The following is a 57,671-nucleotide window of genomic DNA, read 5'->3' as shown; positions in this document are numbered from 1 at the left end:
GTCACCATTGAAGGCTTAGAACACATTACCAATGCCCAAGCTCAAGGCAAAGGGGTTTTATTATTGGGTACTCATAGTACGCTTCTTGATGCGGGTGGCTATGTTTGTGCTCAATATTTCGAACCAGATGTTGTGTACCGCCCTCAAAATAATCCATTGCTCGATATGCTGATTTATCGTTGCCGTGGCACCATTTATAAAGCACAAATCGACCATGATGATATGCGTGGTTTAATTCGCCACCTTAAAGATGGTGATGCAATTTGGTATAGCCCTGATCAAGACTTCGGACTCAAGCAAGGCGTTATGGCACCATTCTTTGGTGTGCCAGCGGCCACAGTAACTGCTCACCGTCGTTTATTAAAAATCTCTAAGGCAGTTGCAGTCCCTTTATATTTTTATCGTCACGGTGATATTAAGAACCCGAAATATCATGTTCTGATTGAACCTGCGGTAGATAATATGCCAAGTGAAGATGAAGTCGATGATGCAACTCGAGTTAATAAAATTATTGAAAATCAGCTTCGCATTGCACCAACTCAATATATGTGGTTCCACCGCCGATTTAAGACACGTCCTGAGGGATATGAAGAGATTTATTAAGATAAAGCTGTAATGATTTTAAATTGATGACAGACACAGCCTTAATTTAAAGTGAAATTCAAATACTATCGAATAGGAAGACCTTACTTTTCAAGGATAAAAAGTAAGCAAAAATCCTTTGTTCCGCTGATGTTACTTCCTTGTAACACAGCGAAACAGCGACATCCATGTCGCTAGCACGATAGTAAATTCCGGATAATGATTTAGTTTGAAATGATGTATCTATAGATGGTCCATCTTTTATGAATGTATAAGGCAAAAAACAATGAAAGTGATGCAACTTCTCCCAGAACTCAATAGCGGTGGCGTAGAACGCGGCACACTAGAAATTGCACGTGCACTGGTTGCACAAGGCCATCAATCTTTGGTTGTTTCAAATGGCGGCCGACTAGTGTCCCAGCTTGAAGCTGAAGGTTCTACTCATTTAACGCTGCCTATTCATAAAAAATCACTTTCAAGCTTGTGGCAAATTCGTCCTTTACGCTGGCTGATTGAACAGCATCAACCCGATATTGTTCATGTGCGCTCTCGTGTACCAGCTTGGCTTACTCACTTTGCCTTAAGAAAAATACCTGCAAACAAACGCCCTCACCTCATTAGCACTGTACATGGTTTCTATTCGGTTAATCGTTATAGTGCGATTATGACTCAAGCTGAAAAAGTGATTGCTGTTTCTGACAGCGTGGTTAAATACATCACTGACCATTATAAAAACTGTCCACCGCAAGATATTGTGCGAATTTATCGGGGCATTGACCCTGCCGCTTTTCCACATAATTACCAGCCCTCAGCACAGTGGTTTAACCAAGTTTTTAATGACTTTCCTGAGCTTGAAAATAAGTTTTTACTTTGCTTACCTGGTCGTATTACACGCTTAAAGGGGCATGAAAGTTTAATTGAACTGATGCATCAACTTCAGACGCAATATCCTCAGCTACATGCGGTTGTTGTCGGCGGTGCTGACGCCAAAAAGCAAGCTTACTTAAGTGAATTGCAAAGTACTATTCAAAGCAAAGGGCTCGCAAATAAAATTACCTTCGTAGGTCATCGCTCAGATATTCGGGAATGGCTCGCTTTTAGCGATATTGTGCTCTCTCTATCCAATCAAGCCGAAACATTCGGTAGAACAGCCTTAGAAGCGCTTTCAGTGGGTACGCCAGTAGTTGGCTGGAACCGTGGCGGTGTTGCCGAGATTTTATCAAATGTATACCCACAAGGTCTTGTTGAAGCAGAAAATGAAAAAGCCTTAATCGAGACTGTAAAAAATCATATTGAACAAACTCAAATCGTTGCTCCTGTCACTATGTTTAGCTTAAAAGATATGTGTGATCAAACACTAGAACTATACCAACGCGTTTTGAAATAACCCAATAAAAAACCCGCAATATTCGCGGGTTTTTTACAACTAAAAGAAAGCCATCTTATTTAAATGTTGCTTCATAAGCAGCAGCTTTTTCAGAGTCGTATTGTTTTTCCCATTTACTGATTACTAGTACAGCAAGTGCGTTACCAACAACGTTCAACGCTGTACGAGCCATATCCATAATACGGTCAACACCAGCAATAAATGCTAAGCCTTCAAGCGGGATACCAACAGTATGTAAAGTTGCTAATAGGACAACAAATGATACGCCAGGAACACCAGCAATACCTTTAGAAGTAATCATCAAAGTAATAACCAAGATTACCTGTTGACCGATTGACATATCTATACCATAAAGCTGTGCAATAAAGATTGCTGCGATACTTTGGTAAAGTGTAGAACCGTCGAGGTTAAATGAATAACCTGTTGGGATCACAAAACTGGAAATTGCTTTTGGCGCACCGTAAGCTTCCATTTTTTGCATAATACGTGGTAAAACTGTTTCCGAGCTTGCTGTTGAGAATGCTAAAATCAATTCATCTTTTAAAATCTTAAACAAGATAAAGATGTTGATTCCAAACATTTTTGCGGTAATACCCAAAACCACAAAAGCAAAGAAAAAGATAGCGGCATAAACCAACACTACCAATTTAGCTAATGGAATGAGTGAAGTAAAACCGAAGTTAGCAACAGTTACTGCGATTAAACCAAACACACCCACAGGTGCATATTTCATAATGATGTGCGTTACGCGGAACATCGTTTCTGAAACTGCATGAAACACATTTAACAATGGGTCTTTAGTAGTTGCTGGCAATGAAGACAGACCAATACCAAACAACACAGCAAAGAAAATCACAGGCAACATTTCACCGTGTGCCATAGAGTTAACAATATTGGTTGGAATCATGGACAAAATTGTCTGTACCAATCCATGTGACTGAGAACCAACTTCTTGAGCTGTATGCTGATATTGCGAAATATCAGTCGTCACTAACATCGCTTTATCTACACCAGCACCTGGTTGGAAAATATTTGCCGCAACCAAACCAACCAAAATAGCAATAGTCGTAATAATTTCAAAATAGAGAATGGTTTTAAAACCAAGTCGCCCTAAACTTTTCGTACTGCCAACACCTGCAATACCTAAAATCAAGGTAGAGAAAACGATTGGAATAACAATCATTTTAATCAGGCTAATAAAGATCTTACCAAGTGGGGTAAGAACATTATTCACAATACTGTCTTTGATTTCAGGCTGGTTATGTAAAACAGCCCCGACAACTATCCCTAGGATTAAAGCAATTAAAATTTGCCAAGCAAGGCTAAATTTAAAATTCTTCATAAGACAATCCTTATGCACCGCAAAGTATCAAATATGAGAGGGAGAAGAACACTAACTAAGAGTGAAACCTCAACATGTACAGTAATTTCCAAACAGAAATTTAAATGTACAAACAAATCACAACCCGCCGATCCGGCGAAGTAAAAAACAATGCCTGTTGACGATCCAACATGTCAACGATCGGCACATTCTATTGAGATTTATTAATTAAACAACCCCAATTTATCTTTAAATAAATCAAAGCCTATATTTATTCATCAATAATCTATAAAAACAAAAACTTAGATAAAAAAATTTTTGTATCTTTTTTCATTAAAAATTACGCAGATGTATATGAAAATTTATAAAGGCTTAACGCGAATTAAATAGATTTTAAAAATAAGATAATCTTGGAAATATTTATTTGATTTACAATAAATTTAATAAGGTATATAAAAATATCAACCCGAGTTCTGCATCCTGCAAAACTCGGGTAAATGAGGTTGTGCTTTCAGGTTAATAATTATTTTTATCGTTTCCGTTCCAACATCTGATCCGTGATGCTATTCCATATCAGCGTTGTGTATCCTTACTTGGGACTATCCATTCCCGGTTCCGTGTGCCGATGAATGTAGAATAAGGTTTTTATAACCCTCTGCCTATTCGCCCTAGACTCAAATCTTTGTACGATATTGCTTACATCACTTTTTATATTCTTTTTATTTATAAGGCTGTGCAATTTTATCAGTTACTACTTTTTCTTCAGCTTCAGCCTTTGCAATTCCTTCTTGGATGGCTCTTTGCGCCTCTTCTTCATCATCTTGAGTTTGTTCCAGTTCCTCTTGAATATGCTCAAATATTCGACCAGTCTGCAAAACCACATAGACTGGAAAATGATCAGATCCAACATGAGGTAAACGCTGCATCTTCACTAAACCGAAGTCTGTACTATGGAAAATATGGTCTAAAGACCAGCGCAATAAAGGATAGTCCGCATGAAAAGTATTAATAAAATGTCGCCCAACACGCGGGTCAAGCAATCCACTAATCCGTTGAAATAACCGTGTAGTACGTGACCAAGCTACATCGTTTAAATCTCCCATCACAATACAGCTTTCATCTAGATCTTTAATTTGGTCGCCCACAATTAAAAGTTCAGCATCGCGTAGAGTTGAATCCTTCGCCTCAGTTGGACTAGGTGGCTTAGGATGCAAACAATAGAGTTGAACTGGCATACCAGATCGTAAAGTCACAGTTGTATGAATAGAGGGAATTTCATCACTGAGAATAAATTTAACTTCAGTATTTGATAAAGGTAGACGGCTATATAAATGCATGCCGTAGAGGTTATCTAAGGGTACAGGAACGCGATAAGGATAGTCACTTTCAATCTCTCTTAAAGCATTTTCCCATGTCGTATCGCTTTCCAATGTAAGTAGTAAATCTGGTTTTAATGTCCTGATCTGTTCAAGCAATAAATGATACTTATCATTAGGAGTAAGGACATTCGATACGATTAATGAAATCTGCTTTTGTGGATCTAATTGAGATGTCTTCACCTGTTTAACCTGTTTTTTCCAAAACAAGGTATAGGGCAAAATCATTTTAAGCTGATAAGCAATGGCAGCAATGAGCGCAGCCAGCACGACTTCACGCCAGAGATTCCATTCGGTGGGCCAAAACAGCATTCCTATAAAGGCTAAAAGACCAACAAATAAAATCTGCAACCGAGGAAAGTCAGCACCACGAAACCACCACTCATCACGAGGAATAAGTGACCAGAAACTTAACCAAATCACCAGACCAGCTAGAACTTCGATATAAATCATTGAATTTTCTCTTTTAAGATGATTTGTTTTTTAAAGTTTTTGTCATCTTTATCAATTTTGTATGTAACATAAACAAGATATTCTACTCAATAAAGATGGTGTTTTGTTTCTGTAACGCTTGCAGTTGTGGACACTTTTGATACACTCAACTCCCCCTAACAATTTTAACGCACCGAGGCAAAATGACATGAAAGTAGGTCTGGTCGGTTGGCGCGGGATGGTCGGTTCCGTCCTTATGCAACGTATGGTTGAAGAGAATGATTTTGCTCATATTGAGCCATTTTATTTCTCTACCAGTAATGCAGGTGGTGAAGCTCCTTCATTTGGTGGTAAGACTGCCCCAGCACTTATGGAAGCTACAGACATTAATAGTCTGAAGCAAATGGATGTCATTATTACCTGTCAAGGTGGTGACTATACGTCTGAAGTTTTCCCACAGTTAAAAGCGACGGGTTGGGATGGCTACTGGATTGACGCAGCTTCAACTTTACGTATGTCAGATGATGCAATCATCGTTCTTGACCCAGTAAACCTTAACGTTATTAAAGACGGCTTGGTTAACGGCACCAAAACTTTCGTAGGTGGTAACTGTACAGTATCACTTATGTTGATGGGTGTAGGTTCACTTTTCCAAAATAATTTGGTGGAGTGGATGACTGCTATGACTTATCAAGCAGCATCAGGCGCTGGCGCACAAAACATGCGTGAGCTACTAACTGGTATGGGCTACTTATACAACAATACTAAAACATTGTTAGATGATCCTAAATCTGCAATTTTGGATATTGATCGTCAAGTTGCCGAGTTACAACGTGGTGAAGGTTTCCCTTCTGCTAACTTTGGTGTGCCATTAGCTGGCTCATTGATTCCTTATATTGATAAGCAACTTGAAAGTGGTCAATCAAAGGAAGAGTGGAAAGGTCAAGTTGAAACCAACAAGATCTTGGGTAACTCACAAATTGTTCCTATCGACGGCCACTGTGTCCGTATTGGTGCGATGCGTTGCCACTCTCAGGCACTTACTATCAAGTTGAAAAAAGATGTACCACTTGATGAAATCGAAGATATGATTCGTACTTCAAGCCAATGGGCGAAAGTTGTACCAAACACTCGTGAAGCGTCTATGACTGACCTTACACCTGTTACTGTAACTGGTACCTTAACTGTGCCTGTAGGTCGTCTACGTAAACTCAACATGGGTAAAGAGTATCTAGGTGCATTTACAGTCGGTGACCAGTTACTTTGGGGTGCTGCTGAGCCTTTACGTCGCATGTTACGTATTTTAGTTGAATACAAAAGCTCATAATTTGATTTGAATTATTCAGTCAAAATAAAAAGCCGATCACATTAGATCGGCTTTTTCGTAACTGGTTTGTGAAAATTTTACAATTTATTTACATTTCATTATTGTATAATTTTGAATGACTTTACGACTTATTAGGTCATGGATTGAGATGACTGTTTATAACAAATTAAAAATTGCCATTTTCACCATTATGTCTTCGCCTTCTATTTATGCGATTACATTAGACCCTATACAAATTCAGTCCGCACCTGGCGATTTGTTATATGCCGAAATGAATTTTCAACAAGCTGACCCCAACGCCAATCTACAAGTCAGTCTAGCGACTCCTGAAGATTTAAGCGCGTTAGGCGTAACTCATCAGCCGCCCGGAAATCTTAATTTTTATACACGCCAAAACGGTCAAGGCTCAGGGGTTATTGTGATTACCTCATCTCGCCCTGTGATTGATCCTGAACTAAATATTGTAGTAAAAATTAGTGAAGGTTCTGCTACACGTTTGCAGCATATCAAAACCGTAATTAAGCCTTCTTCTATAAAAAAGACTGAAAATAACGAAAATACTTTGTCACCTCAGTTTATTGTCAATGAAAAAGACATTGCTCTAAATCTGCCAGAAAGTACTCGATATGCATCACCAACTTCGGCCTCAACTACAAATAATTCAAATGGTGAACACAGTCTTAATATTAACGTTGGAACTGCTCCAGCAATAAACACAAATTCATCCAATACACTTAGTGCAAATTCTTCTACTCAACTTACCCAACAAGTTACAACAGCTACTACCCCAGATCAGACAGAAATTAAACCAACCAGCGCTAAGACACCTACAAATAATTCACAAAAAACTCCGGTCAAAAATTTAACAGCGCAAAAGAAATCTGTACCTCAAAAAGCGCTTAACCAAACTCCTGCAAAGAAACAATCGTTAAGTTCCTACAAAGGACCAGCATCATCAGGTAAATATGTGGTACAGCGAAATGAGTCTTTATGGAGCATTGCTAATCGTATTGCCGCGAAAACAAAACAACCTGTTGCGAAAGTCATGCATGATATTCAAACACAAAACCGACATGCTTTTATTCAAGGTGATGTAAATCGTTTGCGTCAGGGAATCGCACTTAACCTAGCTCACTCTCCTGCAGCTAAACCTCAGCAAAACAAGTCAAAAACAGATATCGCACATACTGCAAAATCAACTTCTGGCAAAGCAAAATACCGTTTACAGCAAGCCGAAATGAGTATTGTGGCTGAAAACAGTCAAAATTCTACGCATGGAAGTGCTAAAAAGAGCACACAACAAAGTCAAAACAATACTGAGTTAGCAGTAAAAGTTATGACAACAAGAGAAAAAACCGTTACATTACAAAGGAATGTAACCAAACTAAATCAAACTTTACGTTTAAAAGACCAACGTATTCAACTTCTGAATGCACGTTTGGCAGAGTTACAACAGCAGTTACAAGCACAGCAACAGACTCATAAGCAAAAGCATTAAGTTAAAACCAGAGTCAGCTCGCTTTATATTGCAAATATTTATTTTTTAAGGGGAAAGTAATGTTATATGTGATTCCATTCATCATATTGCTCGTGGTCGCTGTCATTTTAAAAAAACGCGAAAATAGCCAGAAGCAAGAGTCGAATTCCCCTAAAACAATAAATAGAAAAACCAATAAAAAAGCGAACTCTAAATCAAGTAAAAACTCGCGTGAAAAAACTAAAGTAAATGTAGTTGATGAATCTATTCCCTCTACTCCACAAAGCAGTCCTGTTCCAGACGCTGTTCGCCAGAAGATTCAGCTACTTATCCAAGAAAGACAATTCTCAGCTGCTGAAGCTCAAGTCAATCAGGCGCTAAAGAAAGATAATACGCAACATGAACTTTATTTATTGCTACTTGAGATTCATATTGCACAAAAAGATGAGTTTGCAATAACTCAACTGATTAGCCATATTCGTAGCTTAGCGCTCAATGAAATAGCCATTCAAGCAGAAGCCAGACAAAAAGAATATGAGTCATCAAGACAACCAGATGCGATCGATTTTCCTCAAGCTCAAACATACCAAGAGCCAAAAAATACATCTGATGCAACAGCTCAGTTTGACCAATTAACAACAAGTTCTTCTGAAACTTCTTTTGATGAATTGCAGCAAGACTATACCCCTGTAAAGCAAGAACCTGCTGTTGAAGTTGAACCTTTAGAGTTTAACTTTTCATTTGACCAAACCACGACTACCGAAAGTACCAGCCAACCAACACAGAAATCAGAGTTATCGCCATCTCAAGAAACAAATGAGCTAGCTGACCTAGAGTTTTCTTTTGACTTGGCACCTCTGCATGAATCTGAGGAAAAAAACCAGACAATAGCGGCACCAGCAGCTCAAGAGAACACCAATGCTTTGGATTTTAATCTTGAATTAACCCATGAAGGTCCAGAAGTAAAACCTAATGAACAGATCTCATCATTAGATGAGCTTCAACTCGTAGAACAAGCTCCATTAGAGTCGAATTCAATAGCACCTATTGAGTTTTCGCTAGACGAGCCTGCATTAGTTACAGCACCAGAGATTGAAACTCAAAACCTTGTAGACCTAGTAGGCGAAGAAACTACCCCAGATCAAACTAAAGATCCCCTTGTAGAAGCTTTTCCAGAATTAAAACAGTTAGATGAAAATGAACTTGATTTAAAACTAGCTGAGCAATACATCAAGTTAGGAGCCTACCCAGCAGCTCAAGCCTTATTGGCAAGCAATGAGCAAAAATTCAACACAGAACAACAACAACGCGCGAAAAACTTACTTAATCGCATAGCTTCTTAGAACTGTTCGATTTACCATAAGCAGTCAGAGATGACTGCTTTTTTATGCCTGCAAAAATATGAAAAAAATAGCCTTATTTTATATGGGTGGTACTTTTGGTTGCATTGGTGAACCTCTAGCTCCTATGCCTTATGAGCAATTCTTACCTCAACTTGAAAAAGTGATTCCCCCACACTTAACAGTTGACTGCTTTGCTGCACCCAATATTGTTGATAGCAGTGCATGCACGGCACCTGACTGGTTACGCCTGATTCAACGTATACAACAACTACAACTTGAAGGTTATCAGCATTTCGTTGTTATTCATGGTACAGACACGCTCAGTTATGCGGCTGCGACCCTAGCCCGCTTTTTGGGCCAAAGCTGTCATATTGTGATTACCGGTAGTCAATATCCGCTACTCAATATTCAAGGCGATAACACCCGTGAATTTACTGATGCAATTGAGAACTTATATCTTGCATTAGAACAAGTGATTGCTTTACCTGTGGGTGCTTATCTCGCATTCCACCATCAAGTATTCCACGCGCAAACTGCATTAAAAACGCATACGACTGAACTCGATGCATTTTCAGGGTTAAGTAGTGAAGCTGAGTTTACGCCTCAGCAAAATGAATTGATCGTACAAGATGCCCAAATTGAACGAGCTGCTTCCTTCCAGATTTTAAACTGGATGATGCAACCGATTTCAACACAGCACTTAGTACAGCAATTACGCCACTTACTTCCAGCCCCACCACACTTTTTAGTGTTACAAGGTTTTGGTACCGGCAATATTGCAGTAAACCAAGAATTACTCGCAACATTAGATGAGCTTTACACACGTGGCTGTGTTCCGATTCTTACCACTCAGGTGACATTCGGTGGTATTGATCAACGTTATGCGATTAGTGCATGGGCCAAAACTGCAAAAATTGTCATCAGTGATGCTCATAGCCATGCAGATCTCTATGCAAAAGCCATTCAAATCTATTTAAAATACCCAACCCCAGAACAATGGCTCAGCCATTGGAATGAAAATTAGCATTAAATAGAGGTGAAGCTATGCAACGTTATGCAGTCGGTATTGAATTTAGCGGAGTTCAATACCGAGGTTGGCAAACACAACAGCCAGGCGTTGCCAGCGTTCAGGAAACGATCGAGCGTGTACTGAGTAAAATTGCAGATGAGCCCATTGCACTTCACGGTGCGGGTCGTACTGATGCGGGAGTACATGCAACGAATATGGTGGCACACTTCGACACGAATGCTATTCGTCCAGAAACGGGGTGGTTAAGAGGGGCAAATAGTCAACTACCTAAAGATATTTCCATTCAGTGGATTAAACTGATGGATGTAAATTTTCATGCCCGCTTTAAAGCGACTGCTCGACGTTACCGCTATATCATCTATAACGCACCGCATCGCCCAGCACTATTACACAAGCAAGTTACGCACATTTACCAAAAGCTAGATGTGCAAAAGATGATTGAAGCTGCCAGTAAATTTGAAGGAACGCATAACTTTGAAACTTTCCGCGCAGCAGCATGCCAGTCAAACCAGCCTGTTCGACATGTAAAACATTGCCGTTTATTTGAACATGGACGCTATTTAGTTTTAGATATTCAAGCAGATGGTTTTTTACACCATATGGTGCGTAATATTGTCGGTTGCTTACTCGAAATTGGTCAAGGTATGTATGAAATTGATCATATCGATGCAATGTTTGCAGCGCAGGATCGTAAGGCAGCTGGGGTAACCGCCCCACCCGATGGCCTTTATTTTATTCAGTGTAATTATCCTGAGCTGTTTGATTTGCCGCAGCCACCACTTGGACCACATTGGCTAAACTTACCAGATTAAAATATTTAAAACTCAGTATCAAAATTAAGCATTAAATAAGATACGCGACAAAGTCATACGCAACCTGCCCTAAATATATAATTATATGTTTTTGCGATGCATTAAATATTGATAATTATCTAACAGGTTTTGCGTATGACAATGGTTTTGGTTACTTTTCCCGAAAGAAAAGTAACTCTAGCTGAAAGCCAATCCAATTATTAAAGCCTCAATGGCACGACTATGTCATGACATAGAATAAATTATCGGTGTTGTTTACGCTTACGGTATTCAACAGGTGTTTCATTCGTCCAACGCTTAAATGCACGATAGAACGTACTTGGTTCGGAGAAACCAGTTAAATACACAATACGTTCAACACTCTCATTGGTATTTGCCAGAAGCTTTTTAGCCAAACGACAACGATAGTCAGAAAGTATTTGTTGAAAACTGGTATTTGCCTCACTGAGCTGAGTGCGTAAACGACGCGGCGTAATATTCAACTGAGCAGCAACCGTCTCTAAAGTTGTTTCTCCACTTTCAAGTGTCGAACCAATCGCACGACGAACCTCACCTACCAAATCATAGCGGGCCAATTCCTGCAATTTCTCAATTGCGAGCTGCTCATGCAATTGCAATAACTCAGGCTCTGCTTGCCAAAGCTGGAAATCTAAAATAGCTGGGTCAAAATATAAACGTGTCTCTTTCTGACCTAAGCTAACTGGGCAGCCAAATACACGGAAATATTCATCCTCAGAAGCTCCTTCGCTAAAATTAAAATCGATGAAGATAGGATGAAATTGTCCTTCAGTAATGAACTTAAAAAATCTAAGCACGCCCGAAATCGCACATTCAGAGAAATGACGATTGACGAGATTGTCAGCACCAATCTGTTCGCCATTGGTTAAATAACAACGTCCTTCTTCAACGACTAGTTTTGCATCAAATGCATCACTAATCAGTCGTTGATAAGCTAAGGCTCGTTTTAAGCCTTCACCAAAGGTTTCACTACTAATAAATAGATGTTCAATCACCTGCCCTCGATATAAAGGCAAATGTTCACCTAAATGCAGACCGATGTCTGGATCTTTACTGACTTCCTGAGCGGCAGTCCAAAAGGCGTACTGTGCACTTAACGGTGTACGTGCATTGGTATCGACCTGATTTAAAGCAACTCCCGCTTTGGTTAATATTTCTTCTGTTGGCAAACCCGCACGACGAATCGCTTGGTAGCCAAAGCGTAATACAACTGATGCATCTGTTAGCTGACCCACGCAGTGCCCTTCCATGTAGATACTTCATTGATATTTAGGGCTGTTGACCTTTATGCAATTAACAGTCCCTAATAACTATGATTTTAGATTAGCGTTGATTGACCAAACTGACAACAGAATTACACTTCTTTTGTGAAAAAAATTACATCTTTTTTGATTAGTCATACTTTAACCAGATGCTTTAGCAGAAGTGTGTCTATCTTGTTTTTTTTAAAAAAATTGACTATAATTTGCGCCTTTCCAATTTGATCATCAGGTAGGCTATGGCCAATAAAGAGGAACTCATTGAGTTCGAAGGCGTTGTCACCGAAACGCTTCCTAATACGATGTTCCGTGTACGTCTTGAAAACGGTCACGAAGTTATTGCACACATTTCTGGTAAAATGCGTAAACACTATATTCGTATTCTTACTGGCGACAGTGTAAAAGTCGAAATGACTCCATATGACTTAACTAAAGGTCGTATTACGTACCGTGCTCGCTAATTAGTGAATGCAAAAAAGCCACTTTATGATGTGGCTTTTTTATTGCGTTATTTATTCACTTAAGCGACTGGTTTTACATCCCACCGTTTGGCATTCACGCAATCTTTCTTGCAGCCAATGGTTTCTTTCTTGCGTTGTCTGTAAACGACATTGCACGTCTACACTATTCCTATTTGAATCTGTACACTCGGCATCACGTTGACGTATCCATGCAAGCTGAGACTTCTTAAGAATATTTTTCTGCGCGGTGTTTAACTTTACTCGCAGTGCTTGATAATTCTTATTCAGATCAGCATCAGCACTCGCATAAATTTTATTTGTACAGTAAATATCATCGTAAGTATTGCGGGCACTATCACAGTTATCTGCATAGACTGAAGTCACGCCAAAGCTGCATAAAAATGCAAAAAATATTTTTTTCATCATGTTTTCCTTAAGTTTTTTACAAAATAATTATAAAGCCTTTTGAATATTAGTATGAATCTCTAAATAAACTTATTCTCCATTTATCTTAATCCTCCTTTTTTGCTTTACAAGCTTGTAAATACAACCTATTGTTCTTTAATAATAAATATAATTTCATATAGTGAGAAAAATGAACATATATACCCGCTGCCAAATTGGCTTATTATCTTTCATCATTATTTGTCTTAACGGTTGTGCTAGCCACCCACGTCAATCCGTAGATTTACAGGAATATTTAAAAGGCTTTTTAGGAAAATCATCGGCGACCATTCAACAAGATATAAATCTACGTAGTCTTGGTTTTCAAGTCGCCAATACACCGCAAAAAACACCCAATCAGCTCATCTATACGATTTTGCGTCCTTTAAGCATTCCTATTCCGATGGTGAGTAATGTTGATATGAGAGGAAGCTCTATTCCTGTCCAATCAGGAAATCTGAGCGGCAATTCTTATGATATTAATTTCAATTGCAAAGTGATTTTCCAGCTTAAAAATGACATTGCCGAATCAATTCAATATGAAGGTAAAGCCTGTTAAAACATAGGCATAAAAAAACGCAGCTCAACGCTGCGTTTTTTTATAATAAGCTTTTAAGCAAGAGCAGCTACAACAGCCTCACCCATTTCAGCCGTACCTACTTTTGTCATACCTTCAGACATAATATCTGCTGTACGCAAACCTTGATCAAGCACTTGACCTACTGCATCTTCAATTGCTTTTGCAGCAGCTTCTTCACGGAATGTGTAACGAAGCATCATTGCAACTGAAAGAATAGTTGCTAATGGGTTTGCCACATTTTGACCCGCGATATCAGGTGCAGAACCATGGCAAGGCTCATACATACCTTTGCCATTTTCATCTAACGAAGCCGATGGCAACATGCCGATTGAACCTGTAAGCATTGCTGCTTCATCAGATAAGATGTCGCCAAACAAGTTACCCGTTACGATCACGTCAAACTGTTTCGGTGCACGTACAAGTTGCATTGCAGCGTTATCAACATACATATGTGAAAGCTGAATATTTGAATAATTTGCTTGCTGTAAATCAGTAACTGTTTGCTTCCAAAGCTCTGTAACCTCCAAAACGTTAGCTTTATCTACAGAACAAACCTTTCCACCACGTAAGCCTGCAAGTTCAAAAGCTACTTTTGCAATACGCTTAATTTCGCTTTCAGAGTAAACGTCAGTGTTATACCCTTGCTTTTCACCGTTTTCGAGTTCACGGATACCACGTGGCTGACCGAAATAGATACCGCCAGTTAATTCACGAACAATTAAAATATCTAAGCCAGCAACAATTTCAGGCTTCAAACTAGAAGCATCTGCTAATTGCGGATATAAAATCGCTGGGCGCAAGTTAGCAAACAAGTTAAGTTCACTACGAATTTTTAAAAGACCACGTTCAGGGCGAATAGAGCGCTCAATAGTGTCCCATTTTGGTCCGCCTACCGCACCTAATAAAATTGCATCAGCTTTTTTTGCTTGTTCACTTGTTACTGCTGGGTACGGTTCACCATGCGCATCAATTGCCGCGCCGCCTAATAAGCCATGTTCCCAAGTTAACGATAAATTAAATTTTTCATTTACTGTATTTAATACTTTTTCTGCTGCCCCAACAATTTCAGGACCAATACCATCACCAGCTAAAATTAAAATCTGTTTAGACATGAACTTTTTCCATTTTCCAAAGACAAGCAGTGCTACAACTACCGCGGTGTTAGTTTTTTCTGCTCAAGGAATTCACCTAGTCCTGTTGTAACATCAAATGGTCGACAAAAACGGCGAATGACATGCCCATCTTGTTCTAAATCGACACATAATGGATCTGGTACAGAAACATTCAGCAAACTACCCGAACGGTTAGATTTGTCTCGGTACATTTTAAATGTATAGCGATGGTTAGCATTAAACTGGTGAATCACATGAAATGTTTCTGCACGATCTGGAGAGATCGGATAGAAACGGATCACCACTTCATATTGTTTAGCAGGCACTGATAAATATAAGCTGTTAGTTTGGCTAAGCACTGAACCTTGTAATCTCACAATCCCTTGATGAATTGCCTGATTACTAATTCTTCGTGTTTGCGCATCCACTACAGTAATATCATTTAGTCGTTCAAATTCACAACTCTTCGCGCCCGAACAATATATTGCTGCATTCTGCCCCAAATTTTCTTGTTCAGCCTGCTTAATGCGGACAGTATCCACTACATTGTAAGTGCTTTGACAAGCACTGAGTGTTATTGCGCACAGGCTCAACAAAAAGCTATGAGTAACGTTCCTCTTCATTGTTCAAGCCCAATCCTCATCTAGTGCATAATTCTAAGGTGTTTTTATGCTTTAGCATGTTAGCAAGAGTTTGAACGCTACGCCATGGCTATGTTTAAAATGTACCGAAAGGTTAATTCAACTCTTGGAATACCCAAGGACGAACTTGTTTAGTTTTTTCTTCATAAGCGCGAATTGCGTCCGCATTTTGAAGAGTTAAACCAATATCATCCAATCCATTTAACAAGCAGTGCTTACGAAACGGATCAACTTCAAATTTAAACGCTTCACCTGTTGGCGTACGTACTTCTTGAGCTGCTAAATCAATTGTTAATTGATATCCCTCATTAGCAGCACATTCTTTAAATAACTGCTCAACTGTTTCTTCTGGCAAAATGACAGGTAACATGCCATTTTTAAAACAGTTATTAAAGAAAATATCAGCAAAGCTTGGTGCAATAACGGTACGGAATCCATATTCATTTAATGCCCAAGGCGCATGCTCACGACTTGAACCACAACCAAAGTTAGTACGAGCAATTAAAACTGTTGCTCCTTGATAACGAGGCTGGTTTAAAACAAAGTCCGGATTTTTTGGACGTACTGAATTGTCTTGCCCTGGATAACCTTCATCTAAATAACGAAGTTCATCAAATAAATTGTCGCCAAAACCTGTACGTTTAATCGACTTTAAAAACTGTTTTGGAATAATTAAATCTGTATCAACATTGGCACGATCTAATGGTGCAACGATACCTTGTTCAACTGTATAAGCTTTCATGGTTTGCTCCAGACCGAATTAAAATGAACGAACATCAACAAAGTGACCAGCGATTGCAGCCGCTGCTGCCATTGCTGGGCTCACCAAGTGAGTACGACCACCATTGCCTTGACGGCCTTCAAAGTTACGATTAGATGTCGATGCACAGTGTTCACCTGGTTGTAACTTGTCTGCATTCATTGCTAAACACATTGAACAACCCGGCTCACGCCATTCAAAGCCAGCTTCCAAGAAGATTTTATCTAAGCCTTCTTTTTCAGCTTGTTGTTTGACTAAACCAGAACCCGGAACAATCATGGCTTGCTTAATGGTAGATGCCACTTTACGACCCTTAACTACCTCAGCCGCAGCACGGATGTCTTCAATACGAGAGTTCGTACAAGAACCAATAAAGACACGATCAAGCTGAATATCAGCTAATGCCTGTCCTGCATTTAAACCCATATATTGATAAGCACGTGTCCAGTCATTACGTTGAACATCATCTTTCGCTTGTTCTAAAGTTGGTACAGCTTCAGTAACTGGAATAACCATTTCTGGTGAAGTTCCCCAAGATACTTGTGGTTCAATCTCTGCACCATTTAATTCAACAACCGCATCAAACACAGCATCTTCGTCTGAATGCAATGTGTTCCAGTAAGCAACTGCTTGGTCCCATTGCTCGCCTTTTGGTGCGTAGCTACGGCCTTTCACATATTCAATAGTTTTGTCATCAACAGCAACCATACCGACACGAGCACCTGCTTCAATCGCCATGTTACATACCGTCATACGCCCTTCAATCGACATATCACGGAAAACCTGGCCACCGAATTCGATTGCATAGCCTGTACCACCAGCAGTACCAATTTTACCGATAATGGCCAACACAACATCTTTTGGTGTTACGCCTTTACCCAATACGCCATCTACACGAACTAACATGTTTTTAGATTTTTTTTGAATCAAGCATTGTGTTGCTAACACATGTTCAACTTCAGATGTTCCAATACCATGCGCCAAGCAACCAAAAGCACCGTGAGTTGCTGTATGTGAATCGCCACATACGACCGTCATGCCCGGTAAAGTTAAGCCCTGTTCAGGCCCAACTACATGCACAATCCCCTGACGAATATCATTAATACTAAACTCAACAATATTAAAGGCTTTACAGTTGTCATCTAAAGTTTGAACTTGAATACGAGATGTATCATCTTCAATACCAGCGATGCCTTGGTCACGTTCCTTTTTAGACGTTGGAACATTGTGGTCCGGTGTAGCAACGTTTGCACTTAAACGCCATGGTTGACGATCCGCAAGTTGCAATCCTTCAAATGCTTGTGGACTTGTCACTTCATGCAATAAATGACGGTCAATGTATAGTAAACATGAGCCATCATCACGCTGTGAAACAACGTGGTCATCCCACAATTTGTCATATAAAGTTTTGCCTGCCATGTCGTCTTGCTCCATTGGACTGGGTAATTCTGATCTTTATTCGATTATAGCCAGAGTTTCACATAAATCTAATTTATCATTTTTATAAATTAGAAAACTTTTTGGAATAAATTATAATTTCCATAAGGTGCATCAAATTTAACAAATCGTTTTTGTTAATGATTATCATTTGCATAATCAATTTTTAATCTTATACTCTAATGCCTATACTAAAAATATCTAAAGTGGCTAAAGAGAATGATCATGGCTAACATCCAAAAATTCGTTATAAATAATCAACGTACCTTAAAGAAAACCTTAAGCTATTACATTATGCATATTACTGTCGCAATGCTAGTCGCATACTTTGTAACAGGTAATATCTGGATGGCTTTAACATTAAGTATGCTTGAACCAACCGTACAAGCTTTTGCTTTTTTCTTCCATGAAAAAGTTTGGGCTGCTAAAGATCGCCGCGTAACAGCCTTAGCTGAAAAAGAAACAACAGCTTAGGCTAAGATTAGTGCGGTAATTCATAACTTTCTCACTCGTTTTGCTGCAAGCATGATACGATTTTGGCTCGGCAACTTTAGCCCCTCGATTTTTCTATTCCAAGTTGAGTTGTATTATGAATCTTGCAGCCTTTGAAGCTTTTGTAAAAGTCATGGAAACAGGTTCGATCTCTGTGGCTGCGGATCAACTATTTATTACCCAACCTGCTGTCACCAAACGTATTCATAGCCTAGAAGAATACTTTGGCGTAAAGTTATTTGAATCGGCAGGCCGTGGGGTTCAAGCAACTCATGCTGCGCATTCATTATTACCAAAAGTTAAAAGCTGGTTAAATGAACTTCGAGATATTCACCACACGCTAAGTCATGAGCAAACCCAAATACAAGGACGTTTAAAAATCGGGACGAGTCATCACATCGGTTTGCATCACTTGCCTGCTCCGCTTAAACACTTTGTTCAGCAGTTTCCTCAAGTCACGCTAGACGTACATTTTGTTGATTCCGAACAAGCACACGAACAGGTACTTGCTGGCGATTTAGAGTTAGCTTTTTTAACACTCCCGCCCTCAGGTGATGAGCGTCTTAACTATATTACGATCTGGAATGATCCTTTAGTTTTTGTAGCTGCTCCATTTCATCCATTGGCTCAAAAAAAGAATTTAACCTTACAAGATTTAATTGAATATCCAAGTTTATTACCCGCTGCACAAACTTATACTGCTCAAATCACTTTAGCTGAGTTTGAAAAACAAGGACTTAAACCAAAAATTACCATGAGCAATAACCCTCTTGAGTCTATTCGCATGTTAGTCTCGATTGGTTTGGGTTGGTCAGTTTTACCAAAAACTCTATTGAATCAGGATATGCAGCAGCTTGATTTAAATGTTGAGATGAATCGTCAATTAGGTATGGTATGGCATCCTGCACGTACTCAATCTAGAGCCATGCAGGAGTTAATTAAAATGATGCAAGAGTAGTTGAATTATTAACGACTATATTTTTTAAAAAGGATATAAACCAGAAAAGCAAAAGGTAATAGTAAAAATAGTATGCCCCAACCAAAGAAAATAGCGGCAAAGATAATACCGAGTAAAGCACCTAAAAATAATAAAAAAATAATGTAAATGAAGAGTTCACCAATAAGTGTGATGAAGCCGTCAATCAGTTGCCCACCAAATTCTTCAAGAAGATTAGCTTTACGGGTCTTCTTTTCTTCGGTCTCATTCTGATCATCCATCATATCCTCCACACATCATTACGGCCGATTTAAATCACCCTTACTCTCAATGCAGAAAAAGCGATTTAAATATAAGACTCTTTTCAAGTTTATAAAAAACTCTGATTTGATGCGCATAATTTAATTTATCCAAGCTTTAAGAGGCTTCGAATTTGTTGCACCATTTGGTTTTCATCAAGCATATGATGTGGAATCGTCATCGTTAATAGCTGATCTGATCGAAAATGGCGGTCTACTTCAAGCATAACGTGAGTTTGGTTAGGTTCAGCAACGAAAGAAACTTCAACCTCATTAAATCCGCTAAACATATGTGAAGAGACAAATTCAAGCTCTTGGTAACAACCAATCGTTGATCTAAAATTTCGCGCAGTAAGCTGCCCTTTTTCTACATCTACTGTCGATAAAACAAAGCCACATCGCTGCATAGCCTGTAGAAATATTTGCATGGCTGGAGTTGGCAGAACCTTTAGATAATCACGATCAGTTGCATCTAATCCCCAATCAACATCCATATGGGTTTGAATCCAAACACGTGCACCATTTCTTCGACAAGCAACCTCAGTAATTGGTGTCTCAAATGGTAGTTGAATACTAAAAGGGAAAGAATGTGCTTGATGTGCCGGCAAGAGGAATCGAGAGTTCACTAACCACTCTTGTAAAACTAAAGGTTGGTTAAACTCATGATCACCAGATTCGACTTCTGCCATCGTTACCAATTGCAAATAAAGACCATTAATCTCTTTATCAGATGATCCGCCTTTAAAGCTAATTTCTCCGTGCAATGTGCTACCAGCTTGCAAGCTCGGGTTCTGCAAAACAGTTTCTACCGTCACACCTTGAAGACCCAAACCAGACATAATTTTACTAAACATTTTTTCTCTAACCTTTCGAATTATTTCATGTCATCTGTAGCAGCATACTTATTATTAAAGTGCATCATCTCCAGCGAGCTGAATCTTACCATCTGCAACTTCATTCATAAATTGGTCATAGTCATTTAGATTACGTTCTGCATATTCTTCTGCATACGTTTGTAATACTTCTACTATCGTATTACCTTCGCCAAGATATCCCATAAGTACATCTGCATTTCCAGATTTAGCGTGAGCATGAGCTAAGGCTAAACCACAACTTTCGGCATACTCATAGAAATACTCATCATCCATGTCACTAAGATCAACCGAAATTTTCATATCACGTAACTGACGTACATGAAAATGTTGAGTCGATATAGAAGAGAACCCAAGAAATATATCACTTGCGGCCTGCATGAGCTGCTGACCATGCACTACACGCTCACCTTCGTGATTTACCTTGTCTACAAATAGCGGGCTGAGAATTGATGGATTCGCTTCTTTCATTTGTAAAATTAACGGTTCCCGATCTGCATCTTGAAATAATGCAATCGCTGATCGTGTACCAACACTTCCGACACCCACCACTTTCAAAGCTACATCTGTACGTTGATAACGATCAAAAAGTACTTGGCGATCATATTTTAAAGAATCACGGTATTGTTGAAAAAATACATCAACATCTTTACCAAATGGCTCATCTACATCTGGATGCCATAATAACGGCGCATCATCCACAAAATGACGAAATCCTGTATCTTGATCTTGCTGCGTAAGCTTCGGCAAAACAGAGTACGTCGTTCTTTTCTGTGCTGAATCAAGATGCTTCTCGCGTTTCTTTCTTAGTTTTCGACACTCAGTATTTTCTAATAATATACTGGCATCAACTTTTTCATACCAAACTTGGAGTGGTGAAAGCTCTGTAATTTCTAATAAGTGCTGACGATAACTATTCAGCATTATTTTAATTGCTTTTAACCCGACTTTCTCTGCAAGATGAATATCACGCGCTGCAATTACAAAACTGGTTGCTAAACGCTTTACATCCCATTCAAACGGGGCAACTAAAGTTTCGTCAAAATCATTAATTCCAAATAACAAATTACGTTCTGGACTTGCAAAACCACCAAAATTACTTAAATGACAATCCCCACAAATCTGTTGAAATAAGCCTGAATTTGCCTGCTCCCACGCTTGGTCAAATAGCATCAAAGAAGGCATGCCACGATAAAATGTAAATGGAGAAACACTCATCCGTTTTGCACGAATCGGCTTGAGCTTTTCTAAACGTCCTTGGTTACTCCAATCATAGACCGTTAAGGCAGTTGTACCTTTTGATCGTTCAGAAAGCTTTGATAGCTGTTCACGTGGAACTTTTTTACGTTGAGCCTTACCTAATTTGAAGCCTTCGCTTTTATTAAGTAATTTCCCCTGATAGCTATGACGTGTTAAATCAATACTTTCATCATTCCAAAGTTGTTTTGGTAATTTAATTTGTGCTGTTTTTGACATTATTTCCTCATTTTTAAATTAAATTTTTTATATTCTGAAATCTTTGCCAAGATAAAATTTATTTTATTAATCATAGCAATATCTGTTTTTTAGCTAAGATTTATAAGAGATATTAAAAAATGATTTTAAATATAGTTAAGAGTTGGAAGACCTCAAAACTTTTTAAACTGTTCTTCCAACTCCACAATTTTAAATCGACCAGTCCTGAATGTCCCAGTTATGTTCTTGAGCCAGTTTTTCAAGACGATCATCAGGGTTTACTGCAATTGCATGCGTTGCATATTCAAGTAAAAAACGGTCATTAATTGAATCGGAATACGCCCAAGACTCAGACACGTTACGGCCTTCCAACCATGCATCTAGACGTGCAAGTTTGCCTTTTTGATAACACGCTAAACCAGCAACTTTACCCGTATATTTTCCGTCAGCCACTTCAGCATTGGTTGCTAAAATTTCGGTAATCCCAAATTCACGGAAAATCGGCGCAGTAATAAAATCACTCGTTGCCGTAATACCCACAATAGTATGGCCTAAATCTTGATGTTTTTTGATTGCATCAAAACCTTTTGGACGCATTTGCGGACGAATGACTTTTTGCATGAACAATTGGTGGAGCTCAGTTAAGTAGTCGTTGTCATGCTGCGTTAAAAATCCAAAAACAAATTCATTATAAGCATATGGGTCAAGTTGCCCTGCTTTGTAATCTTCATAAAATTTATCATTCATCTGACGATGATGAACCGGATCAACCAAACCTTCATTGACTAAAAATTCACCCCAAGAATGGTCTGAATCGGTATTTAACAAGGTATGGTCTAAATCAAACAACGCCAGTTTCATGAAAATTCTCGTTTAAACTGAAATTTAAGAAAAAAAATGTAAATCTATCTCCGCTAGTCGATAGAAATTCGTTAAGATCGTAGCAATTTAAACATTTTACTTTGATCTTTTCGAGCTGGACATAAAAAAGTGTTTGTCCCCGCGATTAAAGTCAACGATATAGACAATATTTAGGTAGCCAAATGATCGATTCAGAAGGTTTCCGACCGAATGTCGGGATCATTTTGGCAAACGATGATGGACAGGTTTTATGGGCAAAGCGCATTGGTCACAATGCTTGGCAATTTCCACAAGGAGGCATCCAGTTTGGAGAAACCCCTGAACAGGCACTTTTTCGAGAACTGAGAGAAGAAATCGGCTTATTGCCCGAACATGTCCAGATTATTGCGCAAACCAAAGGATGGCTGCGTTATCGTTTGCCACATCGGTACATTCGGTCAGACTCTGACCCCGTATGTATCGGACAGAAACAAAAATGGTTTTTACTGAAGTTAACTGCGCCTGCAAAAAATATTCAGTTAAACCTCTCCGACCCGCCCGAATTCGATGAATGGCAGTGGGTTAGCTATTGGTATCCTCTTGGACAAGTGGTGAACTTCAAGCGTGATGTTTATCGTAAAGCCATGGTGGAATTGTGTACACAGTTGCCAATGCAACAATTACCCTAAAAATCATTTATCTAGCAAATGATTTTTATTAAAAGTGCTGTTATAAATACATTCATAGTCTAAAAAAATACTGGAGTATACATCCATGTCAAACATGCAACTCGACACTCTACGGCGCATTGTCCAAGAGGTTAATGCGTCCGTCAGTTTGCATGAATCATTAGACATCATGGTTAATCAGGTTGCTGAGGCCATGAAAGTGGATGTTTGTTCTATTTATTTACTCGACGAACGCAATCAGCGCTATGTATTAATGGCCTCTAAAGGCTTAAATCCAGAATCTGTAGGCCATGTTTCTTTGCAACTCGGTGAGGGCCTGGTTGGTCTGGTCGGGCAACGCGAAGAAATCGTTAACCTTGACAATGCGCCAAAACATGAGCGTTTCTTGTATTTACCTGAAACAGGCGAAGAAATTTATAACTCTTTCCTCGGCGTACCAGTCATGTATCGTCGTAAGGTTATGGGTGTTTTAGTTGTCCAAAACAAACTTCCTCAAGATTTTAGTGAAGCTGCCGAGTCCTTTTTAGTTACGCTATGTGCTCAGCTTTCTGGCGTTATTGCTCATGCTCATGCAGTAGGTAATATTGACGTATTTCGTAAGCCGAGTAATGGACCTGCCTACAAAACCTTTCAAGGCGCTTCAGGTGCAGGTGGTGTTGCTTTAGGTCGTGCTATTATTTTATATCCGCCTGCCGATTTGGGTTCTGTGCCTGATCGTGAAGCAGAAGATATTAGCGATGAACTTCGAATTTTAGATCAAGCCATTTCATCAGTACGTTCAGAGATTCGCTCTCTGGATGAAAAAATGCATGATTCACTCATGGCTGAAGAGCGTGCTTTATTTAGTGTTTTCTTAAGAATGCTAGATGAAAATGCATTACCAGCAGAAATTAAAGAACTCATCCGTGACGGACATTGGGCACAAGGTGCGGTGCGTCGTGTAATTGAAAAACATACTGCCCTATTTGCACAGATGGAAGATGATTATCTTCGTGAACGAGTTTCCGACCTTAAAGATTTAGGGCGACGTATTTTAGCCTCTTTGCAAGAAGAAGATTCTAGCCATCGTGAACTGAGTCCAGACAGTATTTTAATTGGTGAAGAGATTAGTACTGCGGCACTTGTAGAGTTACCGGTAGACAATATTGCAGCGATTGTGACATCCGAAGGTGCGGCCAACTCTCATATGGTGATTGTGGCTCGTGCATTAGGTATTCCAACCGTAGTTGGTGTAACTGAACTGCCAGTGAACACACTTGATGATGCAGAAATGATTGTGGACGCCTATCAGGGCCGTGTTTTTGTTAATCCGCCACGTCGTTTACGCCAACGCTATAAAGAAATTCAGAAAGAAGATGAGCAAATCGCAAAAGATCTCAAACAATACGAGACCAAAGAAGCGATTACTCCAGATGGTGTGTCTGTTCAGCTCTATGTGAACACGGGTCTCATGATTGACGTAGTACGCGGAGTACAACGTGGTGCTCAAGGTGTAGGTCTATACCGAAGTGAAATTCCATTCATGTTACGGGAACGTTTCCCAGGTGAAGAAGAACAACGCGCAATCTACCGTCAACAGTTGAGCCACTTTGCCAACAAACCTGTGGTAATGCGAACTCTGGATATTGGTGCCGATAAAGACTTGCCGTATTTCAGTATTGAAGAAGAAAACTCGGCATTAGGCTGGCGTGGTATTCGTTTCACGCTCGATCATCCCGAGATTTTTTCTTCGCAAATTCGCGCCATGCTCAAAGCCAGTATTGGTCTAAATAATTTGCATATTTTATTGCCAATGGTCACTACAGTCAGTGAAGTAGAAGAAGTACTTTATTTACTTGAGCGTGACTGGATTGCAGTGCAAGAAGAAGAGCAAGTTAAAATTACCAAACCAAAAATTGGAATTATGGTTGAGGTGCCGAGCGTACTGCTACAAATTGATGAGTTTGCTGAACTCGTCGATTTCTTCTCGGTCGGTTCAAATGACTTAACCCAGTATTTACTTGCAGTTGACCGTAATAATCCACATGTAGCAAACGTTTACTCACACTTTCACCCATCCATTCTACGTGCGCTAACCCGCTTAGTTAAAGAATGTCATGAATACAAAAAACCTATCAGTATTTGTGGTGAAATGGCAGGTGATCCATTATCAGCAATTCTGCTCATGGCAATGGGCTTTAATACCCTTTCGATGAGTTCGAGTAACATTTTGCGAGTAAGAAAAGCTATTTGTCATGTGCCAATGACAGATGCACAAAAATTGCTGGATGATGTCATGAAAATGAATAATCCACTCATCGTAAAAAGCTGGCTTGAGTACTATTTTAAAACTCACGGTTTAGCGGATATGGTTAAATCGAATCGAATCGTAAATGTTTAATATATAAACAATAAAGGAGAGCAATGCTCTCCTTTATTTCTTTGAGCTCGCTTCTAATACAATTAAATATAAAAATTTCATCTCACCATTGCTCCCCCCATCTTAATCTTTTAAATAAATATATAATCGGTTTTTTAAATCAATATTGACAGTTTAATCCATTTGAAAAATAAGACTCCTACTCCTAGTATATTTACAGAGCGTTATTAAAAGATCTTACGTTGTTCCAACAATTGAAGAGGTAATTCTATGCATCGTTATTTACAAGTTTCATCTTATTTTTCCTCTTGTTTTTTAACCTTCATGCAGTAAATTGGAGGAATAACAAGTAAAGGAATCTGATGCATTATTAAATAAAATATAATGGCCGACATCTCAGTGAAAAGACTTTTAAACGGTTTCTCTCACCATTTGTTCTCCCATTTCTTTATTTAGTAAACATGAGTTTTTAAACCAGAAGTCCAGGAAAATGAGCCCTAACATTTTTACGAAGAGCTCAATAATTATTACCCAGAGAGAATATAACCATGTCAGACGAATCAAAATGCCCTTTTTCAGGCCATAAATCAAAACCAGAAGTAACGGTCGGTGGTGGCACGCCTAGTTTACACTGGTGGCCAAAACAACTACGCGTCGACCTACTCAATCAACATTCAGAACGCTCTAACCCACTCGGTAAAGAATTTAATTACCGTCAAGAATTTAAAAAACTCGACTACTACACCCTCAAAGCTGATATCAAAAATGTATTAACCGATTCTCAAGATTGGTGGCCAGCCGATTGGGGAAATTATACAGGCTTATTTATTCGATTAGCATGGCATGCTGCCGGTACGTATCGTATGGGTGATGGTCGTGGTGGTGCTGGTCGTGGTCAACAACGTTTTGCGCCATTAAATAGTTGGCCTGACAATGCAAGCTTAGATAAAGCGCGCCGTTTGCTATGGCCAGTTAAACAAAAATACGGTCAAAAAATATCGTGGGCAGATTTATTTATTCTTGCTGGAAACATCGCACTTGAATCTTCGGGTTTCCGCACCTTCGGTTTTGGTGCAGGTCGTGAAGATGTTTGGGAACCAGACAACGATGTAAACTGGGGCGATGAAAAAGAATGGTTAGCTCATCGCAACTCTGAAGCATTGGAAGGCAGCAATCTAGCTGCAACCGAAATGGGTCTAATTTATGTAAACCCTGAAGGCCCACAAGCCAGCGGTGATCCAAAATCGGCTGCACCATTTATTCGCGCGACTTTCGGCAATATGGCAATGGATGATGAAGAAATTGTTGCCTTAATCGCAGGCGGTCATACTTTAGGTAAAACTCACGGCGCTGCCTCTGCTGACCATGTTCAGGCTGATCCTGAGGGAGCTTCAATTGAACAAATGGGCTTTGGCTGGTCAAACAGTTTTGGCACTGGTGTGGGTAAAGATGCGATCACTTCAGGTTTAGAAGTGATTTGGTCACAAACACCAACACAATGGAGCAACTACTTCTTTGAAAACCTATTCAAATATGAGTGGGTACAAGAGCGCTCACCGGCTGGTGCAATTCAATGGGTAGCAGCAGATGCTGAAGCGATCATCCCCGATCCTTTCGACCCGTCAATTAAACGTAAGCCAACGATGCTTACTACAGATTTGACCTTACGTTTTGACCCTGAGTTTGAAAAGATCTCTCGTCGTTTCCTTAACGACCCACAAGCTTTCGCGAATGCTTTTGCTCGAGCATGGTTTAAATTAACTCACCGTGATATGGGTCCAAAAGCACGTTATTTAGGTCCTGAAGTTCCGGCTGAAGATTTAATTTGGCAAGATCCATTACCAGCTGCGAGCGCTATACCATCTGCTGCAAGCATTGCTGATGCAAAAGCAAAAATCGTTGCACTAGGGCTATCTGCTGGCGAATTGGTTTCGCTTGGTTGGGCTTCCGCGTCAACATTCCGCGGTGGAGATAAACGCGGTGGTGCAAATGGTGCACGTATTGCTTTATCGCCACAACGTGAATGGGACGTAAATAAAAAAGCAGTTGAGACTTTAAGCAAAATTGAAGAACTCAAAGCATCTACTCAATTATCATTAGCTGATTTAATCGTGCTTGCAGGTAACGTTGGTGTAGAGCAAGCTGCTCAAGCGGCAGGTTTCAATATTAGCGTTCCATTTGCTCCTGGTCGTGTTGATGCAATACAAAGTCAAACTGATGTCGAATCTTTCCAATTACTTCTCGGCCTTGCTGATGGTTTTAGAAACTGGAAAAAAGAGGGTGTCAGCGCAACAACTGAGGCATTATTGATTGATAAAGCACAACAACTGACTTTGACTGCACCAGAGTTAACTGCATTGATTGGTGGCTTACGTGTACTGGGCACCAACTGGGATGGCTCACAATACGGTGTATTTACTCAGCAAGTTGGTGTACTTAGCACAGACTTCTTTACGAACTTACTCGATATGTCTACTGCATGGGCACCTGTTGACTCAACAAGCGAAGTCTTTGAAGGCAAAGACCGTAAAACAGGCGCAGTAAAATTTACCGCAACACGTAATGATTTAGTCTTCGGTTCAAACTCAATCTTACGCGCATTAGCCGAAGTTTATGCTCAGGCAGATGGTAAAGAAAAATTTGTTCAAGACTTTGTTGCTGCATGGACTAAAGTCATGAATCTTGACCGTTTTGACTTAGCTTAATTTAAGTCAAAATAGTAAAAAGCCAGTTCAATTTGAACTGGCTTTTTTAATATCAAGCATCGTTTTTTAAACAGTCAGTTTGTGTCCTTCCCGAATGCAATAAAAAGGATTTGCAAGCTTTGAAGAAGCTTTAATTGCCTGTGCTAGAGCATGCTCTGGGTCTTCTCGGTCTTCATCAGTCAACTGGAAAGTTCGATAGTGAATCGCAATAGAACGATGAGCCTGTAAATCAAAGTGCGCATGTAGCGCATCTTGCGGGTTCATATGAACATAGCTCATCAATTCACGTGGCTCATACGCACCTATTGGAAGTAAGGCAACTCGTGGTGCGCCATAACGAGCATGTATTTGCTTAAAATGACCCGCATAACCGGTATCACCCGCAAAGAAACAATGACCTGTTTTAGCCACGACCGAAAAGCCGCCCCAAAGTGCCTTATTCTGGTCCCGCAAACCACGACCTGAACCATGCTGTGCAGGTGTATAGATTATTCTTAATTCGTGATAAGGAATTTCTTGCCACCAATCCATCTCAATGACATGAAACTCTTTAGGTAGATAAAAACCATTCCCGAGTCCAGTGTAAATTGGCATTGCGAATTTTTTATGTAGCCATTCAAGTGTCGCCAAGTCCATATGGTCATAATGATTATGGCTGAGCAAAACTCCATGAATCGTCGGTAATTGTTCTAGTGCAAAACCTGCCGGGCATACACGGCGTGGGCCACGCCCTTGTGAAGGACTTGCATAATCACACCACACTGGGTCGGTAATAAAGTTATAAGGACCAATCTGAACCAATACCGTTGCATGCCCAACAAACCAAACTTGCCAATCATCCAGATCTGCCTGAGGTCGATTTTGCGGCAAAGCTACAGCCGTATTTACACGAGTTTCATATTCATTTTGAATATCCACTTTCCATGTAAAAGACTCACGCGTAACTAACCAACGCAATAACTCTTTTGAGCCACGAGCAGGTGACTTAGGTTGTTGATTATAAAAACGTGTATCCGTTTCATGCCCAGACTCGGGATGACAAAAAGGAGGTTTTATCCATGTATGCGTCCAACAGGACTGAGTCGGCAATTGATATGTTAATGTCGGCTTGTCTTTCATGGGCTTTTCTATGTTTTAGCATCAGCAGAATGGATGTGATCAGGTTTCTATCTTAACGATTAAAACAAATTAAGCTATGGCACTTACACTTATTTATCATATAAATATCCATTTTATCGTGGTCATAGCCAACCTAAGTTAAATTAGAGTGCCATAAAAAACACTTAGATGTGTTGAGTTTATGCGTCAGTAATTACCATTCTTACTAAGACTTCTTGTATAACATAACAATTAGAAGATGACGAAAAGCCGCCATAGAACCTGTCTATTTCATCTTTGTCGCCCGTAATTTTTAACTTAAGATTCTTCTGTGCAATACAAACAATATATTTAGTAACAATTACATTTGGGTAGATCTTAGTGACCTATAGATTATAAATTTATTTTATTATTCTAGTTTTTGCATAATATGAGAATTTCTTAAATGAATATTTAAATCCTTTAGAAAATTCTTTGATTAATTAAAAATAATGTATTTATTATTTAATTATTAATATATTTTATGAATTATTAGAGCTTATATCTCCATATTAAATCTTTAATGAAAATTAAAATTCCATTTATTTTATAAATACCTAAATCACCTTCACGCTATATCTATTTATGCTTTATACTTCACTTAAATCATAGTAAGACATTTTTTGGATTAGTCTTATGGAACTACGCCATCTCCGATATTTCATTACCGTTGCTGAAGAATTAAATTTTAGTAAAGCCGCTCTTAAACTTTTTACCGCACAGCCCTCTCTTAGCCAACAAATTAAAGATTTAGAAGAAGACGTTGGTGTAAGACTTTTAAACCGCACAAAACGCAAAGTTGAGTTAACAGAAGAAGGCGAAGTATTTTTAGAACATGCTCGACTCACTCTCGCTCAGGCTGAAAAAGCGGTCGCTATGGCACGACAAGTTTCTAAGGCTAAACAGCAATTGTTACGTATCGGTTTCGTTCCCATCGCAGAAATGAAAATTTTCCCTTATGTACTTCCTAATCTTCGACTACAACACCCCGACCTTACTATTGAACTATCTAATTTAAACAATACTGAACAGCTTAAAGCCTTAAAAAAAGGAGAGCTGGACATTACGTTTACCCGTGAAAATACAGATAGTGATGAAATACAAAGCCAATTTGTTTTAACTGAACCCCTGATTTTCTTACTTCCTAAAAATCATCCACTTGCTCAATATGATCGAATCCCAGTCCATGCTTTACAAGGTATTGACTTTATCATTCCGGCAGCCGAACAATCACAAACCTTACATAACACCATTTTAGATTTCGCTAAAACTCATAACATCGAACTGAATATTGTTCAAAAAGCAGATAGCATATTGTTCAACATTAACTCTCTTGGTTCTGGATTAGGCTGTACAATTTTACCTGCCTATGTTGCGCCTTTAGGCATCAAAAACACGATAGTTCGTCCACTTGATGTCGACTTACCAACACTTGATTTATTCGTAAACTATCGTAAAAACTCACAGTCTTTAGGCGTTCAAAAATTCATTGACCAGCTCACTAAAGTATTTCATTTAGATAAAAACTTAAACCACGCTTAATTATTACGAATAATTTTATTATTAAGCGCATGATTAATAAGATCATCTTTATAAAAAAGTATAAATAAATATTCCTTTTATTTATTTATACTTTTTATAAACAGTTTAATCCACGGTAATGTCCTATTTTACCTAATAGGTAAAATTAAATATCTCATGAATATAAATGAAAAGAATTGAAATAAAATCTATATAAAACCATATATTATTTTCACCATTTAATAAAAAATAATATATTTCCCGTTTAATAAAGGAGACTAGGAAAATGGTTGGCGTATTTCAACATCTAGGACGTAGTGTACAAAACCGCCCACATTTCTTTATTGCTTTATTCATAGGTATTGTCACAGCCGGTATTTTGACATGGTTAACATCATGGAAGTGGTCAACTATTTTATTAGTCAGCTGGAATGCTTCCGTTAGCATATATTTACTACATGTTTGGCAACTCATGAAAAGTGCCGACCATTCACAAATGCAACAGCAAGCTAAAAAACAAGATGAAAGCAAATGGGTCATTATGCTGATTGTTTTATTAGCATTAATCATGTGTTTGGTTGCTATTCTAATTCAACTGTCACAACTCCCTTCCGACAGTTCTGCAAAGTTAGGTCATGTGGCTTTAGCTTTACTCACCATTGTGTCTGCATGGCTTTTTATGCATACCGTTTTTGCTCTACATTATGCCCATGATTTTTATATGGCTTTATCTAGAAATGAGGAAAATGGAGGGTTAGATTTCCCTGGTACAAAACAGCCAACTTATCCTGATTTTCTATATTTTAGTTATATTATTGGTACTTCTGCTCAAACTGCGGATGTGTCAATTACCACCAAGCACATGCGTCTTTTAAACTTATTTCACGCTGTGTTGTCTTTTGGATTTAATACCACCATTTTAGCGATTTGTATTAACGTTGCTGCTGGTTTTCTTACCAATTAAAATCTTTATTTGAAAACAAAAAAGCCACCCCTTTGGGTGACTTTTAAGAATATTAGGTTTACAGCAGTTGCCCCATAGTACTTTGTTTTAAGCCTTCACGCTGTTTGATCGTTTCAACATAACGGGTAATAGCAGGATGTGATTCAATCGCATTCATTTTTAACTGCCATAAAAGCATTGCTCCAACACTTACATCTGCTGCGGTAAATTGCTCACCACATACATACGGATTCGCTTCACTTAATCCTTGAACTAAAGCTTGATAAGCATCATTGTAATCGCCATAACCAACAAACATTTTTTGCTCAGGTGATACTTCTATTCCTAAAGCCTTATCAACACCCGCAGCTTCCCAAGGGCCCGCCATCACAAATAACCAACGATAGTACAAACCACGTTTTGGATCATTCAAGGCTGGTGCCAAACCTTTATCACTAAACTTGTCGGCTAGATATGCACAGATTGCACCCAACTCATAAATCACTACATCGCCATCTACCAATACCGGTACTTTTCCAAAAGGATTAAGTTTTAGATATTCAGGTGACTTCATTTCAGTCTTATATGCGACTTCAATTCGTTCACATTCAACACCTAACTCGACCAAAAGCCAGTCAATAACTACACCACGCGACTCTTTGTTAGTATAAAGTTTAAGGCTCATTCTTATTGCTCCTTGTTTATCGTAGTTCTTAGTTTACAAATAACTTTTGTCAGTTTTTGTCAGTAGTCCTTTGCATTTCTTGTTTCCACCATCTTTGAAACAGATGTTTTTTAAATTCAGGATATATTTCCTCACTCATTTGCAAGTCATGGATACGATCTATCCGAAAATGGCGAAATGCCTGCCGTAATTCACACCAAGCAGCAAGTACAACTTTGTCATGTAAATACCCTAAAGCAAAAGGCCAAAGTGAACGTTCACTTAACCGTTTTTGTTCATCGCAATAATCGACTTTTATTTTTACTTGCTTACGAATCGCTAAACGTACTTGTTCTACTAAAGCTTCATCAACCGGATGCCAGTAATGTGTAACGCCTAGCGTCATGTCATCGATCAAATATTTCCGGTGCTCAGGTAGAACTGCATAAAGTTTAGAATAGATTGAAACGGCTGCCGATTTCATTGCCTGATCTGGAACGTCTTTCAACCACTCTAAAGCTAAAAATAGAGCTTCAGCTTCATTCTCATTAAAAGTAACCGGTGGTAATAAGATGTCTTCTTTAAGCTGAAAACCCAAGCCTGCTGAGGCATCAATTCTTACACCTTGCTCACGTAAGCTATCAATATCTCGATAGACACTTCGAACACTAATGTTTAGGCTTTCAGCCAAGACTTGTGCTGTGATTGGGTAACGGGCTTCACGGAGCTGTTGTAAAAGATTTAATAGACGAATTGAACGGCTCATTTTTCTCTTCTTATTGTTTTGTTATTCAGCTTAAAAAAGAGGGAACGTATTCCCTCTTTAATACTATTTCAATTTAAGCGACATCTACAGTAGGTAACTGAGCATACCCTCTCAAAAAGCTGTGAAGCTCTTGTACATCTTTAGCAATCGTTAAAGGCTGGAACTTTTGCAGAACTTCAACCGAATGTACGCCATAGCCAACACCAATACGCGGCATCCCTAAACGCTGTGCCATCTCAAGATCATAGCTGCTGTCACCAATCATGACTGCTCGCTCAACATTCACTCCAGTGACTGTTAATATTTCTTGCAGCATGAGCGGATCTGGTTTTGAACGTGTTTCGTTGGCTGCCCGAGTCACATCAAAAAGATGAGTACTTTGTGTTTTTGCGATTACACGGTCTAACCCACGGCGATTTTTACCCGTTGCAACTGCAAGTTTTAAACCTTGGGCTTTTAAATCATGGAGTAGTTCAGAAATACCCTCAAACCATGCATCACTAGTCGAGTTCGCGATATAGTGATCACCATATGCCTTTAAGATCGAGTCATGCAATTCTGGCGCTTCTGGAAATAAGGTCTGCATCACCTCAGGCAAGCCTAAACCGATAATACTTTTTGCGGCTTCATCGCTTAGAGGCAGTTCATGTTGCTCTGCTGCATGTTGTAAGCTGGCAACAATCTGGCCAACAGAGTTATATAAAGTTCCATCCCAGTCAAAAATAACTAATTCGGTTTTCAGACTCATTTTGCTACTCTCAAAGCCTTTAATAACTGGGTCATGTCTTCTGGTAACGGCGCTTCAATCGGTGGATAACCCGGAATATCTAAACGCATCGCGTGTAAACATAAACGTCGTGCCTGCGGACCTGCGTACTCAGTGGTGTGTCCATATTTATCATCACCCAACAACGGATGTCCAATACTTAAGCCATGGACACGAATTTGATGAGTACGGCCTGATAAAGGTGATGCATGAACTAAAGTGGCATTTTTAAAACGCTCTGCAACCACCCATTCCGTTTTACTCGGTTTACCTTCTTTAGACACACGTACACGACGCTCGCCATTGGCTAACTCGTAACGAAATAGAGGAGCATCAATGAGTTGTTTATCGAGGCTCACCTGACCTTTTACAATTGCCGCATAAGTCTTACGAATTTTGTGCTCACGCAACATATCTTGTAGCAGCTTTAAAGTACTACGTTTCTTGCTAATCATGACCAGGCCAGAGGTATCACGGTCAATGCGGTGAATTAGTTCTAAATATTTTTTACCTGTCGCGGCGCGTAAAGCCTCAATCAAACCATATGCCACGCCACTACCACCATGTACAGCAATACCTGATGGTTTATTGATGACTAACAGGCCTTCATCTTCATAAACCACACGGCTGAGTAGGCTCTGTGCTACACTATCACTCACAGGAGCAGCGGTTTCATCCTTTTGTTCATAGCGAATAGGTGCAACACGAATCTGATCTCCAATCTCTAATTTGGTCTCAGCTTTAATACGTTTTTTGTTTATTCGAACCTGACCTTCACGAATCAAACGATAAATACGACTCTTAGGTACACCCTTTAAACGCGAAAACAGGAAATTATCAATTCGCTGTCCTGCTTGATGTTCATCCACCTCAAACCAAGTGACACTTTGCCATTGCTGTGTAGAATTCATACTAATATTTAAACCTGAAATTTTGCTAAATTTGATTAATAAATGACCGATTAGCTTAGTTTTTTCACAAGAAATCTAAGCTTAGCCCATAGGCAGATGCTGCAAGGTTTGATATAGTCAGCGCACGGATACCGCCGTAAGTGAACATCTAATAGGGAATTTCCCTGATTGAAACCTCAATCAAAATGATGCTTTCATCACCAGCTCGGATTGGTCCTAAAGAATTATGCCGACGCCGAAGGCTTATTATATCGGCAAAATGACAAACTGTTGCGTTTAATTCAGTTTGTTCAAAAAAATATGTTACCAACTCTAGTTGGTTATGGAACGTAAACTGATACACATCAGACAAATCGCTCCTTAATGTTGCCTTCAGGCTAAAGCGTTGATGCATTGGAACTGCCGAAAGCACCGATACGATGAGCATTCCGTATCAAACTTCCAAAAAGAAGTCACTTCGCGCCCAATGACAGTGAAAGTCATTAACCAATGCACCGCTCACCCGCCAGTGAAGCACTAAGGAAGTCCGATTTAAAGGTTGAAGCAGTATTGCCTACATCACAGACGAGAATCGAAGCTAAGGCTAAATGTAGCCGGTAACAGATGACTCAGACCACAAATATTTTGAGATCTGGGAAATGATCCGTCATGTTCGATGTTCGTTCAGAACCTTTAAGTTTGTGCGATATGTTTGTGTGGGTCACTATTAGGTGTCACACCCATGAAACGTATGTTGATTAATGCAACTCACGCAGAAGAAGTCCGCGTTGCACTTATCACTGGTAATCGTCTTTACGATTTTGATTTAGAGAATCGTACCCGAGAACAGAAAAAATCCAATATCTATAAAGGCCATGTAACCCGCGTAGAACCCTCGTTAGAAGCTGTTTTTGTTGAATACGGCGCAGGCCGTCAAGGCTTCTTGTCTATGCGCGAAATTGCTAACAGTTATTTCCAAGCAGACCCACGACAAACCTCAAACATTCGTGAACTTATCACTGAAGGTACTGAATTACTTGTTCAAGTCGAAAAAGAAGAACGTGGCAATAAAGGTGCAGCTCTTTCTACCTTTATTTCACTTGCAGGACGTTATTTGGTTCTTATGCCAAACAACCCGAAAGGTGGCGGTATTAGTCGTCAAATTTCAGGTTCTGTACGTGAAGAGCTAAAAGAGATTCTAGCTTCTTTAAATTTACCACGTGGTATGAGCGTTATTGTACGTACCGCTGGTATTGGCCGTACCCAAGAAGAATTACAGTTAGACTTACAGCATTTGCTTGACCTTTGGGCACAAATCCAAGGCACAGCGAGCTCTGGTCCTTCTCCAATGCTGGTTCATCAAGAAGCTGGTGTTGTTACTCGTGCTATCCGCGATTATTTACGTGATGATGTTGCAGAAATTTTAATTGATAGCGAACAGGCTTATAACGAAGCTTATAACTTTGTTAAAGCAGTGATGCCTCGTCAATTAGACAAACTTAAAACTTATACTTTAAACGAGCCATTGTTTGCTCATTTTGGTATTGAAAGTCAAATTCAAACTGCTTATGAACGTGAAGTAAAACTTCCTTCTGGCGGTTCAATTGTGATTGACCAGACTGAAGCTTTAGTTTCAATCGATATTAACTCTGCGAAATCGACTCGTGGACATGACGTTGAAGAAACTGCGCTGAATACTAACTTAGAAGCAGCAGAAGAAATTGCTCGCCAACTTCGTCTTCGTGACATTGGTGGTTTAGTTGTAATCGACTTCATCGATATGACTAAAGAGCGCAACCAACGTATGGTTGAAGCAAAACTTCGTGAAGCAACACAAAGCGATCGCGCACGTATTCAGTTTGGACAACTTTCTCGTTTTGGCTTAATGGAAATGAGCCGTCAACGCTTACGTCCATCTCTTGAAGAAGCAACAGGTTATGTGTGCCCACGCTGTCATGGTACAGGCATGGTTCGTGACTTACGCTCACTTTCGCTTTCAATTATGCGTAAAGTAGAAGAGATCGCGCTTCGTGAACGTCATGGTGAAGTACAGGTAGAAGTGCCTGTTGAAATTGCAGCATTCTTGCTCAATGAAAAACGTCATAGTCTTGTTTATTTAGAACAAACTTCTAGTGTTCGTGTGACTGTTTTACCTCACCCGCACTTAGAAACCCCTCACTACGAAATTCAGTACAATCCAGATGGATTTGCACCATCTAGCTACGAACGTACTGAAGCAACTCGTTCAAGTGAAAAAGAGTTAGGTTATGAATCTTCTGAATGGCATTTAGAAGAAGCCGATCATGGCCATACTCATGCAGCCCCTGCTGCCAATAACGCAGCCAACCAAAAGAAAGCAAATCAAGCGGCTCAACCTGCTGCTCAGGCAAGCGCTCAAAAAGCAGCAAGCCCATGTGCATGGTTAGAAAACCTTTTTGTTCAAAAACAAGCTCAAACAGTTGATCAATCTCGCTCAGCACAAAATGCTGCTGCCGCAATTGAACAAATGGTGAATACTGGCGCTGTTAGCCGTGGGCAGTTTGGACAAGTTGTAGCACCAGCAGTTGCTGAAGTTACTTCGGCTCCATCTAACAATGCTTATATTTCTCAATCTCCTGTTAAGCAGGAAGCACGTGAGAATGTTGAAAAAGACGATAAAGTACAACAGCAGCGTCCAAACAACAAAAAACGTAAGCACAAAGAGCAACGTGAACAACATCAACATCACCACAATCAAGAACCACAGCAACAACAGGTTCATGAAGAAGTTGTACAGTTATCACGCCAAGAGCAACGTGAATTAAAACGTCAACAAAAGCGTCAACAACAAGATCAGCCGCATGCGCAACATCAAAATGATGGGCAACAAGCTGAACATGCTGTACCGCGTCGTGACCGTAATAATCAACAACGTCCAAACCGCCCGAATCGCCACCGCGATCCAAGCGTATTAAATGAAAATCAAAATACGCCGGCACCAGCAGTTGTTGATGAAAAACAAATTAAGGTTGATTTGATTGATGCTCCACAGCATGAAGTCATGAATACAGCCTTAGTCATCAATGTTGATCAAGCACAAAGCGAAATTATTGCTTTAACGCCTGAGCAACCTGTTGAACGCACTGAAAAAGCACCTGTTGTTGAAGCTACTCAAGAATCAGCTCCAGCACCAGTTGTGTCAGTGGAAGAGACGGTAACTGCTGAAGCAGAAGCTCCTCAACCAAAGGCTGAGAAAACTCAACCGCAAGTTCAACGTGCAAGTAATGATCCTCGTATGCGTCGCCGTGAACAACGCAATGCAAAACGTGCTAAAGCTGCTGCACCATCAATTGCCCCATCGCAAATTCCAACGTTGGCGCAATATACAATTGGTAGCTTGATCCGTCATGTTTACGGTGAAGACTGCACAGTACTGATTGAACAGTTTGGTTTAGTTCCAACATTCAACCGTGCATTGCAGAAATTTGCAGAGCAATACGCAAGTACTCTAGTGACTGAAGTCGCAGCTGAAGCTGAAGACAAAAAGCCTGTTACTCGTGATGCCGAGCTTCCAAGCAATAAGCCTTCACAAGAAGCAGAACCTGCGCCAGTACTTCCGTTGACGCCACCAAAAGAAGCGACACCACGTGTTGCTAATGATCCGCGTGAACGCCGTCGTTTAGCGAAACTTGCAGCTGAACAAGCTTTTGAGCAAGTTAAACAACAACATTCTGCACCAGAAGAAGCTGCCCCTGTAGCTGAGACTGTGGAAGAAGCCGTTGTTGCTCCTACTGCTGAAACACAAGTACCTGTTGAATCAAAGCAACAACCGCTTGCGCTTGATCAGGAAACTGAAGTAGCAGCTAATGTAGAAGAGACACCAGCTGAACCTGCAGTAGAAGCTCCGGTTGCAAAACAGCCAAAAGCAGCTGCAAAAGCCAAAGCAGCTACAGAACAAGCTGTAGAGCCAACTGAAGCCCCTGCCGAGAGTGAATCAGAAGATTCTAAAGCTGATAAGGACAAACCAAGTCGTCCTCGTCGCCCTCGCGGCCGTCCACCAAAGAAAGCAAATCCTGTAGCTGAGTAAATCATTTGCTCAATTGCAGCTAATTTAAACAAACCTAGTCATTTCGATGACTAGGTTTTTTTTGTTATTTTTAACCAATTAGGTTGATTGCACTAGAAGAAAAGTTTTAAAAGCATGGTGAACCATGAAAAATACTGTACTTTTGCCAACGCAACCTTTTTTGGATTGATCGAAAAATAAATAGGATTGATATGAGCCAGACAACACAGACCGATATCATTACGCTTGGGGATGTTGCCACTAGACTTCCTAGCTTTATTCCCAAAGTACCCCATATCCTGAATGGTCTTAAACAGGCTTATTTAAGAACAGCAAATACACCAACTGGATTAGGCGTAGCTTTTGAGAAAGCTGTTAAGCGAAATCCAAAAGGTACTGCTTTATTATTTGAAGATCAAAGTTACTCATACGAAGCTTTAAATGAATGGGCTAACCAGATTTCTCACTATTATTTATCTCTCGGTGCACGTAAAGGCGATGTGATTGCCGTAATGGTTGAGAACCGTTCTGAGCTTATTGCCACTATTGTGGGCTTAGCTAAAATTGGGGTAACGATTGCGCTTGTAAATACATCGCAAGTCGGTAAAGTTCTCGCTCATAGTATCAATCTTGTAAAACCAATTGCAGTCATTGCGGGTGAAGAAGTCCGTGCTGCAATTGATGAAATTCGTCAAGACTTAAACGTTCCTAAAGACCGTTTTCACTGGTTTGCAGATCAGGCTACTCGTCAAGATGCAGGAACAGCACCTCAAGGTTATGCCAATCTTGCAATAGAAATTGATCAATTCCCGAAATTCAATCCATCGACCACACACTCCGTTCATGGAAATGATGGCCTGTTTTATATTTATACTTCGGGTACAACAGGCTTACCAAAAGCAGTTATTTTTAAACATAGCCGCTGGACACTTGCCTACGGCACTTACGGCCACATTTTAAACCTTGGCCCAGATGATGTGATGTATGTCACTTTACCGCTGTACCATGCAACAGGTGTGGTGGTTTGCTGGTGTGGTGTGATTGCAGGAAGCTCTACGCTTGCCATTCGACGTAAATATTCAACCAGTGCATTCTGGAAAGATGTTCAGAAGTTTAATGCGTCTGCAATCGGTTATGTAGGTGAACTTTGCCGTTACTTGATGGATGCTCCAACTACAGAGCTTGACCGTGCTCACCGTGTAACCAAAATGATTGGTAACGGCATGCGTCCAAACATCTGGGATAAATTCAAACAGCGTTTTGGTGTTGAAGAAGTTCTAGAGCTTTATGCTTCAAGTGAAGGCAATGTCGGCTTTAGTAATATTTTCAACTTTGATAATACGGTAGGCTTCTCCCCTATGCCGTATGCAGTCATTCAATTTGATAAAGAAAAGAATGAGCCTGTACGCGATAAAAATGGCTGGTGTAAAAAAGTTAAAGCAGGTGAAGTCGGTTTATTGGTGGGTAAAATTACCAGTCGCTCTCCATTTGATGGCTATACCGACCCAGAAAAGAATAAATCTGTGATTATGCAAGATGTCTTCAAAAAAGGTGACTCATATTTCAACACAGGTGATCTTGTTCGTAATATTGGTTTCCGTCACGCTCAGTTTGTTGACCGCTTGGGTGATACCTTCCGCTGGAAAGGCGAAAATGTATCTACCACCGAAGTTGAAAACATGGTGTGTGAATATGACAAGATCGCTGAAGCTGTGGTTTATGGTGTAGAAATTCCAAATACCAATGGTCGTGCAGGTATGGCAGCAATCACACTTGCTGATGGTGCCGAGTTAAATGACGCTGATTTAACAGAAATGGTGACTGTATTTAAAAAATGCTTACCTGCTTATGCGGTACCAGTGTTTTTACGTATACAAGCTAAAGTTGAAACCACAGGTACTTTTAAGTACCAAAAGAATAAATTGAAGGAAGATGCGTTTAATCCAAGCAAAACTTCTGAACGTTTACTCGCTTTATTGCCTGGTGAAAGCAGTTACTGTGACATCACAACTGAAATTTTTGACAACATTCAGGCATATAAATACCGTTTTTAGTTCATTTTTTAGCTAAACAAGAGGAAATCGTGCTTTTTATAGGCAATCATGCAAATGTTTTTAAATTTCCTCTTGTGTTAGTTGAATAACTTGCTAAAATACGCGACATCAAAACGATACGGGTCGTTAGCTCAGTTGGTAGAGCAGCGGACTTTTAATCCGTTGGTCCCGCGTTCGAGTCGCGGACGACCCACCACTTATCTGTTTTGAACCTATTTGGGTCGTTAGCTCAGTTGGTAGAGCAGCGGACTTTTAATCCGTTGGTCCCGCGTTCGAGTCGCGGACGACCCACCAAATTCTAAAAAGCCTCTCACTGCGAGAGGCTTTTTTTATTATTAATGTATTTTAATTTTATGACTAAAAGATGACGATGCACTTCTTGTATAGAACATCCCTGGTCCATTCCATAAATATTTCCAAACGTTTAGGAATATAACTTCTATTCGGATATAAAATATTAAGTGGAAGTGATTGAGCGGTATAGACACTTAGTACTTCAACTAAAGTTCCCTGCTCGATTTTATCCTGAACATCGTAATATGGAAGTTGAATAATTCCCAAACCTGCAATAGCTGCTGCAATATAGGCTTCCGTATTATTTACGCTTAAAGCACTATCCATCATCACAGCTCCATCTTGATATGAAAATACGCCCTGTTTTTCTCCTACTGCTCCCGCATAGTTAATGAGTTTGTGTTGAGATAGATCTTCTAATTGTTCAGGAATACCGTACTGTTCTAAATAGTCAGCACTTGCACAGTTCACCATAATCAAGTTACCAACGAACTTCGCAATTAAACTACTATTATCTAGCTGCCCCACCCGAACAACACAATCAATTCCTTTCTCGATTAAATCAGTAATGTCATCAGAGCTATGAAGTTGTAAATGAATGTCTGGATAGCGGCTATAAAAATCGGACAGTTCAGGAATAATCACTTGATGCACGATTCGGCTGGGCATTGAAATTTTTAGCGTGCCACGATAATGCTGCTTTTGTGCCTGTATAAGCTGTTCGAGCTGTTCATAATCAAATAATAGATTTTGACACTCAGGTAATATTCGTTGTCCATCTTGGGTAAGGCTTACTTTACGCGTAGTACGATGAAATAAGCGTACTCCATAGTGAGTTTCTAGCTGTTGAATTGCGCTCGTCACTGTCGAACGAGGCAAATCAAGCTGATTCGCCACTTCACTAAAGCTTTGTCGTTTAGCGACTTCTGTAAAAATAAAAAATTGCTGCAACCGATCCATTTAATTGTTCGTATTTTTTGAATAGTTAAACCAAACTAGCATAATTGATCAAAAATTACCGCCAATCTAGACTAAAAACACATTAAAACAAGTCAGCATAGGAACAACCATCATGACAACTCATACTCTTAAAGATAAAGTTGTATTGATTACAGGCGGTGCAAAAAACTTAGGTGGACTGATTAGCCGTAAATTTGCAGAACAAGGCGCCAAAATCGCGATTCACTACAATAGCGCTGAAACTCAAGCAGATGCTGAACAGACGCTCACAGATGTAAGAGCATTCGGTGTAGATGCCGTTTTAATTCAGGCAGACCTAACGGATATTGATAATATCGAAAAGCTATTCTTAGACACTAAGCAGCATTTTGGCGGAATTGATATTGCCATTAATACAGTTGGAAAGGTTTTAAAGAAATCTTTTTTAGATACCACAGAACAAGAGTTTGATAGCATGAGCGATATCAACTCAAAAATTGCCTATTTCTTTATTCAATCGGCAGGTCGTCATTTAAATGACGGCGGCAAGATTTGTTCAATCGTGACTTCTCTTCTTGCAGCCTACACTGGACTCTATTCAACCTATGAAGGTTTAAAAGCACCTGTTGAGCATTACACACGTGCTGCATCAAAAGAATTTGGTGATCGTCAGATTTCTGTGACTGCTGTTGCACCTGGGCCTATGGATACACCTTTCTTTTATGGTCAGGAATCTGCCGAAGCAGTGGCTTACCATAAATCAGCTTCAGCTTTAGGTGGACTCACCAAAATTGAAGATATTGAACCTCTAGTTCGCTTTTTGGTAACTGATGGTTGGTGGATTACAGGACAGACTATTTTTGCAAACGGCGGCTATACCACTCGCTAAAATCAAAAAGCCGCATCTCAATGTGCGGCTTTTTAATTTGCTTCTTTATAAGAACTCTTCTAGTACCGAATTTAAGAAAATATGTCCCTGCTCAGTACAAGCCAAACGACAATGATCATCCACCAATAGCTTTCTAGCTCGTAGTGAAGTGAGTACTTCATTTAAGTGATCTAGGCTTAAACCTGTGCGCTGCTCATATAACTCAGCTTTTACGCCATCATTTAGACGTAAAGCATTCATCATGAACTCAAAAGGTAACTCTTCTGTCTCAATCTTTTTCATTTGCAAATGTTCGGCTGGAACCTTAGCCAAATAATCTTTCGGTAAGCGAGTTTTTTGGAAACGGTACACACCATCTGGTTGTGTGACTTTGCCATGTGCCCCTGCACCAATCGCAAGGTAATCACCAAATTCCCAATAATTTAAATTATGCGCTGAAGGCTGCTCTTTACGCCAAGCCGATACTTCATAATTTATAAAACCATTGGCTTTTAGATAAGCCTCACCCTGCTCTTGAATATCTTCTAGCACTTCATCTTGAGGTAAAATAGGCTGAGTTCGGAAAAATACGGTATTTGGCTCAATAGTAAGTTGATACCAACTGATATGTGTCGCGCCATGCTCTACAGCGACCTTTAAATCATAAAGCGCTTGTCCTAGGGTTTGCTCAGGTAGGCCATGCATTAAATCGACATTAACTCGCTTAAAGCCTGCTTGTCGTGCCTGCTCAATTGCATCCATAGCATTGTTGGCTGAATGAATACGCCCCAGTTTTTGCAAGTGCTCTGTATTAAAAGTCTGCACACCAATCGATAAACGGTTAATACCTGCGTCTAAATAGCCTGCAAACGGGTCATGTTCTAGTGTTCCGGGATTTGCCTCTAGGGTGATTTCACAGCCATCTTCAAATTTGAGCAATGACTTAAGCTGTTCAAACAGCCATGCATAGCCTTTAGCAGAAATAAGTGAAGGCGTTCCACCACCAATAAATACACTATGAATTGAACGTCCCTGAGCCATCTCAACTTGAGTTTCAAAGTCGGCCACCAATGCTTTTAAATAGGTTTGCTCGAGTTCTGCCGAAAGCGCTCCATCTGGTACGGCATGCGAGTTAAAGTCACAATATGGACATTTACGCACGCACCAAGGCATATGAATATATAAAGATAAAGGAACAGAAGCAGGGTTTAATACGGCCAAGGAGCAGGTCCAATTTACACAATATTTCTATTTTAACATGACTGCATCAATGGGCTTATGAAAACATACCTTAATTGCTTTAGACTGTTTTTAAACATACTTAAATATTGATAAAAATGATGAAATTCTCTAGTCAACTTTTCCTGATCTTACCTCTAGCTATGGGAATCGGTGTTGCCATGGCTTTTCAGACTGCAATCAATGCTCAACTGCGCGAGCAACTACACTCACCCTTGCAGGCAGCTTTATTATCATTTTTCATAGGTACTATTGTTTTAGCCGTTATGGTTTTCTTTCAAAGTACCGAGAAGCCCACTTTAAGTGAAATATCAAATATTCCATGGCTTCTTTGGACAGGAGGATTTCTTGGGGTTTATGCAATTAGCATGAGCATTTATACTGCACCTAAACTTGGTTTTTTAACCTTTACAGGGCTGGTCGTTTTTGGGCAATTGGTCATTTCAATGTTGCTTGATCATTTTGGTTGGTTAGGTACAGAAAAGACACCTGTTACATGGCAACGGTTTCTTGGTGGCGTGATCATCTTTGTCGGTGTGTTACTCACTTTGCAACGTTAGCTTCATTTTTATATTTAAAAAGAGTACCTTTTGTGTCGAATGTCACATCTTTTCGGTCTGAATTAAAACAACTCTTCCACTTAATGCTACCGATTTTAATTACCCAGTTTGCTCAAGCGGGATTTGGGTTAATTGACACTATTATGGCTGGACATTTATCTGCAACCGATTTAGCAGCAATTGCGGTAGGTGTGGGCTTATGGATCCCAGTCATGCTCCTGTTCAGTGGCATTATGATTGCAACTACACCTTTGGTCGCTGAAGCAAAGGGCGCAAGAAATACAGAACAAATTCCTGTCATTGTTCGTCAATCCTTATGGGTCGCCATCATTTTAGGCGTAATGGCTATGCTCATTTTGCAGCTTATGCCGTTTTTCTTACATGTGTTTGGCGTACCAGAAAGCTTACAGCCTAAAGCAAGTTTGTTCTTACATGCGATTGGTTTAGGTATGCCAGCTGTGACCATGTACGCAGCCCTACGCGGTTATTCTGAGGCTTTAGGCCATCCACGTCCTGTAACGGTCATTAGCTTACTGGCCTTAGTGGTTTTAATCCCTCTAAACATGATCTTTATGTATGGCTTAGGACCAATTCCTGCCTTGGGTAGCGCAGGCTGTGGCTTTGCAACCTCCATTTTACAGTGGCTCATGCTAATTACATTAGCTGGCTATATTTATAAAGCTTCGGCTTATCGAAACACGTCTATTTTTAGCAGATTCGATAAAATTAACCTGACTTGGGTAAAAAGAATTTTACAGCTTGGCCTACCCATCGGTTTAGCCGTGTTCTTTGAGGTGAGTATTTTCAGTACAGGTGCCTTGGTCCTTAGCCCACTCGGTGAAGTCTTTATTGCCGCGCATCAAGTTGCAATTTCAGTCACCTCTGTGCTGTTTATGATTCCGCTTTCACTTGCGATTGCCTTAACCATTCGTGTGGGAACGTATTATGGTGAAAAGAATTGGGCTTCAATGTACCAAGTCCAAAAGATTGGTCTGAGCACAGCAATATTTTTTGCCTTATTGACCATGTCTTTTATTGCTCTAGGTCGTGAACAAATTGTTTCAGTTTATACTCAAGATATAGATGTAGTTCCTATTGCCATGTATTTACTCTGGTTTGCAATGGGTTATCAATTGATGGATGCATTGCAAGTGAGTGCCGCAGGCTGTTTAAGAGGTATGCAAGATACTCAAGCACCGATGTGGATTACACTCATGGCGTATTGGGTGATTGCGTTCCCTATCGGACTTTATTTAGCACGTTATACCCATTGGGGTGTAGCTGGCGTGTGGCTAGGTTTGATTATTGGTTTAAGCATTGCTTGTGTTTTATTACTCTCACGGCTTTATTTAAATACCAAACGTTTAAGTCAAACCTAATAAAAAAGCCGATAAATATCGGCTTTTATTTTATGCAGACTTTGCCCGCGGGCTTGCTCCAATTTGCCAGACAAAAGGTAAATCTGTACGGTTAACTTCCCAATCTCCAATCACCTTTTCTTTATAGATGAGCGGATTATGTGAAGAGACCGTTCGTGCATTACGCCAGAAACGGTCGAGTTGTTTGACCTGACTACTTGCTGACGCGCCCAAAGCATTAAATAATTGGCTGGTTAAATCGAGTACCAAATTAGAAATCACCACCTGCCCTTGCGCCGATTCGAGCTCAGCATCTACATTAAACTGATGTTCTTTCACCTCTAACTCACTAAAGTGGCTTTCATAAGCCTTCTGTAATGCTTCAGCTGTTTTAATCGTAATTGCTAGACTTCCATAGGCTTGAGCAGAGGCTTTACCCACCACCTGTAAAACTTGTGGGTCGTGACGAACAAGGTCACCATTACCATGACTAAAAATACGCTTTCGCTCACGTATCTCCTGACTAAAAGTTTCTACTGCCGCATGTGCAATACCCGTTAAAGTTGCAAGATGGACGACTTGATAAAAAGCAGTTTGATATTTAAAACGCTGGTCAAATGGAATAAGGTGCGAGGCTGGCAAATGCACCTGATGTACTTTTAAAGTACCACTGCCCGTTGTCTTTTGACCAAAGCCATCCCAATCATCAATCACACTCACGCCTGTTTCATGGCGATAAATAGCAGCAATCACATGGCGGTCATTTACCTCATCGTAAGCAAATAAATCGATCCAGTCAGCAAAGATACTTCCTGTTGAATAGTACTTTTCTCCATTTACCACCAAGTTACCCGAAGCATCTTTGGTTACTCGTGTAACGACATCACCAATCTGTACATTTCCAACTTCGGTCCATGCATTCCCGACTAAATCACCCTGCACAAAACGCTGAAACCAGACCTCTTGTGAGTGCTCTTTATGCGCAACCAAACGGTCTTCAACAAAAGCGAAGTGTCCACGCAACGCTTGCACAATATTCGAGTCTGCTTGTGCTAACTCTGCTAAAAGCTGGAAAAGTTGCGGTAATGACACCCCATCTCCACCATACTTAACGGGTACACGTACCGCACCTAATTTGAGTTCTTTTAACCACTGAATCGGTTCAAAAGGCAATATTCGTTCTTTTTCCCGTTGAATTGCACCTTGGGCAATTTTTTCAAAAACTGGACGAAATCTACTTGCTACCTTTTCATAATCGGCGCCTACAGACAGTTCTTCTAATTCAATTTGGGTAATCGTCATCTTTATTCTCCTAATCTTATTTTTTATTCACTTTAACTCCATGCATGACGTGGTGGATGGATGCCATTGAGGTAGTAATTACCGACAATGTGATATTTCCAACGCACTGGATCATGCAAGGTGTGAGTGCGAGCATTACGCCAATGACGGTCCAGATTAAGCTCAGACAAGGTTGACCGTGTTCCAGACAACTCAAAAAGCTTATTCGCTGCTAAAATTGCAACTTCTGTAGTGAGTACTTTTGCTTCAGCAACCAGTAATGTCGCTTGGTTTACATGCTCTTCTGTCGTGTCGGTAATCGCTTGATCAATCGCATCTCCTGCTAAATCTAATACTGCCTCTGCTGCACGCAGTTTTATTTTTAAATCACCAATGTTTGCAATCGTATAGGGGTCATCGCTCGCTTTTTCCAAACCTGAATCGACCCATGCACGACTATGATTTTTGACATAGTGGATTGTTTCTTCTATTGCACCACGTGCAATACCAGCGTCGACAGCAGCTTGAATAAATTGTGAAATTGCACCTGCCGGCGTAGGACGTTCGAAAGCCTGATAAATCGGAATTAGATATTCTTCACGTACTGGAACCTGATTAAGTTCAACAGTTCCACTGGCCGTAGTTCGTTGTCCAAAGCCAGACCAGTCATTAATAATATTCACCCCTGAAGTTTCCCGAGGAACTAGCGCCGCATAAGGTTGCCCCTCTTCATTTACAGCGACAATAGGAACCCAATGCGCAAGCAATGCACCTGTTGCAAAAAACTTCTTGCCATTAATTTCATAACCGTGCTCGGTCTTTCGTAATGTGGTAGTGAGGTCAGCCACCGTTTTGCTATGTTTTTCTGAAAAGGCATTGCCAAAACGAATCCCTCTCAACACTAAGTTAAAGAAAAATTGTTGTTGTTCTGGGCCTGCATCAAGGCGTAAATGTTCAATAAAAGCCAAGTGATTTTGAGGAAGCTGTGCAAGAGATGGGTCAACACTCGCAATTGTTTTGATGACCTCAGCCAAGGTTCGATATTTAACTTGGGCACCACCAAATTGCTTGGGAACCGTAATAGCCCATAAGCCACTTTGTGAGAACTGTTGAATTTCGTTTAGAGGTAAACGGCGCTCTTTGTCTCGCTCAGATGCTTCTTGTGCAAACTCTTGAGCAAGTTGTTTGGCAAGCTCAATTGCCTCTTCATCAGAACGAATAATATGCGCATCTTTTGACTGCTCAAACACAGATAAAGGAACCGCCTGAGACCGCCCATGGGCCGAACTTAAACTTGTCATAACTTTTGTTATCTCTATTTTTATTTAACCTGTCATTCACATTACCACCAAAAAAACAGGCACTTTATAGATATTAAAGCTTTGTTTATGAAATGGATTTTCACAAGCTTTTCATATTTTTTACTATAAAAATAACATTTTGTTTTTCGAAAAATTTCTTACATGAGATAAACAATTTCATATAGGCTTTTTAAGCTTTGTCACCTATGATCAAAACTAGGCAATATTATGTTGTAGTCAATGAGGTATCGAAGATATGGCAAAGAATGCAAGTTCACCCGGCAAACGATTTATGAAACTTGCAGGAATGACCGCGAGCATTGCAACGAAAACCGTTTCTAACTCGATTCGAAACTTGACCGCAGATGAAGAACAAAAGCTGGCTTCAAAAACCAAGTTATTTCAGGATATTGGTTTGCAAATTGCCGACACCTTAGGCGAAATGAAAGGTGCCGTCATGAAGGTCGGCCAAATTGCATCACAATATAAAGATATTTTCCCACCCGAGGTCGCTAAAGCAATTTCTAAGTTACAGCGCCAAGCTCCACCTATGCCCTTTGCTGCTATTCAACAACAAGTTGAACGTGAGCTTGGAAAGCCGCTGAATGTTGCCTTTAAATCTTTTGATCAAGAACCTTTTGCAGCTGCTTCAATTGGACAAGTTCACAAAGCTGTCTTGCCAAGTAGCGAGCAAGTTGTTGTTAAAGTGCAATATCCGGGTGTTGATGAAGCCTGTGAAAGTGACTTAAAACAAGTACGTTTGGCACTTCGTTTAATGGGTGTGCTTAAAATTGATAAAAAGCTACAAGATCAGCTTTTTGCAGAGATTCAAGATAGTCTGTCAGCAGAGCTTAACTATGAAATCGAGGCTCAAAACCTTGAAGTTTTCAAAACATTTCATAGCCAATTAGATGATAAAATTATCATCCCGACTGTTTATAAAGATTACTCTTCAAGACGTATTTTAACCTTGAGTCTCGAACAAGGTGACAGCATTGAAACTGCCAGCGCTTGGCCTATCGAAATTCGAAATACCATTGGACGCCGCTTGATTCGTGCTTTAGGTCAGGAAATGTTCTTTTTAAAACGTTTTCACTGTGACCCTCATCCAGGTAACTTTGCTTTCCGCCAAGATGGCAGTGTCATTATTTATGACTATGGCAGTGTTAAAACGCTTTCAAATGAAATCGTGCAGCACTTTAAACGCTTAGTAAATGCAGCTCGCCATGAAAATATCGATTTGATCGAAACAGAATTATTTGAACTACATTCACTTGCTGAAAAAGGCAAATTCCCGAGTGATCTATATAAACTCTGGATTGAAGTATTATTACGTCCGCTTACCACTACTTATGATTTCGCCGAAAACTCATCACACCATGATGGCATGTTACTTGTGAAAAAATCTTTGAAGTATTGGGATGTCTTTAAACCCTCACCAGATACTTTAATGGTCAACAGAACCATTTCAGGGCATTACTGGAACCTTATTCACTTAAAAGTTCATGACAATCTAAACGATCTATTTGAAGAGCTTGTACCGCCTTCTAACTAACTTAATTTACTGATCAATGTAGCCCTTTATGGGGTACATTGACTTTTTAATTGTTACGTTATAACATTTCTTTAATCAAAAATAATTTAGGACAATCTCTCATGCGTAAAGATATTCATCCTGCTTATCAACAAGTGTTATTTCATGACACCAATGCAGACGTGTACTTCTTAATTGGTAGTACTCTTCAGTCTAAACAAACCAAAGAATATCAAGGGAAAGTCTACCCTTATGTCACTCTTGATATTTCAAGTGCCTCACACCCTTTCTACACAGGTGAAGTACGTCAAGCAAGTAACGAAGGCCGTGTAGCAAGCTTCAATAAACGCTTCGCTCGCTTTAATCGTAAGAGTTAATCTTGCGTTAAGATTTGACCAATATACTTAAATCATTGGAAGCCTAAGACTATCTCCTCCACTTAGGCTTCTTTTTTTATGTGTATTTTTTCATCATTTCTAAACTGTGTATAAAAGAAAACTTATCCACAAGTTGTCTAAAAACTCTTCTGATTTTTTTCAATAACTCCTCAATTTTTATAATTGCCAAGCTTTCAAAGCATGTATTCAATGCTATGCTTAAGCCCCATTTGATAGGAAGTTTAAGATTATGGCACAAGAGTTACTTGCCCAATTACAAGCAGGCACAGCAAAATTTTCAGACGTTTTAGCTCATATTGAAGCACGTTACCAACATACTCCAACGGCTTTTCAAAATGGTGCACAGCATAACGCTGCTACTGAAAATCAAGGCAGTGCAAAAGTTTTCTCTTTTGCCAAGTTACAAGGTTTAGACCAAGCACAAACTTTAAGTTTATTTGCAGAACACTACGCATCTGTATTGGCTACACCAGAAGGAACTGATCATCAAAATATTCGTCAGTTTATGCAAAATGGTTGGGATGGTGTGAAGTTTGAAGGTCAGGCTTTAACTGAAAAATAATAAGTGCTAGTAAGTAATGTCTTAAATTAGAAGATTGTCACAACAGAGTTTTTTTAGTGACGTTCTATATCTAGATTAGCCTTCGGCTCGACCTACTTTTCTTTTGGGAAAAGTAGGCAAAACCATTTTCATCAACAGAACCTGTTATCTGTTTGCACTTATCCCATATCTTGCAAAAACAGTATATAGCTAATTTCAGCCAGGCTGTTGATGACTTTAACGCGTATCAAATCCCAAAATAAATCAGAAGTTTTTAATTCATCATTTACTATCGTGACAAGCGGCATGGATGCCGCAGTTTTGCTGTGCTACATGGATGTGGCATCAGCGAAACAAAAGATTTTTGCTTACTTTTGATCTTTCAAAAGTAAGGTAGGCCTACACAAATGGTATGAGAGAACATTGTAAAACGGAGGCCGTGCAATATATTTCGGTGCTTACACACCTGAATAATCAGTTACCCGCCAGCCAATGATAAGCCGCCAAACCCAAACACGTAAAAATTAACGATCCAATTAAATGGATGGAAATCCCCAACATCGCCATTCCCAATTTACCACTTTGTAATAAAGTGACGATCTCAATCGAGAACGTTGAAAAGGTAGTTAAAGCTCCACAAAAACCAGTAATCACAAAAAGCTTATAGTTCGGGCTTAAATCACTTTGAGCAAAGTAGGCAATCGCAAAACCAATAATAAAGCCGCCCACTAAATTAACAGCCACTGTGCCAAGTGGAATTTGCGGGTAAATCGGGTTGAGTTTTAAACCTAAAAACCAACGCAACCATGCCCCTAGAACTGAGCCTAAAGCAATTGAAAGTAGAGAGTAATACATAGGACCACCCCTTTAGATAGACGCTAAAAGAGCAAAAAATAATGAAGGGAAATATGACACAGCGTACTCCAAAAATAAGCAGAGTACGTAATAACCTACGTACCCAACGATATAAATACATGAGGGTAACGTAGGCATCATTAGCCAATACGGCGGTTTTTCAAGGGAGGAATGCCATCTCCCTGTTTTAAGTATATTAGATCATCTTGAATTTGATTTAAATATACTTTTTAAAATCATGGACGTTCATCGTATTGCGGTAAATTGTCACAAATACTTTCCCATTCAGCCTTAGAAGCAGCAAATATATGCATTGTCGGCTTTTTGTCTAGTGGTGTATCAAGTGTCCCAATTCTTAAGCGATATAATTCAGGCTGAGCATCACGAGAACTAATCAAAGGTGAACCACATTCGCTACAGAACCAACGGTATACGCCTTCTACAGCAAATTTTTTGACTAGGTCTTCACCTTGGGTAATTTTAAAATCTGCACTGTTGATAGGAGCATTTGTTGCAAATGCTGTTCCATTGGCTTTTCGGCAGCGTTGACAGTGACATTGAATAATATCTCCGATATCGCCTTTAATTTCATAGCGAATCTCCTGACATAAACAACTTCCTTGATAAACTGATGATGCTTGAGACATGTTCTCGTAAATCCTATTATTATTGATCGCTCAAAAATAACACTTTTCACATATCAAACATAGCACCAAATTATCCTGTTATTTCTCTAAGAATGAATGCACGCCTTCACCAGCCGCTCGCCCTGTAGCAAAGCATGCTGTAAGTAAATATCCACCCGTAGGAGCATCCCAATCGAGCATTTCACCACAGCAAAAAACACCTGAGGTTTGTGTAAGCTCTAAGCTTTGACTTAATGCATTCTGCTTAACACCACCAGCACAGCTAATCGCTTCTTCAATGGGTCTAAACCCCTCTAGCTTAATTTGAAGCGCTTTGATGCGCTGAGCCATAGCCTCTGGTTGGTTCCATAGTGCTTTATCAACAACTTCTCGAATTAAGTTAATTTTGGCCGTGTCTAAGCCTGCTTTACGCCAGATATTAGTGAGCGATTGTTTTTTACCAGCCTGCAATTTTTTAATTAACTGTGAGAACTCTACATCAGGCAATAAATCTAAAAACAAATTTAAGCTTTGCCCTTGTTTTTGTTGTTCTCTTAAGGCACGTCCAAGTTTATAAATAACACCACTTTCTAAACCATAGTGAGTAATCACAATATCGCCATGTGCAATCTGGCTAGGATCAACCCACGCATTGATACGTTTTAAAGGCTCACCAAAACAGCTTTCCATAAAGGCTGTCCAAGTGTGAAGTACACCTGCATTACTTGGCTGGAAAGGCTCAACATCAGATTGATCAACCCATTTCTGCCAAGCGCCATCACTACCCAATTGAGACCAAGACACAGCACCACAAGCCAATACGACCGCATCGTATTGCTGGGTAAAGGTTTCAGTGCTTTGGTTATTTTGGTTTTCTAAAGTCACCGTTGTGCCTTGCAAATTAATACAACGATAACGATAAAAGAATTTAACCTGCTGTTCTGCCAAACGTTTTAGCCAAGCACGCAGTAAAGGTGCCGCTTTCATTTCGACAGGAAAAATACGACCTGAAGTACCAACGTAAGATTCTATTCCCAGACTTTTCATCCAGTTTTGAATCCAGACTGCATCCCATTTTTCAATCCACGGTTTGAGCCATTCTGTACGGTCATAGCGCTCAATAAACTGCGCTAAAGGTTCGGCATGCGAGATGTTTAACCCCGTTTTACCTGCCATTAGAAACTTACGCGCAGCTGAAGGCTTTTGCTCGTATACATCAATATCATAAGCATATTGGCTCAGTACCTCAGCTGCCATTAAACCAGCCGGACCTGCACCAATAATGGCAACCCGCTTATTCGCCATGCACTTGACCTTGTAATGGAGCAAACTCATCAAAACGTGTGCTGTAACCTTCAGGTTTAGTGATCACAAGCTGTTGGCAAAGTTCTCCACGTTCCAAATACTTAATTTCAAAATGAGTACGTGCAGATGTTTGAGCAATTTTCTCTTTTTGGTAAGGCAGCTTCCAGACATTAATTAATTGTTGTTCAGCTTCTTCAATATATTCAGGAATATTACTTGCCAAAGTAATGGTTCCACCTGTTTGCAGACGAGAGATTAAGAACTCAAAAAATGGCATATTCAACCAGCGCTGTGCTGGATTATGGGGTTCTGGGTTTGGATAGAGAATAAAGAAATGTTCAACTTGAGCAGGATGTAGTGCATGTACCACCCACGGTAAAGCATCTGCATGTACAGGAATTAAATTATCTCTTGGTTCCAGACCATGCTGTTTTTGCATTGCCAAGAATTTTTCTCGGGTTCGTTCAATTGCATACAATGTGTGCTGCGGCTGTTGCCCGCTAAAAAGCAAAGCATGTTTACCCTTGCCCGCTCCAATTTCTACACAAATCGGGGTATTTTCAATTGGGGTAAAATCGCGAGGCGCTTGCATACGTTGTGCTTGAAATTGACGAATCTGCATAATCACATCAAACTAAATAAAAATCGGCATAAGTCTAACAAGTCACCTGACTTTTGCCTAATCTATTTCTCTTCACTTTGAGGATATTGCTTTATGCCACGTACATTCCCCTGCCCACGTTGTGGTGAACCAAGTGTTTGGGAAGGTAATGAATTTCGTCCATTTTGCTCTGAACGCTGTAAATTAATTGATTTAGGTGCTTGGGCAAATGATGAATATAGACTGCCTACCCAAGATGCGCCTCAGCATAACAAGGGTAGTCAAAATGAAGATGATTACGAGGATTAACCTGCTTTACCCGCGACAAACGGGTTAAATTGTTTTTCATAGCCAATGGTACTCATTGGACCATGCCCAGAAATAAACTGAGTATCATCTGGCAAACTAAAACACTCTCGTTTAATCGATTCAATCAACTGATCATGGTTTCCACGCGGGAAGTCTGTTCTGCCAATTGAGCCTTTAAACAAGACATCACCAGTCCAAAGCAAGCCATGATTTTTATTATAGAAAATAACATGCCCTGGTGTATGGCCTGGGGCAAAACGTACCTCAAACTCATCTTCACCAAGTTTTAGCACTTCACCGCCTTCAAGCCATTGATCGACTTTAACAGGCTGTGGAATTGGAAAGCCATAACGTGCTGAAACTTCCTGAATCATATCTAGCCAGAACTGATCTTCTTTATGGGGACCAATAACTGGAACGCTCCATTCTTTGGCAAGTTCACCCACCGCTCCAGCATGGTCTAAATGTCCGTGAGTGAGCCAAAGAGCTTTCACTTTTAAACCTAAGGCTTCAACTTCTTTCTTCAAAACTGAAGCGTCACCACCCGCATCAATCAAAACTGCTTCTTTGGTTTCACTGTCCCAAACAAGAGAACAATTTTGGGCAAATGCAGTAACTGGAACAATTTTGACTTGCAGCATAAGAACCTCTGGCTAAAACGCAATTAACGGTGGGCTAAGGTATAGGTAAGGGCATCAAGATTAGCCTGAACTAACCCTGCAAGCAAATCAATATGAGCTTGATCGCTATTTAAAGCAGGAATATAAGCATAGCTACCACCACCCGCCTCTTGAAACAACTCAGCATTTTGGATGGCTAACTCTTCAAGTGTTTCCAAGCAATCAGCAGAAAAAGCTGGGCTTAATACCTGTACTGACTTAACGCCTTGCTTCGCCCAATCTTGTAAAAGTTGGTCTGTATAAGGCTTAACCCACTCTTGTTTCCCAAACCGTGACTGGAAGCTAATCGCCCATTCATCATCTTTTAAATGCAAAGCTTCAGCGACTAACTTTGCTGTAATGCGACAACGGTCTGCATACGGGTCACCTTTGTCTGCATACGGCTGTGGAATACCGTGAAATGACATCAACAGTTTTTCAGGCTTACCATGTTGCTCTTGGTAAGCTAGAACACTTTCTGCCAATGCCTGAATAAACATTGGATGCTGATAATAGTCTTTAATAATTGTTAGACCCGGCAAGTTTCGCTGGGCTGGAATCCACTTGGCAAATGCATCGTATAGCGGTGCTGTAGAAGTGGCTGAATATTGAGGAAATAAAGGCAATAGAATGACATGCTCTTGCGGGTTAGCTGCCAGTTTTTCTAAAACTGCATCAATGCCTGGATTACCATAGGTCATCGCCGGTATCACGGTTAAATCAAACTGATTATTTTCTCGCTGCAAATAAGCCTGAATACGTTGAGTTTGCTCAAACACAATTTCACGCATGGGCGAATCTTTTGACCATACCGAAGCATAGGCATGGGCTACCCTTTTTGGGCGAAAAGGTAAAACAAACAGATTTAAAATAATCCACCAAATGAATTTCGGTATTTCAATTACACGTGAATCAGATAAAAACTGCTTTAGAAAACGGCGAACCGCAGGAACAGTGGCCTCATCCGGTGTACCTAAATTCGCTAAAATGACTGTGACTTTCGGTTTTTGTTCAAACGACATGTGTAAATGCCTTTCAATTCATCTTATGTCACTAATGTAACAGCTTTTATTGTCATATATAAATTGAATCGCTCTAAGCTTTTAATCGAATGCCCCGATGGCTCCATTTATAGCTAAGTAATAACTTTTGAGCTTTAGCTGTGACTTTCCATAAGCTATAGGATTGTTCAATCTGAGTTGGAACAATCCAGCCCTGTGACTGCATTTGCTTTTTGATCCTAAACAATGCCTTATGGTTAATCTGAGCGCAGGCGACAGCATGAGCGCGGGGTAACTCCTGACGAGCATCTTCTAGGCCAGCCTGATTTAAATATTCATTTAAGCATGTCCCAAAATTCTCTTCTGGTGTCGCTGTTTCAAACTGCTTTGCCAATATGCTTAACAACTGGGACCAAGTCATTTGTCGTTGTCGTTTCAGCTCTTTAAAATTGCCATCCTGAAATGCTTGAATTTGATATTCAAATGCAAAAACATCTTGAGGAGCAACTTCGTTTACTTGAGCTGATGACTCTGTTAATTGCTGTTCTAACTGTAAAATTTTACTTTTTAATAGCTTAATTTCATCTTCTAAGTGATGAGCCTGATGAGCAGGAACCCAACCTTGTCCCATATGCTGTTCAACCATTAAAGGCATATTTAAACGGACAGCCAACTCTAGTTCACGTGGAGTTTTAAAGTAAAAAATATGATTCACATCAAGTAATAACTTTTTTCTAAATGCGAGAAATTTATCTTTAAGCTGTGGATG

General features: G+C 39.9%; 54 protein-coding genes, 2 tRNA genes and 1 riboswitch (2 of these 57 cut by a window edge). Of the genes, 27 read left to right on the top strand and 29 right to left on the bottom strand.

All coding sequences use genetic code 11. The features are described from left to right. Together RMA94_RS03740 and RMA94_RS03735 are read left to right on the top strand one after the other, a co-directional pair. On the top strand, window positions 1-603 hold the 3' portion of the coding sequence (locus RMA94_RS03740) for a lauroyl acyltransferase (protein ID WP_130173228.1). The gene continues 333 nt to the left of window position 1, outside the view; the window shows 603 of its 936 coding nt (coding positions 334-936); its start codon lies off the left edge, out of view; the stop codon is at window positions 601-603. Between the two features lie 265 nt (window positions 604-868). Further along, the gene (locus RMA94_RS03735; RefSeq protein ID WP_311081908.1) at window positions 869-1,969 is read left to right on the top strand and encodes a glycosyltransferase family 4 protein; all 1,101 of its coding nucleotides are present in this window, start codon (window positions 869-871) and stop codon (window positions 1,967-1,969) included. 55 nt (window positions 1,970-2,024) lie between these two features. Here RMA94_RS03735 and gltP read toward each other — a convergent pair whose 3' ends face one another. After that, window positions 2,025-3,311, bottom strand: a complete 1,287-nt coding sequence (gltP, locus tag RMA94_RS03730) for a glutamate/aspartate:proton symporter GltP (RefSeq protein ID WP_002114864.1) — start codon at window positions 3,309-3,311, stop codon at window positions 2,025-2,027. 698 nt (window positions 3,312-4,009) lie between these two features. Then, entirely contained in the window at window positions 4,010-5,119 is a 1,110-nt protein-coding gene (locus RMA94_RS03725) for an endonuclease/exonuclease/phosphatase family protein (RefSeq protein WP_311081905.1), read from the bottom strand. 187 nt (window positions 5,120-5,306) lie between these two features. Between RMA94_RS03725 and asd the strand changes: the two genes are divergently transcribed. The 5 genes from asd to truA all read left to right on the top strand — a co-directional run bounded on the left by asd (window position 5,307) and on the right by truA (window position 11,087). Further along, window positions 5,307-6,425 carry an aspartate-semialdehyde dehydrogenase gene (gene asd, locus RMA94_RS03720; protein WP_311081903.1) on the top strand — a complete coding sequence of 373 codons (1,119 nt, stop codon included), beginning with the start codon at window positions 5,307-5,309 and terminating at the stop codon, window positions 6,423-6,425. A gap of 148 nt (window positions 6,426-6,573) precedes the next feature. Then, on the top strand, window positions 6,574-7,923 hold the full coding sequence (locus RMA94_RS03715; RefSeq protein WP_311081901.1) for a hypothetical protein: 1,350 nt from the start codon (window positions 6,574-6,576) through the stop codon (window positions 7,921-7,923). A gap of 59 nt (window positions 7,924-7,982) precedes the next feature. Further along, window positions 7,983-9,245 (top strand): hypothetical protein, encoded by a 1,263-nt coding sequence (locus RMA94_RS03710; RefSeq protein WP_311081900.1) that lies wholly within the window; start codon window positions 7,983-7,985, stop codon window positions 9,243-9,245. Window positions 9,246-9,303: 58 nt separating this feature from the next. Then, entirely contained in the window at window positions 9,304-10,269 is a 966-nt protein-coding gene (locus tag RMA94_RS03705) for an asparaginase (protein ID WP_311081899.1), read from the top strand. Between the two features lie 20 nt (window positions 10,270-10,289). Then, a complete protein-coding gene (gene truA / locus RMA94_RS03700; protein ID WP_311081898.1) occupies window positions 10,290-11,087 on the top strand; it encodes a tRNA pseudouridine(38-40) synthase TruA in 798 nt (265 codons plus the stop codon). 242 nt (window positions 11,088-11,329) lie between these two features. On the opposite strand, the gene RMA94_RS03695 is transcribed toward truA, so the two are convergent. Beyond that, a complete protein-coding gene (locus tag RMA94_RS03695; RefSeq protein WP_005066032.1) occupies window positions 11,330-12,340 on the bottom strand; it encodes an AraC family transcriptional regulator in 1,011 nt (336 codons plus the stop codon). A 263-nt stretch (window positions 12,341-12,603) separates the two neighbouring features. Between RMA94_RS03695 and infA the strand changes: the two genes are divergently transcribed. Then, the gene (gene infA, locus RMA94_RS03690; protein ID WP_001284370.1) at window positions 12,604-12,825 is read left to right on the top strand and encodes a translation initiation factor IF-1; all 222 of its coding nucleotides are present in this window, start codon (window positions 12,604-12,606) and stop codon (window positions 12,823-12,825) included. Window positions 12,826-12,876: 51 nt separating this feature from the next. On the opposite strand, the gene RMA94_RS03685 is transcribed toward infA, so the two are convergent. Next, window positions 12,877-13,251 (bottom strand): lysozyme inhibitor LprI family protein, encoded by a 375-nt coding sequence (locus RMA94_RS03685; protein ID WP_002114916.1) that lies wholly within the window; start codon window positions 13,249-13,251, stop codon window positions 12,877-12,879. Between the two features lie 169 nt (window positions 13,252-13,420). Here RMA94_RS03685 and RMA94_RS03680 point away from each other — a divergent pair, with 169 nt between their 5' ends. Then, window positions 13,421-13,828, top strand: a complete 408-nt coding sequence (locus RMA94_RS03680) for a hypothetical protein (protein WP_005079209.1) — start codon at window positions 13,421-13,423, stop codon at window positions 13,826-13,828. 53 nt (window positions 13,829-13,881) lie between these two features. On the opposite strand, the gene leuB is transcribed toward RMA94_RS03680, so the two are convergent. The 4 genes from leuB to leuC all read right to left on the bottom strand — a co-directional run bounded on the left by leuB (window position 13,882) and on the right by leuC (window position 17,781). Next, complete coding sequence (gene leuB / locus RMA94_RS03675) at window positions 13,882-14,961, bottom strand: 3-isopropylmalate dehydrogenase (RefSeq protein WP_002114882.1); 1,080 nt, start codon at window positions 14,959-14,961, stop codon at window positions 13,882-13,884. Window positions 14,962-14,999: 38 nt separating this feature from the next. Then, the gene (locus RMA94_RS03670) at window positions 15,000-15,584 is read right to left on the bottom strand and encodes a hypothetical protein (protein ID WP_005066026.1); all 585 of its coding nucleotides are present in this window, start codon (window positions 15,582-15,584) and stop codon (window positions 15,000-15,002) included. A gap of 112 nt (window positions 15,585-15,696) precedes the next feature. After that, window positions 15,697-16,344 carry a 3-isopropylmalate dehydratase small subunit gene (gene leuD / locus RMA94_RS03665; RefSeq protein ID WP_002114814.1) on the bottom strand — a complete coding sequence of 216 codons (648 nt, stop codon included), beginning with the start codon at window positions 16,342-16,344 and terminating at the stop codon, window positions 15,697-15,699. A gap of 18 nt (window positions 16,345-16,362) precedes the next feature. Next, window positions 16,363-17,781: a 3-isopropylmalate dehydratase large subunit gene (gene leuC / locus RMA94_RS03660; RefSeq protein ID WP_017482005.1), complete on the bottom strand. Its 1,419-nt coding sequence runs from the start codon at window positions 17,779-17,781 to the stop codon at window positions 16,363-16,365. Between the two features lie 237 nt (window positions 17,782-18,018). On the opposite strand from leuC, the gene RMA94_RS03655 reads away from it, so the two are divergent. Both RMA94_RS03655 and RMA94_RS03650 read left to right on the top strand, forming a co-directional pair. Then, on the top strand, window positions 18,019-18,273 hold the full coding sequence (locus RMA94_RS03655; protein ID WP_311081894.1) for a DUF2061 domain-containing protein: 255 nt from the start codon (window positions 18,019-18,021) through the stop codon (window positions 18,271-18,273). 115 nt (window positions 18,274-18,388) lie between these two features. Continuing rightward, the gene (locus RMA94_RS03650) at window positions 18,389-19,249 is read left to right on the top strand and encodes a LysR family transcriptional regulator (protein WP_001046500.1); all 861 of its coding nucleotides are present in this window, start codon (window positions 18,389-18,391) and stop codon (window positions 19,247-19,249) included. A gap of 8 nt (window positions 19,250-19,257) precedes the next feature. Here the strand turns inward: RMA94_RS03650 and RMA94_RS03645 are convergent, their stop codons facing one another. The 4 genes from RMA94_RS03645 to RMA94_RS03630 all read right to left on the bottom strand — a co-directional run bounded on the left by RMA94_RS03645 (window position 19,258) and on the right by RMA94_RS03630 (window position 22,715). After that, entirely contained in the window at window positions 19,258-19,509 is a 252-nt protein-coding gene (locus tag RMA94_RS03645; protein ID WP_002115132.1) for a hypothetical protein, read from the bottom strand. A 125-nt stretch (window positions 19,510-19,634) separates the two neighbouring features. Further along, window positions 19,635-20,381 carry a sporulation protein gene (locus tag RMA94_RS03640; RefSeq protein ID WP_017385688.1) on the bottom strand — a complete coding sequence of 249 codons (747 nt, stop codon included), beginning with the start codon at window positions 20,379-20,381 and terminating at the stop codon, window positions 19,635-19,637. A gap of 54 nt (window positions 20,382-20,435) precedes the next feature. Then, on the bottom strand, window positions 20,436-21,875 hold the full coding sequence (locus RMA94_RS03635; protein ID WP_311081890.1) for a DUF2252 domain-containing protein: 1,440 nt from the start codon (window positions 21,873-21,875) through the stop codon (window positions 20,436-20,438). 189 nt (window positions 21,876-22,064) lie between these two features. Then, window positions 22,065-22,715 carry an HAD family phosphatase gene (locus RMA94_RS03630; RefSeq protein WP_002115098.1) on the bottom strand — a complete coding sequence of 217 codons (651 nt, stop codon included), beginning with the start codon at window positions 22,713-22,715 and terminating at the stop codon, window positions 22,065-22,067. A 182-nt stretch (window positions 22,716-22,897) separates the two neighbouring features. Here RMA94_RS03630 and RMA94_RS03625 point away from each other — a divergent pair, with 182 nt between their 5' ends. From RMA94_RS03625 to katG, 3 genes are all read left to right on the top strand, one after another. Next, entirely contained in the window at window positions 22,898-23,383 is a 486-nt protein-coding gene (locus tag RMA94_RS03625; RefSeq protein WP_000567255.1) for an RNA pyrophosphohydrolase, read from the top strand. A gap of 85 nt (window positions 23,384-23,468) precedes the next feature. Beyond that, window positions 23,469-25,763 (top strand): phosphoenolpyruvate--protein phosphotransferase, encoded by a 2,295-nt coding sequence (ptsP, locus tag RMA94_RS03620; protein ID WP_046811459.1) that lies wholly within the window; start codon window positions 23,469-23,471, stop codon window positions 25,761-25,763. A gap of 527 nt (window positions 25,764-26,290) precedes the next feature. Further along, complete coding sequence (gene katG, locus RMA94_RS03615; RefSeq protein ID WP_213385081.1) at window positions 26,291-28,447, top strand: catalase/peroxidase HPI; 2,157 nt, start codon at window positions 26,291-26,293, stop codon at window positions 28,445-28,447. A gap of 66 nt (window positions 28,448-28,513) precedes the next feature. Here katG and RMA94_RS03610 read toward each other — a convergent pair whose 3' ends face one another. Beyond that, entirely contained in the window at window positions 28,514-29,566 is a 1,053-nt protein-coding gene (locus RMA94_RS03610; RefSeq protein WP_005066015.1) for an MBL fold metallo-hydrolase, read from the bottom strand. 654 nt (window positions 29,567-30,220) lie between these two features. Here RMA94_RS03610 and hcaR point away from each other — a divergent pair. Both hcaR and RMA94_RS03600 read left to right on the top strand, forming a co-directional pair. After that, window positions 30,221-31,126 carry a DNA-binding transcriptional regulator HcaR gene (gene hcaR / locus RMA94_RS03605; protein WP_005066014.1) on the top strand — a complete coding sequence of 302 codons (906 nt, stop codon included), beginning with the start codon at window positions 30,221-30,223 and terminating at the stop codon, window positions 31,124-31,126. A gap of 265 nt (window positions 31,127-31,391) precedes the next feature. Beyond that, window positions 31,392-32,069 (top strand): DUF1345 domain-containing protein, encoded by a 678-nt coding sequence (locus RMA94_RS03600; RefSeq protein ID WP_002115060.1) that lies wholly within the window; start codon window positions 31,392-31,394, stop codon window positions 32,067-32,069. Window positions 32,070-32,127: 58 nt separating this feature from the next. Here the strand turns inward: RMA94_RS03600 and RMA94_RS03595 are convergent, their stop codons facing one another. From RMA94_RS03595 to RMA94_RS03580, 4 genes are all read right to left on the bottom strand, one after another. Then, complete coding sequence (locus tag RMA94_RS03595) at window positions 32,128-32,733, bottom strand: glutathione S-transferase family protein (RefSeq protein ID WP_005079230.1); 606 nt, start codon at window positions 32,731-32,733, stop codon at window positions 32,128-32,130. Window positions 32,734-32,782: 49 nt separating this feature from the next. Next, complete coding sequence (locus RMA94_RS03590) at window positions 32,783-33,478, bottom strand: YafY family protein (protein ID WP_002114898.1); 696 nt, start codon at window positions 33,476-33,478, stop codon at window positions 32,783-32,785. A 73-nt stretch (window positions 33,479-33,551) separates the two neighbouring features. Then, window positions 33,552-34,226 carry an HAD-IA family hydrolase gene (locus RMA94_RS03585; RefSeq protein ID WP_130173237.1) on the bottom strand — a complete coding sequence of 225 codons (675 nt, stop codon included), beginning with the start codon at window positions 34,224-34,226 and terminating at the stop codon, window positions 33,552-33,554. Continuing rightward, the gene (locus RMA94_RS03580; RefSeq protein ID WP_069036473.1) at window positions 34,223-35,155 is read right to left on the bottom strand and encodes an RluA family pseudouridine synthase; all 933 of its coding nucleotides are present in this window, start codon (window positions 35,153-35,155) and stop codon (window positions 34,223-34,225) included. Before RMA94_RS03580 ends, RMA94_RS03585 begins: the two co-directional genes overlap by 4 nt. A 721-nt stretch (window positions 35,156-35,876) precedes the next feature. On the opposite strand from RMA94_RS03580, the gene RMA94_RS03575 reads away from it, so the two are divergent. From RMA94_RS03575 to RMA94_RS03560, 4 genes are all read left to right on the top strand, one after another. Beyond that, window positions 35,877-39,200 (top strand): Rne/Rng family ribonuclease, encoded by a 3,324-nt coding sequence (locus tag RMA94_RS03575; protein WP_311081884.1) that lies wholly within the window; start codon window positions 35,877-35,879, stop codon window positions 39,198-39,200. A 191-nt stretch (window positions 39,201-39,391) separates the two neighbouring features. Further along, the gene (locus tag RMA94_RS03570) at window positions 39,392-41,233 is read left to right on the top strand and encodes a long-chain-acyl-CoA synthetase (RefSeq protein ID WP_311081883.1); all 1,842 of its coding nucleotides are present in this window, start codon (window positions 39,392-39,394) and stop codon (window positions 41,231-41,233) included. Window positions 41,234-41,353: 120 nt separating this feature from the next. Continuing rightward, window positions 41,354-41,429 (top strand) — tRNA-Lys (locus tag RMA94_RS03565). A 22-nt stretch (window positions 41,430-41,451) separates the two neighbouring features. Beyond that, window positions 41,452-41,527, top strand: a tRNA-Lys gene (locus RMA94_RS03560). Window positions 41,528-41,590: 63 nt separating this feature from the next. On the opposite strand, the gene RMA94_RS03555 is transcribed toward RMA94_RS03560, so the two are convergent. Further along, entirely contained in the window at window positions 41,591-42,487 is an 897-nt protein-coding gene (locus tag RMA94_RS03555) for a LysR family transcriptional regulator (RefSeq protein WP_311081881.1), read from the bottom strand. 112 nt (window positions 42,488-42,599) lie between these two features. On the opposite strand from RMA94_RS03555, the gene RMA94_RS03550 reads away from it, so the two are divergent. Next, window positions 42,600-43,355: an SDR family oxidoreductase gene (locus tag RMA94_RS03550; protein ID WP_130173242.1), complete on the top strand. Its 756-nt coding sequence runs from the start codon at window positions 42,600-42,602 to the stop codon at window positions 43,353-43,355. Between the two features lie 45 nt (window positions 43,356-43,400). Here the strand turns inward: RMA94_RS03550 and hemW are convergent, their stop codons facing one another. Then, on the bottom strand, window positions 43,401-44,555 hold the full coding sequence (gene hemW, locus RMA94_RS03545) for a radical SAM family heme chaperone HemW (RefSeq protein ID WP_311081877.1): 1,155 nt from the start codon (window positions 44,553-44,555) through the stop codon (window positions 43,401-43,403). Between the two features lie 116 nt (window positions 44,556-44,671). Between hemW and RMA94_RS03540 the strand changes: the two genes are divergently transcribed. Both RMA94_RS03540 and abeM read left to right on the top strand, forming a co-directional pair. Further along, complete coding sequence (locus RMA94_RS03540; RefSeq protein WP_202724480.1) at window positions 44,672-45,133, top strand: DMT family transporter; 462 nt, start codon at window positions 44,672-44,674, stop codon at window positions 45,131-45,133. 32 nt (window positions 45,134-45,165) lie between these two features. Then, window positions 45,166-46,512 carry a multidrug efflux MATE transporter AbeM gene (gene abeM / locus RMA94_RS03535; RefSeq protein ID WP_311081875.1) on the top strand — a complete coding sequence of 449 codons (1,347 nt, stop codon included), beginning with the start codon at window positions 45,166-45,168 and terminating at the stop codon, window positions 46,510-46,512. A gap of 30 nt (window positions 46,513-46,542) precedes the next feature. Here abeM and RMA94_RS03530 read toward each other — a convergent pair whose 3' ends face one another. Then, entirely contained in the window at window positions 46,543-47,793 is a 1,251-nt protein-coding gene (locus tag RMA94_RS03530; RefSeq protein ID WP_005301987.1) for an acyl-CoA dehydrogenase family protein, read from the bottom strand. 32 nt (window positions 47,794-47,825) lie between these two features. Beyond that, the gene (locus RMA94_RS03525) at window positions 47,826-49,073 is read right to left on the bottom strand and encodes an SfnB family sulfur acquisition oxidoreductase (RefSeq protein WP_311081873.1); all 1,248 of its coding nucleotides are present in this window, start codon (window positions 49,071-49,073) and stop codon (window positions 47,826-47,828) included. Window positions 49,074-49,329: 256 nt separating this feature from the next. Here RMA94_RS03525 and RMA94_RS03520 point away from each other — a divergent pair, with 256 nt between their 5' ends. From RMA94_RS03520 to RMA94_RS03510, 3 genes are all read left to right on the top strand, one after another. Then, window positions 49,330-50,628: an AarF/ABC1/UbiB kinase family protein gene (locus tag RMA94_RS03520; protein ID WP_069036479.1), complete on the top strand. Its 1,299-nt coding sequence runs from the start codon at window positions 49,330-49,332 to the stop codon at window positions 50,626-50,628. Window positions 50,629-50,729: 101 nt separating this feature from the next. After that, window positions 50,730-50,984 (top strand): type B 50S ribosomal protein L31, encoded by a 255-nt coding sequence (locus tag RMA94_RS03515; RefSeq protein ID WP_002114896.1) that lies wholly within the window; start codon window positions 50,730-50,732, stop codon window positions 50,982-50,984. A 250-nt stretch (window positions 50,985-51,234) separates the two neighbouring features. Beyond that, on the top strand, window positions 51,235-51,567 hold the full coding sequence (locus tag RMA94_RS03510; RefSeq protein WP_002114866.1) for a HopJ type III effector protein: 333 nt from the start codon (window positions 51,235-51,237) through the stop codon (window positions 51,565-51,567). A gap of 158 nt (window positions 51,568-51,725) precedes the next feature. On the opposite strand, the gene RMA94_RS03505 is transcribed toward RMA94_RS03510, so the two are convergent. From RMA94_RS03505 to RMA94_RS03485, 5 genes are all read right to left on the bottom strand, one after another. Then, window positions 51,726-51,854, bottom strand: a complete 129-nt coding sequence (locus RMA94_RS03505; protein ID WP_311081872.1) for a hypothetical protein — start codon at window positions 51,852-51,854, stop codon at window positions 51,726-51,728. Window positions 51,855-52,020: 166 nt separating this feature from the next. Next, window positions 52,021-52,401, bottom strand: coding sequence for a fluoride efflux transporter CrcB (crcB, locus tag RMA94_RS03500; RefSeq protein ID WP_311081871.1), 381 nt, complete (start codon window positions 52,399-52,401; stop codon window positions 52,021-52,023). Window positions 52,402-52,525: 124 nt separating this feature from the next. Then, window positions 52,526-52,592: riboswitch (Fluoride riboswitch) on the bottom strand. 45 nt (window positions 52,593-52,637) lie between these two features. After that, window positions 52,638-53,048: a GFA family protein gene (locus RMA94_RS03495; RefSeq protein ID WP_311081870.1), complete on the bottom strand. Its 411-nt coding sequence runs from the start codon at window positions 53,046-53,048 to the stop codon at window positions 52,638-52,640. Between the two features lie 78 nt (window positions 53,049-53,126). Further along, the gene (locus RMA94_RS03490; protein ID WP_311081869.1) at window positions 53,127-54,332 is read right to left on the bottom strand and encodes a TIGR03862 family flavoprotein; all 1,206 of its coding nucleotides are present in this window, start codon (window positions 54,330-54,332) and stop codon (window positions 53,127-53,129) included. Further along, the gene (locus tag RMA94_RS03485) at window positions 54,322-54,960 is read right to left on the bottom strand and encodes an SAM-dependent methyltransferase (RefSeq protein WP_078224410.1); all 639 of its coding nucleotides are present in this window, start codon (window positions 54,958-54,960) and stop codon (window positions 54,322-54,324) included. Before RMA94_RS03485 ends, RMA94_RS03490 begins: the two co-directional genes overlap by 11 nt. 87 nt (window positions 54,961-55,047) lie before the next feature. On the opposite strand from RMA94_RS03485, the gene RMA94_RS03480 reads away from it, so the two are divergent. Beyond that, window positions 55,048-55,242, top strand: coding sequence for a DNA gyrase inhibitor YacG (locus tag RMA94_RS03480; RefSeq protein WP_002114956.1), 195 nt, complete (start codon window positions 55,048-55,050; stop codon window positions 55,240-55,242). Here RMA94_RS03480 and RMA94_RS03475 read toward each other — a convergent pair. From RMA94_RS03475 to RMA94_RS03465, 3 genes are all read right to left on the bottom strand, one after another. Further along, complete coding sequence (locus RMA94_RS03475; RefSeq protein ID WP_017385667.1) at window positions 55,239-55,883, bottom strand: MBL fold metallo-hydrolase; 645 nt, start codon at window positions 55,881-55,883, stop codon at window positions 55,239-55,241. The genes RMA94_RS03480 and RMA94_RS03475 overlap by 4 nt on opposite strands. 23 nt (window positions 55,884-55,906) lie before the next feature. Next, window positions 55,907-56,923, bottom strand: a complete 1,017-nt coding sequence (gene hemH / locus RMA94_RS03470) for a ferrochelatase (RefSeq protein WP_005065964.1) — start codon at window positions 56,921-56,923, stop codon at window positions 55,907-55,909. A 73-nt stretch (window positions 56,924-56,996) separates the two neighbouring features. After that, a protein-coding gene (locus RMA94_RS03465) for a DUF4062 domain-containing protein (RefSeq protein WP_311082005.1) crosses the window boundary here: on the bottom strand, window positions 56,997-57,671 show its 3' portion. It continues 330 nt past the right edge of the window; only the last 675 of its 1,005 coding nucleotides appear in the window; the start codon falls outside the window, past its right edge — the gene reads right to left on this strand; its stop codon occupies window positions 56,997-56,999.

The organism is Acinetobacter sp. V115_6, assembly GCF_031799025.1.
Taxonomy (GTDB): Bacteria; Pseudomonadota; Gammaproteobacteria; order Pseudomonadales; family Moraxellaceae; genus Acinetobacter; species Acinetobacter pittii.
Note: the sequence above shows the minus strand (reverse complement) of the source record. Positions and strands in the feature narration are given on the sequence as shown.

Coding starts and splice junctions, on each gene's coding strand:
- RMA94_RS03735 (WP_311081908.1), top strand. CDS start 869: ATGAAAGTGATGCAACTTCTCCCAGAACTCAATAGCGGTGGCGTAGAA.
- gltP (WP_002114864.1), bottom strand. CDS start 3,311: ATGAAGAATTTTAAATTTAGCCTTGCTTGGCAAATTTTAATTGCTTTA.
- RMA94_RS03725 (WP_311081905.1), bottom strand. CDS start 5,119: ATGATTTATATCGAAGTTCTAGCTGGTCTGGTGATTTGGTTAAGTTTC.
- asd (WP_311081903.1), top strand. CDS start 5,307: ATGAAAGTAGGTCTGGTCGGTTGGCGCGGGATGGTCGGTTCCGTCCTT.
- RMA94_RS03715 (WP_311081901.1), top strand. CDS start 6,574: ATGACTGTTTATAACAAATTAAAAATTGCCATTTTCACCATTATGTCT.
- RMA94_RS03710 (WP_311081900.1), top strand. CDS start 7,983: ATGTTATATGTGATTCCATTCATCATATTGCTCGTGGTCGCTGTCATT.
- RMA94_RS03705 (WP_311081899.1), top strand. CDS start 9,304: ATGAAAAAAATAGCCTTATTTTATATGGGTGGTACTTTTGGTTGCATT.
- truA (WP_311081898.1), top strand. CDS start 10,290: ATGCAACGTTATGCAGTCGGTATTGAATTTAGCGGAGTTCAATACCGA.
- infA (WP_001284370.1), top strand. CDS start 12,604: ATGGCCAATAAAGAGGAACTCATTGAGTTCGAAGGCGTTGTCACCGAA.
- RMA94_RS03685 (WP_002114916.1), bottom strand. CDS start 13,251: ATGATGAAAAAAATATTTTTTGCATTTTTATGCAGCTTTGGCGTGACT.
- RMA94_RS03680 (WP_005079209.1), top strand. CDS start 13,421: ATGAACATATATACCCGCTGCCAAATTGGCTTATTATCTTTCATCATT.
- leuB (WP_002114882.1), bottom strand. CDS start 14,961: ATGTCTAAACAGATTTTAATTTTAGCTGGTGATGGTATTGGTCCTGAA.
- RMA94_RS03670 (WP_005066026.1), bottom strand. CDS start 15,584: ATGAAGAGGAACGTTACTCATAGCTTTTTGTTGAGCCTGTGCGCAATA.
- leuD (WP_002114814.1), bottom strand. CDS start 16,344: ATGAAAGCTTATACAGTTGAACAAGGTATCGTTGCACCATTAGATCGT.
- leuC (WP_017482005.1), bottom strand. CDS start 17,781: ATGGCAGGCAAAACTTTATATGACAAATTGTGGGATGACCACGTTGTT.
- RMA94_RS03655 (WP_311081894.1), top strand. CDS start 18,019: ATGATCATGGCTAACATCCAAAAATTCGTTATAAATAATCAACGTACC.
- RMA94_RS03650 (WP_001046500.1), top strand. CDS start 18,389: ATGAATCTTGCAGCCTTTGAAGCTTTTGTAAAAGTCATGGAAACAGGT.
- RMA94_RS03645 (WP_002115132.1), bottom strand. CDS start 19,509: ATGGATGATCAGAATGAGACCGAAGAAAAGAAGACCCGTAAAGCTAAT.
- RMA94_RS03640 (WP_017385688.1), bottom strand. CDS start 20,381: ATGTTTAGTAAAATTATGTCTGGTTTGGGTCTTCAAGGTGTGACGGTA.
- RMA94_RS03635 (WP_311081890.1), bottom strand. CDS start 21,875: ATGTCAAAAACAGCACAAATTAAATTACCAAAACAACTTTGGAATGAT.
- RMA94_RS03630 (WP_002115098.1), bottom strand. CDS start 22,715: ATGAAACTGGCGTTGTTTGATTTAGACCATACCTTGTTAAATACCGAT.
- RMA94_RS03625 (WP_000567255.1), top strand. CDS start 22,898: ATGATCGATTCAGAAGGTTTCCGACCGAATGTCGGGATCATTTTGGCA.
- ptsP (WP_046811459.1), top strand. CDS start 23,469: ATGTCAAACATGCAACTCGACACTCTACGGCGCATTGTCCAAGAGGTT.
- katG (WP_213385081.1), top strand. CDS start 26,291: ATGTCAGACGAATCAAAATGCCCTTTTTCAGGCCATAAATCAAAACCA.
- RMA94_RS03610 (WP_005066015.1), bottom strand. CDS start 29,566: ATGAAAGACAAGCCGACATTAACATATCAATTGCCGACTCAGTCCTGT.
- hcaR (WP_005066014.1), top strand. CDS start 30,221: ATGGAACTACGCCATCTCCGATATTTCATTACCGTTGCTGAAGAATTA.
- RMA94_RS03600 (WP_002115060.1), top strand. CDS start 31,392: ATGGTTGGCGTATTTCAACATCTAGGACGTAGTGTACAAAACCGCCCA.
- RMA94_RS03595 (WP_005079230.1), bottom strand. CDS start 32,733: ATGAGCCTTAAACTTTATACTAACAAAGAGTCGCGTGGTGTAGTTATT.
- RMA94_RS03590 (WP_002114898.1), bottom strand. CDS start 33,478: ATGAGCCGTTCAATTCGTCTATTAAATCTTTTACAACAGCTCCGTGAA.
- RMA94_RS03585 (WP_130173237.1), bottom strand. CDS start 34,226: ATGAGTCTGAAAACCGAATTAGTTATTTTTGACTGGGATGGAACTTTA.
- RMA94_RS03580 (WP_069036473.1), bottom strand. CDS start 35,155: ATGAATTCTACACAGCAATGGCAAAGTGTCACTTGGTTTGAGGTGGAT.
- RMA94_RS03575 (WP_311081884.1), top strand. CDS start 35,877: ATGAAACGTATGTTGATTAATGCAACTCACGCAGAAGAAGTCCGCGTT.
- RMA94_RS03570 (WP_311081883.1), top strand. CDS start 39,392: ATGAGCCAGACAACACAGACCGATATCATTACGCTTGGGGATGTTGCC.
- RMA94_RS03555 (WP_311081881.1), bottom strand. CDS start 42,487: ATGGATCGGTTGCAGCAATTTTTTATTTTTACAGAAGTCGCTAAACGA.
- RMA94_RS03550 (WP_130173242.1), top strand. CDS start 42,600: ATGACAACTCATACTCTTAAAGATAAAGTTGTATTGATTACAGGCGGT.
- RMA94_RS03540 (WP_202724480.1), top strand. CDS start 44,672: ATGATGAAATTCTCTAGTCAACTTTTCCTGATCTTACCTCTAGCTATG.
- RMA94_RS03530 (WP_005301987.1), bottom strand. CDS start 47,793: ATGACGATTACCCAAATTGAATTAGAAGAACTGTCTGTAGGCGCCGAT.
- RMA94_RS03525 (WP_311081873.1), bottom strand. CDS start 49,073: ATGACAAGTTTAAGTTCGGCCCATGGGCGGTCTCAGGCGGTTCCTTTA.
- RMA94_RS03520 (WP_069036479.1), top strand. CDS start 49,330: ATGGCAAAGAATGCAAGTTCACCCGGCAAACGATTTATGAAACTTGCA.
- RMA94_RS03515 (WP_002114896.1), top strand. CDS start 50,730: ATGCGTAAAGATATTCATCCTGCTTATCAACAAGTGTTATTTCATGAC.
- RMA94_RS03510 (WP_002114866.1), top strand. CDS start 51,235: ATGGCACAAGAGTTACTTGCCCAATTACAAGCAGGCACAGCAAAATTT.
- RMA94_RS03505 (WP_311081872.1), bottom strand. CDS start 51,854: ATGCCGCTTGTCACGATAGTAAATGATGAATTAAAAACTTCTGATTTA.
- crcB (WP_311081871.1), bottom strand. CDS start 52,401: ATGTATTACTCTCTACTTTCAATTGCTTTAGGCTCAGTTCTAGGGGCA.
- RMA94_RS03495 (WP_311081870.1), bottom strand. CDS start 53,048: ATGTCTCAAGCATCATCAGTTTATCAAGGAAGTTGTTTATGTCAGGAG.
- RMA94_RS03490 (WP_311081869.1), bottom strand. CDS start 54,332: ATGGCGAATAAGCGGGTTGCCATTATTGGTGCAGGTCCGGCTGGTTTA.
- RMA94_RS03480 (WP_002114956.1), top strand. CDS start 55,048: ATGCCACGTACATTCCCCTGCCCACGTTGTGGTGAACCAAGTGTTTGG.
- RMA94_RS03475 (WP_017385667.1), bottom strand. CDS start 55,883: ATGCTGCAAGTCAAAATTGTTCCAGTTACTGCATTTGCCCAAAATTGT.
- hemH (WP_005065964.1), bottom strand. CDS start 56,923: ATGTCGTTTGAACAAAAACCGAAAGTCACAGTCATTTTAGCGAATTTA.